We start from the raw sequence: 54,685 nt of genomic DNA, 5'->3' as shown, positions 1-54,685 counted from the left end.
AGGCGGGGATCGGTGTGGGGCATCTGCCATGTTTCATCGGCGACGCCAAGCCCTCGCTGATCCGCCTCGCGCCGCCCAATCCGGACTACGCCACGAGCCTGTGGCTGCTGACCCACCCGGATTTGCGCAATTCGGCGCGGGTCAGGGTGTTCCTGGATTTCCTGGCCGAGGCGATCGCCAAGCGCCGCAAGTTCATCGAGGGCGAGGGGGATTTGATCCAGCATTGAGCTGGTGCCGGAGCGGAGGCGCTGCGGCGTAGTGGATTCCCGCTTTCGCGGGAATGACAGGAAGGGGAGAGGCGGACGCTTATGGGCCTCGCATCCTCTCTCCGTCGTCCCGGACGCCGGTTTGCCCGAAATCTTTGATTTCGCCGGCAAACCGAGTGAGCCGGGACCCACTAGCGCATCATCTGTGGAGAGGTGGATTGGGCCCCGGCTCGGCCTTGCGGCCGTCCGGGGCGACGGAATTGGAGCCGATCAAGGCAGCGGCAGCGCTTCCAGCTCGCGCAGCGTCTTGCCGGTGCCGGCGTCGACTTCCAGCAGCTTCACCCGGTGGCCCCAGAGCTGGGCCAGATGCTGCAAGGTGCGGTCGCATTCCTGCTTGCTCAGCAGACGCCCGTCGCGGACGGTGTGGGTGAGCGTCAGCCGCCGGGTGCCGCTGAGGTCGGCGTCGGTGATGCGGATGTCGGGGTCCTGCACGCTGGCGTCGTAGAAGCGCGCCAGGCGCCGCCGCACGTCGCGGTAGCCCATCTCATTATGGATGGCCGTCACCTCGACCTCGGGCTCGTCGGATTCGTCGTGCAGCGCGAAGAAGCGCATGTCGCGGATGACGGTCGGGCTGAGGAATTGCAGGATGAAGCTCTCGTCGCGGTAATCGGCCCAGGCGGATTTCAGCGTGCCCATCGCGTCGCCATTGCCGGCGAAATCGGGGAACCAGTCCTTGTCCTCGGCGGTCGGCTCCTCGCAGATGCGCTTGATGTCGCGCATCATGGCAAAGCCGAGCGCATAGGGGTTGATGCCGCCATAGCGCTGGTCGTCGAAGCCGGGCTGCATGACGACGGAGGAATGCAGATGCAGCGCCTCCAGCATCGAGCCCTCGGTGATCAGGCCGCGATCGAACAGCGTGTTCATGATCTCGTAATGCACGAAGGTGGCGCAGCCCTCGTTCATCATCTTGGTCTGGCGCTGCGGGTAGAAATACTGAGCCAGAATGCGCACGATGCGGATCAGCTCGCGCTGCCAGTCTTTTAAGCGCGGCGCATGTTTCTCGAGGAAATACAGCACGTTTTCCTCAGGGAGCCCAAGCCCCTCCTCCTCGGCGGCGGCGAAGGCGGCGAGCGCTTCGGCGGCACCGGCGGTGATCGGCGCGCGCGGCACGGTGCGGTAGATGTCGTCGAAAGTGGCTTCCTCATGCAGCTTGCGCGACTTCTTGCGCTTGGCGATGTGGGCCGGCTTCGACGACACCGGCGTCTTCGGATGCCGGCTGATGCCCTGGCGCATCAAGGCGTGCGCCGCGTCGAGGATAATCTCGACATCCTCGACGCCGTGCTTCTCCTCGCATTCCTTCACATAATCCTTGGCGAAGGCGAGATAGTCCAAAATGGTGTCGGCGTTGGTCCATTGCTTGAACAGGTAATTGTTCTTGAAGAAATGGTTGTGGCCGAACGCGGCATGGGCGATCACCAGCGTCTGCATGGTGGCGGAGTTTTCCTCCATCACATAGCTGATGCAGGGGTTGGAATTGATGACCAGCTCATAGGCGAGCGAGCGCATCCCGCGCCGGTAGCTCATCGATTCCTGGGCGAATTGCTTGCCGAAGGACCAGTGGCGGTACATCAGGGGCATGCCGGTCGAGGTATAGGCGTCGAGCATCTGCTCGGCGGTGATGACCTCGATCTGGTTCGGGTAGACGTCGAGTTTCAGGTCGCGCAGGCCGATCTTCTCGACCTCGTCGAACACGGTTTTCAGCGTGTCGAAATTCCACTCCGCGCCTTCGAAGATCGGCTTTCCCTTGCGCGGCTTCTTGATCTTCTTGATCGCCGTGTCCATTCAGGCCCTTTCCGGAGTGGAAAACAGGTCGTGGAAAACCGGATAGATGTCGCCGGGCGACGAAACGTGGCGCATGGCGAAATGCTTGTGCGAGTTGGTCAGCGGCGAGAAGCCGGTCCAGATGATGCTCTCGCTGATATGGGTGCCGACCTCGATATAGGCGAAATACTGGCACACCGGCAGGATCACCTCGTCGAGCATGTCGATGCAGCGTGCCATGTCGCCGAGATCATTGGCGCCGTCCGAAGCCTGCGCGGCGTAGATGTTCCATTCGTCGGACGGGTAGCGCTCCTTGACCACCTTGCGCATTTCCTCGAACGCGCTGGAGATCACGGTGCCGCCGGTCTCGGTCGAGCGGAAGAAGGTGTCCTCGTCGACTTCGCTGGCGACGCTGGTATGCCGGATGAAGACCACGTCGACCTCCCGGTAATGCCGGGTCAGGAAGATGTGCAGCAGCATGAAGAAGCGCTTGGCCAGATCCTTCAGCGACTGCGTCATCGAGGCGGACGTGTCCATCAGGCAGAACATCACCGCCTGGGTGATCGGCTTGGGCAACCGCTCGAAGCGGTTATATTTCAGGTCGAACGGATCGATGAAGGCGACCGTCTTGCGCAGATGGTTGAGCCGGTTCAGGCGCTCGCGCAGCAGCACGAGTTCGCTGGGATCGAAGGCTGGATCGGCTTCGGCGGCGGCCAGCGCTTCCTCGGCTGCGCGGATCTCCTCATTGCTCGGACGGCGCAGGGCGATGCGCCGCGCCACCGAATTGCGCATGGTGCGCACCCGGTTGAGCTTTGAAGGCGAGCCGTCGGTCGTGTAGCCGGCGCGGATCGGCGTCGGCGAGCGGACGTCCTTCAGCTTGACCTTGATGAGGTTGGGGAGCTTCAGGTCCTCGAAGAACAGGTCGAGGAACTCGTCCTTGGAGAGCGTGAAGACGAAATCGTCCTCGCCGTGCCCGTCCGGCGCCCCGCGACCGCCGCCCCCGCCGCCGCCTTCCGGCGGCTTGGGGATGGTGTCGCCGACGACGAACTCCTTGTTGCCGGGGAGCACGAAGTCGCGCGAGCCGTCCTTGCCGAGGCGGAAGGACGGCTCGTTGAGGCTCTTGGCCCGGATGCGGATTTTCTCGCCGCTCTCGACCTCGGAGATCTTGCGCTTCTTCAACGCCTCGCTGACGGCGTTGCGGATTTCGTCACGGGCGCGCCTGATGAAACGCTGGCGGTTGCCGAGGCTTTTCGCCTTTGGATTCAGGCGGCGGTCGATGATGTGCATGCGCGCATTAACCGCTTTTCTTGACCCGCATATACCAATCCACGAGGCGTCGGACCTGGCGGGGCGTGTAGCCGCGCGCGACCATGCGCTCGACGAACTCATTATGCTTCTTCTCGGTCTCGCCGTCTTTCTTGGCGCCGAAACTGATCACAGGCAAAAGGTCCTCGACCTGGCTGAACATGCGCCGCTCGATCACGTCGCGGATCTTCTCGTAAGAGGTCCATGACGGGTTCTTGCCGGAATTGCGCGCCCTGGCCCGCAGCGAGAATTTGACGACCTCGTAGCGGAAGTCCTTCGGGTTGGCGATGCCGGCCGGCTTCTCGATCTTGGACAGCTCCTTGTCGAGCACCGCGCGGTCCATGAGCTGGCCGGTATCGGGATCCTTGAAGTCATGATCCTCGATCCAGGCGTCGGCATAGGCGACGTAGCGGTCGAACAGGTTCTGGCCGTATTCGTGATAGCTCTCCAGATAGGCCTTCTGGATCTCGTTGCCGATGAACTCGGCATAGCGAGGGGCGAGCTCCTCCTTGATGAATTCGACGAACCGGTCCTCATTGTCCTCCGACATCTGCTCGCGGCGGATGGCCTGTTCGAGCACATACATCAGATGGATGGGATCGGCGCCGATTTCCTCGGTGTCGAAGTTGAAGGTCTCGGAGAGCACCTTATAGGCAAAGCGCGTCGAGGCGCCTTCCATGCCCTCGGTGACGCCGGCATTGTCCCGATATTCCTGCACGGTCTTGGCGTGCGGGTCGGTCTCCTTCATGCTCTCGCCGTCATAGACGCGCAGCTTGGAGTAGAGATTGGAATTCTCATGCTCCTTCATGCGGGTCAGCACCGAGAATTTGGCCAGCATTTCCAGCGTGCCGGGGGCGCAGGGCGCATCGACCAGCTCGCTCTTGGAGAGCAGCTTGTCGTAGATCTTCTTCTCTTCCGTGACGCGCAGGCAATAGGGCACCTGCACGACGCAGATGCGGTCGAGGAAGGCTTCATTGTTGCGGTTGGAGCGGAAGGCGCGCCATTCGCTTTCGTTCGAATGGGCGATGATCACGCCCTGATAGGGCAGCGATCCGACATTTTCCGTGCCGACATAGCTGCCTTCCTGGGTCGCCGTCAGCAGCGGGTGCAGCATCTTGATCGGCGCCTTGAACATTTCGACGAATTCCAGGAGCCCCTGCGTCGTCCGGTTCAGGCCGCCCGAGAAGGAATAGGCGTCCGCATCGTTCTGGCCGAAGAATTCGAGCTTGCGGATGTCCACCTTGCCGACGAGGGCGGAGACGTCCTGGTTGTTCTCGTCGCCCGGCTCGGTCTTGGCGACGCAGATCTGGCGCAGCCGCGACGGGTAGAGCTTGACCACCGAGAATTTGGAGATGTCGCCGCCGAACTCGTCCAGGCGCTTCACCGCCCATGGCGACATATGGCCGGTGAGCTTCCGGCGCGGGATGCCGTATTTGTCTTCCAGCACCTGCGCCATGGAGTCCGGATCGAACAGGCCGAGCGGGCTCTCGAAGACGGGGCTGAGTTCATCGCCGGCCTTCAGCACGTAGACCGGGCACTTCTCCATCAGCTCCTTCAGCCGCTCCGCCAGGGACGATTTGCCGCCGCCGACCGGCCCGAGCAGATAGAGGATCTGCTTGCGCTCCTCCAGGCCTTGCGCGGCGTGACGGAAATAGCTGACGATCCGCTCGATGGTCTCCTCGAGACCGTAAAACTCCTTGAAGGAGGGATACACCTTGATGGTCCGGTTCATGAAGATCCGGCCAAGGCGCTCGTCGGAGGATGTGTCTAGGATTTTTGGGTCGCCGATCGCGATCAGCATCCGCTCGGCCGCGGAGGCATAATACATCAGATCGTCGCGGCAGCCTTCGAGGAATTGCTTCAGGTCTAGCGTTGTCTGTTTTTGCTGACCGTAGCTTTCCGCGTAAAGGTCGAAAATCTCGTTACTGGGCTTCATTCCACCACTCGAAAGGTTGCGACATTAGTCGAAAGGGGAACCTCTTTCCCGCAGCATGAACCCGCTTTCGCGTTTCACTCCCATATGGGTGCGCTTTTCCAAGATTGTATGGTATCCGGGCTTCATGAGCGAACCCTAGTTATCGAGGCACAAAAACACGAGTATTTAGGCATCGAATAAGCAGCTTGGCCGGCCCCGTATGCCCCATCCAGCTCTCTATAAGCTGGGCTTTTGGCCTGAACCGTACCTGAACGATTGGCCGCCTCATCTTCAGTTTGTGCTAGTCGCCTGCGCCCGTCAATTGCTGGTTCGGCATATGCAATCCCAAGCAGGGCGGAATAGCGGCTTTGCGGATCGCGAAAGCCGATTTTCACCGATACGGCAGCAGGGTAGACATCCCGGCGGGCGGACCCTCCAAATGCGCAACCTGTGCCTTTTGCCTTGGCGCCCGCCGGCGAGAACGGATGCCCCGAAATGGCGCTTTTAGCCATGGCGAGCCAGCAAATCCAACGCAATCTGCCGTTGATTTTCACGCCCTTATCCCGCTGCCGCCGCCCGAACTTCGCCGCCGTCGTCGTGAGTAATTCCCGAAAGTCGCCTGCGGAAACGCAGCTCTCCGAATAGGCGACTGTGATAGTGTGTGGAAAATGTAACAATTCTTCGTGTAATAGAGAATGAGGCTTTCTGACCCGCCCTCGACAGCACTTGAGCGGCGCCGTTGACAAGCCGTTTGCCCGCGTGATTATTTCCGGCCCATGCTGCGGAGAGTGGGACAATCGGCGATGTTGATAGTGTGGAAGCGGTCTCTTCGCCCGGCGGGCCGGCTCTCATGACCGCCGCCGTCGACACCGCCGCGCGCCCGCTCCGGCATCAATCCTTTTTGATCTGGTTCGCCGCCATCGCCGGCGGCCTCGCGATCCATATCGCGCTCTGGCCCTATTCCGAACCGCCTTGGATTTTCTCCGATTTCTACAAAGCCTATTGGGTGGCCGGCGAGCATCTGTGGAATGGCGGTCTTGGCGCCGGCTATCCGTTCACGGTCAAAGGCAATTGGTCGAACCTGCCGATCCTCGCCTGGCCCTTCGCGCTGCTCGTGCCGCTCGGGCGAGAAGCGGCGGGCTGGACCTATCTCGGCATCGGCATCTGCGTCACCCTCGCCGCCTGGGCGCTGCTCGTGCGCCTTTCCGGCTTGCGAGGGACGATGGCGGCGCTGCTGCTGTTCCTGTTCCTCGTCAACGGCCCGTTGCTGAACAGCCTGCGCGAAGGCAACAGCACCCATTTCGTGCTGCTCATCATGATCGCGGGCGTCTGGGCCTGGCAAGAAAAGCACGATTTTCTGGCCGGCTTCGCCTTCGGCATCTGCGCCGCGATCAAGCCGCTTCTGGCGCTGATCGGCATTTATTTCCTCGTCCGCCGCCGCTGGGGCGTCGTGGCGGGCGGCGCGACTTCGATCGGCATCGCCGTGCTGCTCTCGCTCGCCGTGTTCGGCGTCCAGGGCAACCTGCTCTGGTATGACGAGGCGGTGAAACCCTATCTCGGCCATGCCGTGGCGGCGTTCAACGTGCAATCGATCGACGGCTTTCTCATCCGCCTGTCGACCGGGGCGGGCGAGCTGCTCTATTGGGGGCCGATCGAGCCCTCGCCGCTGCACAAGATCGCGCGACATGTCAGCTTCCTCGTGCTGCTGGGTGGATTCGGCTGGCTGATGTGGCGCGCGGAACGGGCGCGGCTGATCTCGCCGCAGACCGGCGCTGGCGTCACCGGGCACGATCTGCTGCAATTCTCGATGGTGCTGATCCTGTCCATGCTGCTCAGCCCGGCGGCCTGGACGCACTATTATCTGGTCTTCATTTTGCCGCTCGGCCTCTATCTCGGCGGCCGCCTGCCGATGCCCGACGACGCCGTGACGCGCTGGCTGTTTTGGATCGGCTATGTGCTCTCCGCGCTGCCGGTCGTCATGCCGGCGATGGACCCCGAATCCGAGCTGCCTCGCGGCCTTGCCGCCGAAATCGCGGCGCGCACCCTGGTCTCCGCCTGGATGTTCGGCGCCATCCTGATGCTGGCCGCCTTCGCGCGGGGCGCATGGCTGGCCAGCAGGAGCGGGGAGAATCCGGCGGAATCCGCCCGCGCTTGAGGCACCTGCCGCCAATCCTCCGGGCACGGCGCGTTCAAGACCGTTTCATCCTGCGCGTGGATGATCTAGGCTCTGCTTTTCCCAGCAAGATTGCGTGTTTGGCTCGAGCCGAGGCGCAATTCCTGTCTGAAAGGTGGCCCATGCCGTCGAAAGTGCTCATCCTCCTGGCCCATCCCGCGTTGCAGCGCTCGCGGGTAAACCGCGCGCTGGTGCGGGCGGTGACGGAGCTGCAAGGCGTCACGCTGCACGATCTGTACGAGACCTATCCCGATTTCATGATCGACGTCGAACATGAGCAGTCGCTATTGCTCGATCACGACATCATCGTCTTCCAGCACCCCTTCTACTGGTATTCCGCCCCCGCCCTGGTCAAGGAATGGCTCGACCTCGTGCTCGAACACGGCTTCGCCTATGGCCGCGAGGGCACCGCCCTGCGCGGCAAGGCGATGATGTCGGCGATCAGCACCGGCGGCGGCGAGGACGCCTATCACGAGGCCGGCATGAACCGCTATTCGATCACCGAATTGCTGCGCCCTTTCGAGCAGACCGCGCGGCTCTGCGGCATGGAATGGCTGCCGCATTTCGCCGTGCATGGCACGCACAGCATGGACATCGGATCGATCCAGAGCGGCGCCGACGACTACCGCATCCTCGTCACCGCACTGACCGATCGCATGAGCCGCGACGCCCAGCGCGCCATGAACGAGGCGCAAATCATCCCCCTCCGGCCGGCGGAGGCTTGAGCCATGGCACAGGTGTCCTTTCTGCTGATGGCCTTCGTCTATCTGGCCGTCGCCGTGATCTCGGTGCCGATCGCCAAGCGGCTCGGGCTCGGCTCGGTGCTCGGCTATCTCATCGGCGGCGTGCTGATCGGCCCGTTCGGCGCCTCGCTGGTCGGCGACCAGACCGACGTCATGCATTTCGCCGAATTCGGCGTCGTCATGATGCTGTTTCTCGTCGGGCTGGAGCTGCGGCCGCAATTTCTCTGGCAATTGCGCAAGCCCATTCTCGGCCTCGGCAGCGCCCAGCTCATCGGCACCACGGCGGTGCTCGCCGGAACCGGCATCGCACTCGGCTTCGACTGGCGCATTGCGCTTGCCGCCGGGATCATCCTCGCCATGTCCTCGACCGCCATCGTGCTGCAGACGCTGGCCGAGAAAAATCTGATGAAGACGCCGGTCGGGCAGGCGAGCTTTTCGGTGCTGCTGTTCCAGGACATCGCCGTCATCCCGCTGCTGGCCTTCCTGCCGCTGCTGGCCTTCGGCGTGCCGCATGGCGATGCCGGCGGCCATGGCGCCGCGGCCCATGCCGGCTGGATCGACGCCGTGCCCGGCTGGGCCTACCCGCTCGTAGTGATCGGCGCGGTCGCCTCGATCATCCTCGCCGGGCGGCTGGCGCTGCGCCCGGTCTTCCGCTACATCGCCTCGGCGCGGCTGCGCGAAATGTTCACCGCCTTCGGCCTGCTGATCGTCGTCGGCATCGCCGTGCTGATGCAGGCGGTCGGCCTCTCCCCGGCGCTCGGCACCTTCCTCGCGGGCGTGGTGCTCGCCGAAAGCGAGTTCCGGCACGAACTCGAAAGCGACATCGAGCCGTTCAAGGGCCTGCTGATGGGCCTGTTCTTCATCTCGGTCGGCGCGGGCATCGATTTCGCCCTGCTGGCGCATAGCCCCGGGCTGATCGCGGCGCTGGTCTTCGGCGTGGTGGCGGTGAAGGCGGGCGTGCTGTTCATCCTCAGCCGCGTCTTCCGCTTCTCGCTGTCGGAGGGCATTCTGTTCGCCCTCGCCCTGTCGCAGGTCGGCGAATTCGCCTTCGTGCTGATCGCCTTCGCGCTGCAGAACGCCGTGCTGCCCGCCGACATCGCCAATCCGCTGGTCGCCGCCGTCGCCTTGTCGATGCTGACCACGCCCCTGCTGCTGATCGCCTATGACAAGCGGATCGCGCCGCGCCTCGTCACCCCCGAGCCCGAGCGCGAGCCGGACGACATCCAGGCCGACGGCACCGCCATCATCGCCGGTTTTGGCCGTTTCGGGCAGGTCGCCGGCCGGCTGCTGCTGGCCAACGGCTTCCGCGTCACCGTGCTTGATCATGACGCCGATCATGTCGAAGGCGTGCGCGCCTATGGTTTCAAGGTGTATTTCGGCGATGCCTCGCGTGTCGATCTGCTGAAGGCGGCGGGCGCCGCGGAAGCCAAGATCCTCATTATCGCCGTCGACGAGCATGAAAAGATGATGGAGATCGCCGAAGCGGCGAAGAAGCACTTCCCGCAATTGAAGCTGCTGTCGCGCGCCTATGACCGCGTCAAGGCCTTCGAGCTGATGAAGCTCGATGTCGACGTGGTCAAGCGCGAGACCTTCGGTTCGGCGCTGGAAATCGGCGTCGAGGCGTTGAAGGCGATGGGGTTCCGCGCCTATCAGGCGGAGCGGGCAGGGCGGCTGTTCCGCAAGCATGACGAGGCGGCGGTCGTTATCCCGGAGGAATATTGGGACGACGAGGAAGGCTATCTGCGCGTCTTCCGGCAAAAAACCGAGGCGCTCGAGCGCGTGCTGCAAGCCGATCTGGCAAGGCCGCCGGACGAAGGCGCCGACGCCGCATGGGATACGCAGACGCTGGTCGCGGAGGTGCGCGCGGCCAAGCCGGGCGCCCGGCGTTAACGATTGTTGGACGCCAGCCTGTCGAAAGACTCGCGTGAGACGTTGAAGCTGGGCGCTGGCGCACCCATCAATAGGCGGACGATTGGTCCATAAACGAGGAAGCGATGGCCGACCCTTATACCGTCCTGGGCGTGGCGCGCGACGCCAGCCAGGACGACATCCGCAAGGCCTATCGGAAGCTGGCGAAGAAGAGCCATCCCGACCTGCATCCCGGTGACGCCGCGGCCGAAAAGCGGTTCAAGGAGATCTCCGCCGCCAACAGCATCATCGGCGATGAGGAAAAGCGCGCGCGCTACGACCGCGGCGAGATCGACGACACCGGCAGCGAGCGGCCGCCGCAGAATTTCTACCGCCATCAGGCCGAGGGCCAGCCGGGCTTCAAATATCGCCGTCAGACCGGCGGCGCGGGCGGCGCGGGCGCGGAGGATTTCGGCGACATCTTCGCCGATCTGTTCGGCCGCGGCGGCTTCGGCGGCGGCGGTTTTGGCGGNATATTTGAAGCCCGGCTGGCCCTCGGCCTGATGGCGGTAGAAATTCTGCGGCGGCTTCGGCGGCGGCGGTTTTGGCGGCGGCGGCGGCACCGGCTTCGCGGCGCGCGGCGGCGACATCAACTACACGCTCCCGGTCGATTTTCTCGAAGCGGTGAACGGCGCGAAAAAGACTGTCACCATGCCGGACGGCAAGCGGCTTTCGCTGACCATTCCCGCCGGCTTCAAGGATGGCCAGACGCTGCGCCTGCGCGGCGAGGGCCAGCCCGGCATCGGCGGCGGCGAGAACGGCGACGCCCTGGTTACGGTGAATGTCCGCGACCACCCGGTCTTCACCCGCGACGGCGATACCATCCGCTCCGTCCTGCCGATCACCATCGGCGAGGCCGTCGCCGGCGGCAAGGTGCGGGCGCCGACCGTCAACGGGGCGGTGATGGTCACGGTGCCCAAGCACGCCAATAGCGGCGACACGCTGCGCCTGCGCGGCAAGGGTGTGATGAACCGCGCGACGGGCAAGCGCGGCGATCAATTGATCGAGCTGCGCATCAAACTCCCGGAAGGGGGCAATGAGGAGTTGGACAAGCTGATCGCGGATTGGGAGGCCAAGCACCCCTACGATCCGCGCGGCAAGGAGGCGGCATCATGATTGGCGAGCGGGAGCTTTTTGCGATGATCGGCCGGCTGGATGCCGACGCGCTGCGCGACTGGCTGGAGACCGGCCTCGTGCGCGGCGCATCGGGCGAGGCGGCGGCGGAGTTCGACGAGGCCGACGTGGCGCGGGTGCGGCTGATCTGCGAGCTGCGCTATGAGCTCGCGGTCGAGGAGGAAAGTTTGCCGGTCGTAATGTCGCTGGTTGACCAGATCTACGATCTGCGCCGCTCCGTCCGCGCCATCGCCGCCGCCATCGGCGACGAGCCGGACGACGTGCGCAGCCGCATCGCCGCCTCGGCCCTGCGCCGATTGCGAGGTTGAAAACCTGAACCGGACCGCTGGCGTCTCGCGCCGCACGGGACTATAAGGGCCTGGCTCGCCCGCCTCGCACCCGATTGGCGGCGCCCGCGATGCGTCCCTCCACCAAACAGCGGACCCAAGCCATGTCGCTTACCCTGCATCAGGCCGTGTTCCCCACCGTCATCCGGACCCTGACCGCGCTCAACGCCATCCTCGACAAAGCGGCGCTCTATTGCGAAACCCGCAAGATCGATCCCTCCGTGCTGCTCGGCTACCGTCTCGCCCCCGACATGTTCGACTTCAAGCGCCAGATCCAATCCGTCACCGATCAGGCCAAGGGCATGGCCGCCCGCCTCTCCGGCGCCGAGGTGCCGAGCTATCCGGACGTGGAAGTCACCTTCGATGAGCTGAAGGCTCGCCTCGCCAAGACCATCGAATTCGTCAAGAGCGTCACGCCGGAGAAGCTGGAAGGCGGCGAGGACCGCGAGATCGTCCTGAAAATGCGCGTCGGCGAGCTGAGGTTCAAAGGCAGCGACTACGCCTTCGGCTATTTCATGCCGAACTTTTTCTTCCACGCCACCACCGCCTACGACATCCTGCGTCATGCCGGCCTCGAAATCGGCAAGCGCGACTTCCTCGGCGGGGTCTGAGCCGCGCTCGCGGACACGCCGGCATCGCCGGACCGGGATTGCATGGGATGGCATTCCCGGTCGCGCCGTGACGATTCTCAGGCCTGAGATTGCCGCAGCCCTGCCCTCTCCCATGGGGCGAGGGCGGCGTGCGCCGCACGCCGGGTGAGGGGGTAATGCCTCTCCGTCTGGCAACGCACCGTCATACCGAGAGGGATTACCCTCTCACCCCAACCCTCTCCCCATGGAGAGTCCGGCTGCGGCCTCGTCTGGCGCTGTGAAATGGTTCCATCTTGCTGCTCCGCGCGCACCGCGATTGCGGGGCTGGGTGCTTCCTATCGACATCGACCGCATTGCGCTCAGGGGCTAACCTTGCCGATTGGCGCGATTGCGCCTGGGGAAGGGAACGGGAGCGGTCATGACGAACCTTGCGGAAATTCTGGATGTCGTTCGCGGCAGACTTTATGTCGCCGTGCTGTCCGATGTGCTCGATGAGCTCGGCTATCGCGGCCAGGCCTTGCCAAGCCGCATCAGGCCGCTCGACGACACGCTGGTGCTGGCCGGCCATGCGCGCACCGGCCTCTACCGCGACGTCTACCACATCGCGCCCGGCGAAAACCCCTATGCGCTGGAGATCGCCCTGATCGACAGCCTGAAGGCGGGCGAAGTCGCCGTGCTCGGCTGCGGCAATACGGGCCGCATCGCCCCCTGGGGCGAATTGCTGTCGACGGCGGCCAGGGCGCGCGGCGCCGGCGGCTGCCTGACCGACGGCCTCGTCCGCGACACCAGGGCGATCCGTGCGATGGGCTTCCCGGTCTTTCACGGCGGCATCGGCCCGCTCGACTCGAAAGGACGCGGCGTCGTCGCGGCGATCGACGTGCCCATCGAATGCGCCGGCGTTCCGGTCGAGAGCGGCGATCTGGTGGTCGGCGATGCCGATGGCATCGTCATCGTGCCGCGCGCCATCCAGGAGGAGGTGATTGCGCGGGCCCTCGCCAAGGTCGAAGGCGAGAATGCGACCCGCGCGGCACTGGAGCGGGGCGACAGTCTCGCCGATGTGTTCGAGCGGTTCGGCGTCCTTTGAGCTTGGGGATGCCGAAAAGAACAGCCGCAGCGCGTCCTAATTCAGCGGCGCCTTCACCGAGAGGCTGCCGCTCCAGGCGGAATAGTCTTCCTGGCCGATGCCTTCGATGGCGCCGGTGGCCTGCAAGCTGATGCCGTCCGAGGTGCCGAGCATCAGGCCGGCTTCGGCCTTGGCGCCGGTTTCGTTGGCCAGATGGCTGCCGGTGCCGAGATCGTCCACGCCGTTGAGGGTCCAGCCGGTGCTGAGCGCCGCGCTCGGCTGCAGATAGCCACCATCATCCAGCTTGAACTTGTAGGACACCGCCGAACCGACGCCGAGCCGTCCCATCGCCGTCGCATAATCCTGCAAGGTGCCCTCGGGCAATTCCTCCGGATGGGTGAAGCGGTCCTCGATCACGGCGAGGCCGACGGTCGGGGTGAATTGCAGGCCGAACAGTTTGCGGTTGGCGGTGAGCTGGCCGCGCACGAGCTGGCGCTCGGTCTCGAAGCTGACGCGGGTGCCGTCGGGCAGCGCGGCGTCATTGTCGGTACCGCCCCAGGCGGCGCGTGCGTCGAAGAACACGTCGGGCGCCAGCCGGACGCTGGCATAGGGGCCGAACATCATGCCGTGGCTGGTGGTGTCGGCGTCGAGCGCGCTGTAGCTTTCATTATACTGGTCGAATTGCAGCATGGCCCCGATCATCACGCCGGGCCGGATCAGATAGTCTGTGCCCAGATTGACCAGATGGGCATTGCCCTGCGAATCGTAGCGCTGGCCGTTCTCGTCGAATTCCTGGCTGAACTGGCCGACCTTGCCCTCCACCCACATGTCCAGCTTGTTGTCGGCGAAGGCATAGCCCTCGGCCGCGGCAAGGCTCTGCACGCTGGTGGAGATGCTGACCTGCGCCGGGTCGCCCTTGGCGTTCATCACCGCGGCGGTCTGCACCGCCTTGTCGATGCCGTCGGGCTTGGCGTCCCGGCGCTTCAGGTTGGTCTGCGGGGTGTCCTCAGCCAGCATGCGCGCGGCGCGGCGCTCGACGAAGGCTTCGGGGCTGGCGGAGGGCGTGAGCGAGGCGTTGTGCACGTCGCAGCGCACCTCGAAGGTCAAGGTTGCGGCGCCGTCGGCGCGGAACTCGAAACTGTAGAGGCCGTCATAGGGGACGGTATAGGAGGTCTCCTGCGGCGCCGCGCCGGCGAGCAGCTTGCCGCCGGCATCCTCGCCATCGGCGATGGCGATCGAGCCGGTGCCGGTCGAGCCGGGTTCGGCGAGCATCTGCAGATAGAGCGTCTCACCCGCGCGCAGCGGAACCGCGCCGGTATTGTGCGAGGCGGCGAACGGGCCGCTCTTCAGCGCCACCGGTTCGGCCGACAGCGTGGCGCAGCCGGAGAGCGCCTCGGCGCGGACGCCGGTCGCGGCGGACAGCAGGATGATGGCGCCGACGGCGCCGATCAGCGAAAAATTGCGAAGGTCTGGTACGGTCAAAACGGGTCCTTCCGCGCGGGGGGCCGTGCCCCGCATTCCGTGGTAAGACTGTGGGAAATCGCCGCTCGTTCGCCCGAGCAAGGCCGAGTTTCCCGACACTTAGCCGCAAACATCGGCAAAATTGTGCAATGCAGCAGTGTCCATGAGGCGGTGGGGCATCGGACGACGTCACTTCACCGTGAAACTGCCCCCGTCGCCCGTGCGAACCTCTTTTTCGTCGTCCCGGACACCGCGAAGCGGTGAGCCGGGACCCAATCATCTATCCGCGAGCGCTGCGGGAAGAGGAGAGGCGAGTGGGCCCCGGCTCTGACGGCCGGGGCGACGAGTGGGGAGGCTCTTTCGGGATTTTTCAGGGGTGCGACGGGCCATTGTCCCTACGCGCGCGGCTCGCTTCTGGCTGCCGAAGGAACCAGGGCGGCCATGCTCCCGGTAGGCTCAGGCGCTTGACCCGCCCCTCACTGTTTCGCGGCGATTTTCTCCACGGCACGCGGCGGGCGGCTGGAAAACGGGATCTGCGTGTGCCAGGCGCGGCCGCTGGCGGCCTTCTCATAGCCGTAGCGGTACATGGCGCGCATATAGGGCGTCTCGAAGCTGGTTTTCAGCTCGGCTGGGAAGTCTTCGTCGATATAGGCGAGGTAGAAGCCGATATTGCGGGAGGCGCAGAATTCGCTCGTCGCGATCAGCGTCAGCCGCACCTGGCTCTTGATCAAGCTCTCATAGGAGCGGGTGATCACCGGGATGACCGAGGCGTCGACGACTTCGAATTCCGGTTTCAGCCGGCTGTTGGCCAGGATGAAGAAGCGCGTCGGGAACGCATTTTCGGGCGACGCCGTGGCGACGCCCTGCGCCAGCACCGCCTCCGGGATGGTCAGCACCTGGACCATCGCCCCGCCATCGACATGCAGCTCGCTGAAGCGGCGCCCGTCCGCCTCGACTTCGATCGCAGTCGGCTGGAAGGCGCCGGGCACGCTGGCCGAGGCTGTCAGGACATTGCGCACGAGTTCGAGGGCCCGCGGACTGCCGCTCGCGGCGATGGCGCCGATATCCCAGACCACCGGCCGCTGGGCGTCGAGATTGCTGGTAACGACCAGCAGGCGGCGTCCGCGCCGGTGTTCCTCGGCGATGCGGCGCAGCAGATCCTGGTCGGCGAAGGCGGCGACGATGTCGTACAGCGCCGCGCGGCGGCGGTCGGCCGCGAGCAGGACGGAGAGGAAGCCGCCGGTCTCGAGCGAGGCGGCGACGCCGCTGGTCCAGCCCTGCTTGAGAGCGCCGTCATAGTCGGAGCCGAGAAAGGCGAGCGGCGCGATCAGGGCGCCGGCGCTGACGCCGGTGACGATGGTGAATTGCGGCCGCTGACGCCGCTCGGTCAGCCCGACCAGGATGCCCGCGCCGAACGCCCCGTCCGCCCCGCCGCCCGACAGCGCCAGAACATCCAGCGAGCCGGTCCGCTTGGCGGCGGCGAGCAGCGTCGGCAGGCGGATGGCGGCGCGGATGTCCTCACCGCCCGCATCGGCCCAGAAGCGGGCGTTCGGAATGCCGGGGATTTGCGCGATGGCTTGCTGGCGGGCCGTGAACTGCGTGCGCGGCAAGGACGAACACGCCATCAGGGCGAGCGCGATCAGGCACACCAAGAGGTGGCGTAGCGACAAATTGTAGACGGCCATCAAACCTGCCCTGGGTCAGCTCTCCCCACCCGTGCCCAACTCCAAGTAGCAGCGCTTTGCGAGATGCGTCAAAGCAAAGCCGGCAATGCCGCTCCGGAACGGCCGGCGCTGTGGCCAAAATGCCGAAAAAACGCGGTGGGCGCTCAGGATTTGAGCGCTTCCGCCTCGACCTCTTCCTCGGCGGCATCGTCCTCGTCGAAGCCGCCATTCATGGCAAGCCCGTCGTCGAAGCCCTCGCCGAGCGCCACCGCCAGCGGCAGGGTGACGATCTTGCCCTTACGCACCGCGATGGCCAGCCGCCCGGCCTTGATCGCCAGCGCGTCCTCGCCGAACAGCTCGCGCCGCCAGCCATGCAGCGCCGCGACCTCGGCATTGTCGTCGAGCGCGATCTTGTCGAGATCGTCGGTGGTGGCGATCAGCTTGGCCGCCACGTCATGCTTGGCCGCGACCGCCTTCAGCAGCACCCGGAACAGGTCGGCGACCGCGAGCGCGGAGGGCGGCAAGGGCTCGCCCAGCTCCAGCACCGGCAATTCGGCGGCGGGGCGGGCCAAAGCCCGGTTCACCGCCTCGACCAGTTCGCGGCCGCGCGCCGAACGGGCAAAGCCGTCATGGATGGTGCGCAGCTTGGACAGCTCCTCGAGCGTCTTGGGCGCCTGCACCAGCACGTCATAGATGGTGTCGTCCTTGATGACGCGGCCGCGCGGCACGTTCTGGCTCTGCGCCGCCCGCTCGCGCCAGGCCGCAACCTCGATCATGATCGCCAATTCGGTGGGCGTGCGCGCCCGCATCTTCAGCCGCTTCCAGGCATCCTCAGGCTGCGTCTCGTAATTGCCTGGATTGACCAGCTCGGCCATTTCCTCGTCGAGCCAGGAGGCGCGGCCGGTGGTCTCGAGCCGGCTCTTCAGCTTGAGATAGATGCCGCGCAGATGGGTGACGTCGCCAAGCGCATAATGAAGCTGCTTGTCGCTCAAGGGCCGGCGCGACCAGTCGGTGAAGCGCGAGCTCTTATCCAGATTCTTACGCATCAGCCGCTTGACCAGCGCGCCGTAGCTCGCCGCTTCGCCGAAGCCGCAAACCATCGCCGCGATCTGCGTGTCGAAGATCGGCAAGGGGATGATGCCCGCAAGGTTGTGAACGATTTCAACGTCCTGGCGCGCGGCGTGGAAGACCTTGACGACCCCGGGATCGGACATCAGTTCGAAGAACGGCGCCAGATCGAGCTTGTCCGCGAGCGGATCGACGACGGCTTCCGCCTCCGGCCCGGCGAGCTGGATCAGGCAGAGATTGGGCCAATAGGTCGACTGCCGCATGAACTCGGTGTCAACCGCGACGAAATCGGATTTGGCGAGCCGCCGACATATTTCGGCCAGATCGTCCGTTGTGGAAATAATCGGAATCGCATTCATGCTAAATTTATATAGGAGCGTAATCGGCTTGTCCCCTGTTATAGGGCACGGGTTGACAAGAGCCTTTGGCCATGCGTTTTTCGGCGCTCACGAGGGCCATTTCGGGCCGCCTGGATGTCGCATTTTCGCACATTCCCGCCCGCCCCGACGCATTACCGGAAAGTTTGAGCCATGGAAAAGACAGTCAGCAAAAAAACGCCGGCAAAGGCCAAGGCTGAGCAGGGCGCGCTGCCGGCCTATCGCAGCCATGTCTGCGGCGAATTGCGCAAGGGCAATGTCGGCGAGACCGCGCGGCTGTCGGGCTGGGTACACCGGGTGCGCGACCATGGCGGCCTCCTGTTCATCGACCTGCGCGACCATTACGGCATCACCCAATGTGTGGTCGAGCCGGAGAGCCCGGCCTTTAAGCTCGCCGAAAAGGTGCGCGCCGAATGGGTGATCCGCGTCGATGGCCGTGTCGATGCTCGCTCCGAGGCAACCGTCAACCCGAACATGGCGACCGGCGAGATCGAATTGCGCATCACCGCGCTCGACGTGCTGTCGGAAGCCGCCGAGCTGCCGGTGCCGGTCGCGGGCGAGCCGGACTATCCCGAGGAGACGCGGCTGCAATACCGCTTCCTCGATCTGCGCCGCGAGACCATCCATCGCAACATCATGAAGCGCTCGGCGATCATCGCCTCGATCCGCCGCCGCATGACCGAGGCCGGCTTCTTCGAATTCCAGACCCCGATCCTGACCGCTTCGAGCCCCGAAGGCGCGCGGGACTTCCTGGTGCCCTCGCGCCTGCACCCGGGCAAGTTCTACGCCCTGCCGCAGGCGCCGCAGCAGTTCAAGCAACTGCTGATGATCTCCGGCTTCGACCGCTATTTCCAGATCGCCCCCTGTTTCCGCGACGAGGACCCGCGCGCCGACCGGCTGCCCGGCGAATTCTACCAGCTCGACATCGAGATGAGCTTTGTCGAGCAAAATGACGTCTTCGCCGCCATGGAGCCGGTGATCCGCGAAACCTTTGCCGAATTCGCCGACGGCAAGCCGGTGACGCAGACCCTGCCGCGCATCGCCTATGACGAAGCGATCGCCAAATACGGCTCCGACAAGCCCGATCTGCGCAACCCGATCGTGATGCAGGATGTCAGCCAGCATTTCGCCGGCTCCGGCTTCAAGATTTTCGCCCAGATGCTGGAAAAGGACCGCAAAGCGCGCGTTTGGGCGATCCCGGCGCCGACCGGCGGCAGCCGCGCTTTCTGCGACCGCATGAATAGCTGGGCGCAGCAGCAGGGCCAGCCGGGGCTCGGCTATATTTTCTACCGCGAGGGCGAGGCGGCGGGGCCGGTCGCCAAGAATATCGGTCCCGAGCGCTCCGACGCGCTGCGCGACCAGCTCGGCCTGAAGGAAGGCGACGCGGTTTTCTTCACCGCCGGCGACCCGGCCAAGTTTTATAAATTCGCGGGCGAGGCGCGCAACCGCGTCGGCGAAGAGCTCGGCCTGACCCGCAAGGACCGCTTCGAGCTGGCCTGGATCGTCGATTTCCCGTTCTACGAATGGAACGAGGAAGAGAAGAAAATCGACTTCTCGCACAACCCCTTCTCGATGCCGCAAGGCGGCATGGAGGCGCTGTCCGGCTCGGGCGACAATGACGCGCTGCTGGGCCTGAAAGCCTATCAATATGACCTCGTCTGCAACGGCTATGAAATCGCCTCGGGCGCCATCCGCAACCACAAGCCCGAGATCATGTACCGGGCCTTCGAGATTGCCGGCTACGGGCCGGACGTGGTCGACAGCAAGTTCGGCGGCATGATCCGGGCGCTGAAATATGGCGCGCCGCCGCATGGCGGCATGGCCGCCGGCATCGACCGGCTGGTGATGCTGCTGGTCGGCGCCCAGAATCTGCGCGAGGTGACGCTGTTCCCGATGAACCAGAAGGCGGAAGACCTGCTGATGGGCGCGCCCTCGGAAGTCTCGCCGCGGCAATTGCAGGAGCTGCATATCCGCCTCAGCCTGCCGAAAGGCTGACCGGCGCGCTTGACGGATAGCGATCAATTGTGATAGCTATCGCTCATGATTAGTGCCGAACAGATTAAGGCCGCGCGTGCCCTGCTGCGCCTGGAGCAGGAGGAGCTGGCGCGCCGCGCCGGCATCTCCGTCAGCACCATCCGGCGGCTGGAAGCGGCAGGCGGCGAGCCGGTCGTCGCCGGCGCGACCCTCGATCATGTGGTCAAGATCCTGCAGGAGGCGGGCGTGGAATTCATTCATCAGGGTGTCAGCCTGACGGCCAAATCCGGCGATGCGGATGCGCTGTTCGGACGGCTGCGCGCCATTGCCGAACGAGCGGCGGCGCAAAATCCCGGCCGCGACTGGCTAAGCGACGCCGATCTTTACGACGATGACGGCCTGCCGCGTTGATCGCCATCGACACATCGGCGCTGATCGCCATCTTCCGGCTGGAGCCGGAGGCGGACCGCTTGCTGAAGGCGATCGTCAGCGCGGACCGGCGGCTGATCTCCGCGCTGAGTGTTTTAGAGGCCTCGATGGTGATGAGCGGCGGCGCCTATGGCGCGGCGGCCTTCGAGCCGCTGGATGAGTTTCTAGCCGAGGCCGGGGTAGAGGTCGTTGCCTTCGACGCCGAGCAGGCGCAGATCGCCCGCGCCGCCTTTCTGCGCTACGGCAAGGGGCGGCACAAGGCGGCGCTGAACCTGGGCGATTGCGCCTCCTATGCGCTGGCGAAGGCCAAGGGCGTGCCGCTCTTGTTCAAAGGCGGCGATTTTGGACAGACGGATGTGATGCAGGCGGTTGCGGCGGGTTAGAAGCGCTTGAGGGCTTCCACCGCGGCCGCGTTGCCTAGATCCGCAGCTCTTTGGTACCAGTGCCGCGCGTCTTCGCGGCTGCGTTCCACACCGCGTCCGTGTTCATGAAAATCGGCGAAATTATAGCTGGCAACGGCGTTTCCCATGTCGGCGGCCTTACGAAACAGTCGGGCAGCCTCCACGTCATCCCGGGTGACGCCGCGACCCTCGCTATACATGTAGCCGAGATTGCAGATGGCGTAGGTGTTGTTGAGTTCGGCCGCCTTACGGAATAGCCGCACAGCTTCCGCATCGTCGCGAGCCGCGCCGCGGCCTTGTTGGTACATCTGACCGAGATTGTTGATGCCGGGCGCGTTACCCATTTCGGCAGCCTTCCGAAAAAGCCGTACGGCCTCCGCATCATCTTGAGCGACGCCTTGACCTTCCATATACATCCAGCCAAGGAAATTATATGCAGGGCCGTAAGCTAGATCCGCCGACTTGCGGAAATAAGCAACGGCTTGTCTGTAATCCCGCGATCTGCCATTGCGGCCGTAATAAAAATCGTCTCCGCGCTTATAGAGCTCGGCCGCGTCGTCCGTTGACATAAGAACCGAACTCGCGCCATTCGCCATCACGCGCCGCTCGCGCAAGGCCGCGTAGATTTTTTCCCGGTTCATCACAGGCTCGCAATGCTTTGTGTTGAACGGCATTGGGATGTCGCTGAAAATGAGGCCGGGGGATCTGACTGTAATCAACTTGCCCTGATTGTCAGCGCGATGCGCTTCCGCCACCACCCAGCGCGATTTCACCGAATTAGGTGTCCATATGACGATCACCGCATCGGCCTCGTCGATCCGGCGCTTGATCAGTTCGGGGAACTCATCTCCAGGCAAGAGGCTTGTATCCCACCAAGTGCGGTACCCCCTCGCCTCCAGATCCGCCGCGAGCGCTTCAGTATGGTCCGAATCTTGCTTGCAATATGAAATGAAAATTTCTGGCATAAGCGGCCCTTCAATTCTTTCTTTATCATATGGCACCCCGATATAAAGTCCTTTCAAAACGCGGGTAACGGATCTCCGGCATATATGGGACTTGGCGCGGGGCGAAAGGACGTGATGGGTCTCGATTTTCTTCCGCTCACCGCCGCTTTGACCGGCATCATCGCGGCGCGCTACCTGATCGTCTCCGGGCTGGCCTATTGGCTGCTCTGGCAGCGCGGCGGGGAGAAGCTGGCCGCCAAGCGCCTCAACCGCGACCGGCCGATGCGGCGTCTCATCCTGCAGGAAATCCGGCTGTCGCTGCTGTCCTCGGCGGTCTATGCCGCGCCGACCGCCTACGCCCTCTCGGCCTGGCTCAATGGCGGCACGCTGATCTATACCGACTGGCGCGCCTATGGCGGCTTGCCCTATCTGGCGCTCAGCGCCTTTGCCTATCTCGTCATCCAGGACAGCTATTATTACTGGGCGCACCGGCTGATGCATCACCCGCGCCTGTTCCGCTGGACCCATGCCGGCCATCACAAGTCCCGCCAGCCGACGCCCTTCGCCTCCTTCGCCTTCGATCCGGCCGAGGCGCTGTTCACCGCCTGGCTGCTGCCGGCGATGGTCTTCATCATCCCCATCCATATGGGCCTGCTGATCGGCCTGTTGATGCTGATGACGGTGACGGCGGTGATGAACCACTCCGGCTGGGAGATGCTGCCCGCCCGCTTCGTGCACGGCCCCATCGGGCGGCACCTGATCTCGGCGACGCATCACAGTCTGCATCACACCAGGTTCGACGCCAATTACGGCCTCTATTTCCGCTTCTGGGACCGGCTGATGGGCACCGACGCCATGCCGAAAGCGCCCGAGGTCCCGCAGGCAGGCCGCCGCTTCGCCAAAACCTGAGGGAAAAAAGCAGATGGCCCCCGAAGGGGCCATCGATCATCGTTTCCTTGCGAGCGCTCAGGCGGCTTACTGATAGCGCTTGCGGTAGAGCCGGTTCTCGTCGAGGTCGTATTCGAAGCGGAACAGGCCCGGCGACACCGAATGGTTCGAGCCGATGCCTTCCCAGAAATCCACCGTCAGCCGACGCAGCGTATATTCGCAGGTGATCTCGCAATCATACCAATTGCCGCCCGGTCCCGGCGTGCGGACCTGATCGCCCCAGCGGCCCCGCCGCACCGGCGCGGTGACCGTTTTGCCGCCAAAAGTCGCTTCCGCGGTGATATAGCGGTAGCCCTCGTCATCGCCGTAGCGATCCTTGCAGCGCTTGCCCTTGCAGGTGCCTGCGTCCGCGAGCCCGGCAAAGCCGACACTCAACGCCGCGACGGCCGCAACGCCGAGCGCGGTCTTGAAAAACTGCCCCATCGTCAACTCCAATTGCTTCAATTGGTATCCCTGTCTAACCCTTCTGGGACCATAAGGTTGAAAAACGGCAAAGTCTAACGACGAAAATTTTCGACCCGAGGCGCCAGGGCAACAGCCGCGCCCTCTTCGGGACGGCCGTGCCCGGCCCGTCACGGCCGCGCTTGAAAGCGCTCGCGGCGCCTGCTAACGGGACCGTCATGGACAGCGCGGCGAAAATCTTTGCTTATTGCGAACGCGGCTTGGACCCTAGCTTCTGGGCCGAGCCTTTCAATGCCATCACCAATATCGGCTTCATCATCGGCGCCGCTTTCGCCCTGCGCGAGCTGATCGCGCGGCCGAAGACCGAGCCCAAGCTGTTCCGCTATTTCCTGGTGCTGACGGTCTTCGTCATCGGCATTGGCAGCTTCCTCTTCCACACCTATGCGACGCCTTGGGCGTCGGCGGCCGATGTCATTCCGATCGGCATCTTCATGCTCGCCTATCTCGGCTATGCGCTTTATGCCTTCGCCGGCTTGCCGCTGCTGCTGACGCTGCCCGCCATTGCCGGTTTCGCCTGGGTCATCGAGCAGGCGATGCAGGTGCAATGCGACGCGCTCGGCTTTTCGCTGCCGCTGCTGCAGAAGACCAATTGCCTCAATGGCAGCTTCGGCTATCTGCCCGCACTCGCCGCGATGCTGCTGATCGGCGCCTGGCTGACCGTCCGCCGCCATCCGACCGCGCCCTATGTCCTGGGCGCTTCGCTGGTGTTCATGATCTCCGTCACGCTGCGCGCCACCGACCGCATCTGGTGCAACGACATTTCCTTCATGGGCAAGGCCATTGGCACCCACTTCCTTTGGCATATGTGTAACAGCACCGTGCTGTTCCTGCTGGTGCTTGCGGCGGTGCGGCACGGCGCGCATGGGCCCGTGCCGGCCGGGACACGGCAAACGGCCTGAGCTTGGGCCCCGCGCTTCAGGAGTTGAAAGCCGCCGGTCCCTGGCGCATAAATCGCCCGGGGCACGGCACGGCCTGCCCGCTGCGGACATGGCGGAACCGGTAGACGCAACGGACTTAAAATCCGTTTCCCGTAAGGGAGTGAGGGTTCGAGTCCCTCTGTCCGCACCATTTGATTTTTGCTGTTTTTGATGGCCTCTAACATCTTGAACGGTATGGATAAATCGGCGGTTCGAAAGCCCTCTTTCCGGTGATAGGATAAGGGCCGTCCAAATGCCAGCCGGAGCACCATTCGGCGATCAGTGATGCCACCTTTTTCCCATAGTTTCCAAGGGTTTGAGAGAAAATTGAGCGCGGTTCGAAAGGTTTCGTCGAACGGGGCCAGCGGACGCCCGCAGGAACGCACTTTTTCACTCAGCGCGACCTTGCGCCCCTCCAGCTTCACGATCTGGTCTTCGTAGACGGATATCAGCGCCGATTGACAGCAAGTTCATCGCCGAAAGCCTGATCCCCTTGAGCGGCTCGTCGAACAGCCAGTATTTCGAGCTTCGAGCGCGGGAATGGCTGGAGAGCTTGCTCAAATCCCTGATCGAAACGCGCGGGCGCGTCAGTCTTCCGGCGCTCTGGCGGACCATCGGCCTGATCGAGACCAGCCCGCAAGGCTGGGCGGACCGGCTGGAGGCGATGCTCGCCTCGTCATTCGACGGCGTGCGCCGCGCGGGGGCTGAGATGTTGGCCAAGCAGCAGGACAGCCCCAAGGAGTTCGGCGGCATCCTGGGCGAGCTATACGCGCATTTGAGCTTTCTCGACGATCCGGGCTTGCTGGCCTTCCTCGAAGAGGGGGATTTTTCGCTCCAGGCGCTGACCGATGCGGGACGGACTTCAAAAATCTTCCTCAACATCGCGGCGGAATATCTCTCGCTCTGGTCGCCGCTGATCCGGCTCTTCTTCACCGTCTCCATCCTCTATAAGTCCCGCCAGCCGGGAGCCGCGCGGGTGATGCTGCTGGTGGATGAGGCAGGCCAGCTCGGACGCTTCGAAGGGCTGCTCCGCGCCTTCACATACGGGCGCGGGGCTGGGGTGCGCGCTTGGGCAATTTTTCAGGATGCCGGGCAGATCGTGCGCAACTTTGGCGCTCCGGCGCTGCAAGGCTTCATCGGCTCGGCGCAGATGCGCCAATTCTTTGGCGTCCGGGATTACGAGACGGCGCGGCTCGTCTCGCAAATGCTCGGCTCCGAAACGCTTATCTATGATGACAGGCTGCGCCAGGACGAAGCGCGGCGGCACAAGCGTCAGGCCATGCAGCGGCTACTCGCCGGAGACGATCCGTTCTCTGCCGTCTTCGACGCCGCGCATTTTGGCCGCGCCGCCGAGACGCGGGCCAAGCAGGCGCGTTCTCTCCTGACGCCGGATGAAGTCTTGAGTATCCCTGAAGACCGGCAAATCCTCTTCATCTCGGGGAAGAACCTCAAGCCGATCCTCGCAAACAAATACCCGTATTTCACGAGGGCAGAGATGGCCGGGCTCTATCTCCCGAACCCCTATCATCCGCCAGGGGACAAGGTGCTCATCGCCACGCGCTTCGGCTCTAAATGGGCGGACATCATCCGGGAGAAAGCGCCGCTCTCACAGAGCCGATTCCCCCAGCATCAGAGCGGCTTTCGGTCATACGTGAAGGGGTACGCGCTTTAACCCCGCTCCGGAGATCCGCCATGAGCCGCGATGACGATCATTCTTCCAGCAAGCCCAGCCACATTGCCTATTCTGTCCGTGAAGGCAAAGAAGGCAAGAGCTACTTCAACCGCGTCGGCAGTGCGTTCGAACACGGGGACGGCAAGGGATTCAATATCAAGCTCGATGCCATGCCGGTCAACGGTCAGGTGGTGCTGCGCACGCCGCAGGAACGCCTTGAAGAAAAGCGCAAGGGCGAGGATCGCCGGGATCGCCGCGATGACCGCCGCTCTTCGCGGGATCGTGACGAGCGATGACCGGCAGAGAAGCCTTCGGGCGGGCGGCGGTGGATATCGCCACCCGCGCCGAGCTGGACAGCCGCGTCAAGGCCAGGGCGAGGCCCAGAGCCGAGATGCATCTCACCATTGGCGGCGCGGAAGAACGCATCGTTCATTCCCAGCTCAACGCCGCCAATGAAAACCGCATCCGGCATCTGCAAGAGCGGCTGGATGCGCTGCGCTCGGGTTTGAAGGAGACCCAGGCCAAGGCCCGGCTGACGGGGAAGGCGCAGGGTGATTTCGGGAGGTCGCGTGATGGACCGGGATAAGCTCATTGCCCTCCGGGCACATTTAGGGACGGCGCGGACCGTGCCCGCCGCCGCTCCCGCCAAACCTTCCCGCGTGCAGAAGAATTTGAGCATCCCGGCGGCGGATGCCGAGCGCATGAAAGGGCTCGCCGCGCGCGACAATCTCAGCCAGGCCGGGCTGCTGGTGGCGGCGCTGGACGCCTATGAAGCCCTTCACGGCAAGCGCGCGTGATGTGCGATGAGATTCCTCACCAGCCTCCTCGGCATCATCGCCGCCCTCATCATGCTCGGCGTCTCGGCGGCGATGAACTATCTCTTTCTGTCCTCTCTCGGCAAGACGCCGCTCGAAGGCCAGGTGCTAGGCGCGGCATCTGCCGCTGCTGACGGCCTTAAGGCGCTCCTGCCGTTCTTCATCTTCTGGGGCTGGCGCTCCGGGCGCTATGCGGTGGCTGTGCCGGGCTTTGCGGTCTGGCTGTTCTTCTCCGGCTTCTCGCTGCTCTCGGCCATTGGCTTTGCCGCCGACAACCGGGGCGTCTTCAGCCACACCCGCGAAAACGTCAATGCCGCCCACGAGACCGCGCGCGCCGAACTTGGCGCGGCGGAAAACCGAATGCAGGACATCCCGAAGCATCGGCCCGTGGCCGTCGTCACGGAAGATATGGAGCGCCACAAGCAGGACCGGCGCTGGAGCCGGGCGAAAGAGTGTACCGAGGCGACGCTCCCCGAGAGCCGGGAGTATTGCGCGCGCTATTACGAATTGCGCGCCGAGCTTGCCTCCGGCGTCGAAAGCGAGCGGCTTCAGGCAAAGATCGCCGCACTGAAAGAGCAAACCGACCGGCTGAGGATCGAAGGGGCCGGGCAGGATGCCGATCCGCAAGTCTCACTGCTGGCCCGCGTGCTTGGCCATGAGCACAGCCGCGTGCGGCTCGCGCTCATCATCGTCGTGGCGCTGCTGGTGGAAATCGGTTCCTCCCTCGGGCTATTCCTCGCGACCAGCCATAGCGAGCTGTTTGGGAGCAAGACGGAAAAAGCAAACCGTGCGGAGGTGGAGGCCGAGCCTTCGGCCAGCGCACCGGAAAAGCCTCGCGCACAGGCAACGCCTTCAAGGAAGGCCAAGGGCAAGCCGGTCGGTGCGGTCGAGGATTTTTGTCTGGAATGTTTGACCTCCGCGCCGGAGGGGAAACTCACGCTGGCGGAGTTGTTCGCGGCCTATGAAGCGTGGTGCAAGGTAAGGGAAGTCGCGCTGCTGCCCAGAAGTAAATTCGAAAAATCCTTCGAAAAGATCGCCAGACAAATAGGGGTGTCCGGTACGGCAGGGCGATATAGCGGGATTGGCATATCCGCGTAGGTCTGCCATTTCCTTTAATATCTGGTTGCGGTAATCCGCTTGAATGAACGCACTGGAACTTCTCGAAATCGCCGCTTCAGCCATCGAAACATTTGTCGCAAGTGAGCCGGAACTGTTCGCAGTGGATGTGAACGAGCGGAGCCTAAGCGCCCGGCTTGCCCTGCATCTTCAGCACCGCTTTCCGGAATGGCACGTCGATTGTGAATACAATCGCCTCGGCGATGGAATAAAACGCCTGCCTCGGCCTGAAGGGACGAGTACCGATGACCGGCAAGGCCGCACGATTTATCCCGATATCATCGTCCATCGCCGGGGCGAGCGCTCCAACCTCCTCGTTATCGAGGTCAAGAAGCACGACAACGATGATACTGACCGGGACGTTGAAAAGCTGACCGGCCTTACCGAGCCGGGCGGTGAGTACGCCTATCGGCACGGAATCCATCTTATTCTCGATTGCACTCGCGGCATCGTCGGCAACGTCATGGTGTATACTGAAGGCCGAATCGATGAGCCTCTGGCGGTCTGGATGAAACTTCGGCTGTCTGGCCCTGAGGCGCGGGCGATACTGGAGAGGGCGACGGCGGAGTTTCGCCGTAGGACTATCGATAGAGAGGCGTAATGAAGAGCCGAGCATGAGCGAAGACGATCAAGACAAACCGGAAATGCCCAAGGAATTTCCTGGCGGAAAGATGATCCGCGCGGGAATGCAGGTGGCGGGCGGTGCAATCCCGTTCCTGGGAGGGCTGCTCGGGGCTGCGGCTGGCGCGTGGTCAGAACACGAACAGGACAAGGTGAGGAAGGTCTTCGAGCAATGGCTGCAAATGCTCGAAGACGAAATGCGGGAAAAAGCAAGGACCATCGCCGAGATCGCCGCTCGTATCGATCTGGGGGATGAACGCATCCGCGAGCGGATTGAGTCCCCCGAATATCAGGGGCTCATGAAAAAGGCTTTCCGCAATTGGCAAAACATCGATAGCGAGAGCAAGCGCCACAAGGTCCGAAATATCCTTTCGAATGCAGCGGCCACGAACCTCGCGAGCGATGATGTGATCCGGCTCTTTCTCGACTGGATCGACCGATATTCCGATTTCCATTTCGCGGTGATTTCAGAAATTTATAACAACGGCCCGATTGGCCGCGCCGATATCTGGGACAATCTCGGCAAGGAGCCTGTGCGAGAGGATTCAGCCGAAGCGGATTTGTTTAAGCTGCTCGTTGGCGATCTTAGCCTGGGACGGGTGATCCGCCAGAAACGTGATACCGATGGCGCTGGAAATTTCGTGAAGAAACAACGCGCTGGAATAAGCCGCCCGAAGGCGATGGTAAGTCACACGATGAAGTCTGCCTTCGACAACAAGGACCTCTATGTCCTGACGGATCTGGGCACGCAATTCGTGCATTATGCGATGAATGAGTTGGTGCCGCGCGTAAGCTTCAGCGACAAGGCATTCACGTCGGATGCAGCATCTGCGGAAGAGTCTGAATTTCGTCGCGCCGGGTAATAGGCGTCTTATGTGCCAGATCGCCGGAATCCCCGCGCGCTAATCGAACATATGCGGTCGAACGCTCTGGGCGTGGTGGAAAATCTGCTCGATATGGACCACGCTCTCGCGCACGGAATAATAGACCACGTGCGAGCCGTGAGGATATTGGCGAAGGCCGGGCCTGAATTCATCGGCTGAGCGGCCCAGATAGGGGAAGTCGGCCAGAAGCCCGAACATGCGGTGACAGGCTTCATGGTAGGCTTCGGCTTGCGCCGGGCCGTGCTGGTCGTGAGTGTAGATATAGATGTCTTCGAGGGATTGCTCAGCCGCGCGGGAGAGAACGTAGTTAGCCATTCTCTCTCTTAGCGATCTTTGCGAGGGCCGCGTCCTTGATGTCCTGCATGGTGCGGGTGCTGCGCGGGCCATCGGCGGCGCGGTTCAGGGCCGATTTCATGCGCGCAAGCTGCTCGTCGCGCGGCAGGGCCTGCCATGCGCGGATATCCTCGGCGCTTGGCGTCGCCGAGGGCATTACATCGTCAAGAACACGAATCTTGTCCATCTTTGAACTATAGCATAGCCCGGACCTAAAATTCCAGAAAATGGCTGATTTTATCGCTCCGGCTCCCTGTCCTGGCCTCGGCTGGCGGGCTTGGGCTGGCGTCCGGCGCGCAGGACCTGTAGCCGTTCGGCATGGCTTGGCGCACGGGTTTTTGCCTCGGCTTGTGCCGTCTGCGGTGCCTTGGTCGGTGCTGGCGCTGCGGCCTGCCGGAAGCGGGTTTGCAAGGTTGGTGCGGTTTCCTGTTCCATCTGCTTGTAGGTCTGCCGGTCCTGCCGAATATCCCGCATAAGCGCGGCGTGGTGCTCGCGCACGGTTTTGATTTGACGCTGTAACTCCCGGCGTTCCCGCATCTGGGCGAAGATCAGCGCCTCGCGTTGCTGCCGGTCGCGCTGGACGGCGGTATAAGCTTCATGCTCGTTCTGCTCGCGGACGCGGGTATATTCGCCGCTTACCCTTTGCCACAGGCCCTTCATGCCGGATTGCAGGCGGGAGGCCCATTCGCGGGTCTCCGTGTTCCAGCGCTCCTGCTGCTTCTGCTCCAGCATTGCGCGTTCTTCGCGCTGCTGGCGGGCCATCCCTGCGCGGCGCTCTTCCAGCGGCTCCAGATCGCGCCGTTTTTGCTGCTCGGCTTCGGCCCTGTGACGCTGGAAAGTCTGCGCCATTTCGCTGGCGTGCCGCGCCTTGGCTTCCTCGACCTTCGGCAGGTCTTTGGGATCGCCCAGCCTGGCGGTGATCTCCTTCGTCTTCTTGCCGGTATAGCGGGCGACGGAGAGCACCTCGCCGTCATGCGTCACCGCGACATGGCCGCGCCGGTCGCCTTGCGCCAGGATCAGGCCGCGCTGCTCCAACGCCTGCGCGAAGGCGGCGCGTGAATCCGATACCGCCCAGCACTCCTGCATGAGCGTTTTGAGGTCGCGGGCATCCTGGCCCACGCGCTTCGCCTGCTGCCATTCGGCCAGGGAAAAATTACGAGGATCGCGCTCGGAGGAATTCATCAGCCCGCGCGGCATCTGCCAGTCATGTTCCAGATACAGCTCGCGCGACACGTCGCGCAGCTTGAGCTTGAAATGAGAGAGGTTTCGGGCCGTCATAGTCTCGGCGTCGATGCGCGACCAGACGCAGTGCGCGTGCCTGCGGCCTTCTTTCTCGTGGAAGACGACGATGCGCGGCTGTCCGGCAAGGCCGGTCTTTTCCTCGATGCGCTCGATGGCGCTCTCGAAGGTCTCAACTTTGACGTTCTCGGATTCCGGCGGGTTGAGCGAGACAGAAAACAGGAACTGCTTGCAGCGTGTTCCCTTGGCAATCGCCTGGGCTTCCTTGAGGGCTTCCGTCAAATCCTCGGAAACGAAGCCGCGCACCTCATGCAACTCCACATGCTCATTGTCACCCACGCGCAAGAGATGGCGGGCGAGCTGCTTCGGCCCGCCGCGCTGAGAGGCTTTCAGGATCATGGCTTAGCGCTCCTGAATGCCGAGCGCCGTCATGAGCATATGTTTGATGGCGCGGATATCGCGGCAGGCGGCCTGAAGGTCACTCTCGGTTTCAGGGCTGACGGGCAGCGAGCCGGTATTCACCGCCTTGGCCAGTTGATTGAGATTGCTGGCCAGGCGCGAGGCTCCAAGCTGGCTTAGCACATGGGCCAGGGCCTTGTGGTCCTTGACGGGGAATTTGCTCCGGGTTCGGCGTTTGATTGCCGGATTCGCATCGCCTTCGCCGAACAGGCAGGCGCGTATATACGCGCCTAGCGAGGTTCCGGCGGCGCGGCGCTCAAGCTGCTGGCGCTCCTCTGGTGTCAGCCGCAACGAAAACGGCGGCGGTCTTTTGGTGTTGTCGGTATCTTGCATGGTCGTCGTCAAAACAGCCGCGCGCACTGTCTCTCGGCATGAGAGGCAGCTCAAAGCGGCATCGATTGTGGTTGAAAGAAAAGCCGCCTTCGGGGGGAAGGCGGCGCAAAATATGAGGGCTATAGCCGGGGTTCGGAATCGCTCAAAGCGGCGTTCCAGTCGGCCAAAATATCAAAAAGCTGGTTCGAGGTTTCTCCGCGCAGGTGCACCATCGGCCGCGCACAATGTTTTCCAATCGTCCGCATGTGGCGGGTGACGCTGCCTCCGGTCGCGGGCCGGCGCGTTCGACCCTTGCCGCCTGCCGGACGCCATGGCAGAAATCGGCCATGCTCGATCCCTCGCTCGCCGGCCGGCTGACCTTCCGGCACCAGATGCCGTCCCGGCCGCCATTGCCGCCCGGCCGGCACGATCTCGGCCTGTTCGAGACCCGGGACGCCGTCCTGATCGTGCCCGAGGGCATAGACGCGGCGCAGCCGGTGCCGTTGATGGTGCTTTTCCATGGCGGCGGCGGCGGCGCGGAAAAGATCCTGCCGGTGATGCGGGGCCATGCGGAGGCCAACAGGTTCCTGCTGCTGGTGCCGCAATCGCTAATGCCGACCTGGGATATCGTCATCGCCGGCAATGGCCCCGACCGCGAGCGGCTCGACATGGCGCTGGCCGAGGTCGCCTCGCGCTTCACGCTGGATGCGGCGCGCTTTGCCTTCGCCGGCCATTCCGACGGCGGCAGCTATTCGCTCTCCAACGGCCTCTGCAACGGCGACATCGTCACCCATATCCTCGCCTTCTCCGCCGGTTTCATGACCGCGCTGCACCAGGAAGGGGCACCCTATATTTTCATCGCGCATGGTTCGAAGGACGAACAGACGCCGGTCGAGACGGCGGGCAGGGCGCACGCCGCCCGGCTGAAACAGGCCGGCTACGACGTGACCTATATCGAATATGACGGCCCGCATAAGTCGCAGCCGCATATCGTCGAGGTCGCGGTGCGGTATTTTCTGAACTATCCGTTCGCGAAGGGAAAAACCAGCCCCCACCCACCCGCCTGACGGCGGGAGCCCTCTCGCTCAAGGGGAGAGGGCGGACGCGCAAGCGGCCGGGTGAGGGGGCTTTTGCGGCCATAATGCGCAATAACCCCGGCCGCTAAAACCCAAGCAAATGCCCCGCGATCAGCGCGCCGGTGCCGGTGGCGATGCCGAGGCCCATATGGCGGCGGGCGAGGAAATACATCGCGACGCCCAGCGCAAAGGCGCCCAGCCGCACCGGCGTGCTGAGATCGGCGAGGGCGCCGGGCGGAAAGATCACGATGCGGGCGATCAGCCCCGCGACCAGCGCCGTCGACACCGCCTTCACCCAGGCGATCGCCGCGCCGGTCTCGGAGAGGCCGCTCGACAGGAAGACCCCGGCAAAGCGCCAGATGGCCGTCGCCGCGACGCCCGCGATCAGGATGTAGAGCGTCCAGTTCATGGCTGCCCTCCGTCCTTCAGGCCGTAGCGTGCGATCAGGAAGCTCGCCGTGCCGCCGATCAGGCCGGTCAGCACCAGATCGAGCTCGGGCGTCAGGATGTGGAAGACCGGGCCGAGGACGAAGCCGAGAACGATTGGCATGATGGCCGCCGCCGAGCGCGCGCCGCCGAGCATGGCCAGCAGGAAATAGATCGGCGTCATGAACAAAAGCGCGGCGGCGATCACCGGGGGCACCTGCGCGGCGAGGAAGAAGCCGGCGAGGCCGCCCATCGACGAGACGCTGACCAGCAGGCCCGCGATGCCGAGCGCATAGGCGGCGCGCAGATGGCGCGGCACGCCCGGCGCGCGGCGCATGGACTCGACCCACATGGTGATGGCGACGAAATTGGCGACGGCAAATTCCATCCATTTCGGCACCCGCCGGTGGCGCAGCATGGGCAGCAGCGCGACGGTCATCGGCAGCAGCCGCACGCCCGTCGCGGTGACGGCGAGGGTGGCGGTCAGCACCGAGGCGCCGCGCGCGATCTGATCGACCAGCACGACCTGACCGGGCAGGGCGAAGATGAAGACCGACATGAACAGCGTGTCGAGCCAGGAGAGGCCGGTCTCGCGCGACAGCGCGCCGAAGCCGACGAAGGTCAGGGAGAGCACAATGGCGGGGACGAAGGGGGTCTCGCGGGCGCCGCGCCATGCGGCCGTGGCCGGACCGGCTTCGGCCGGCCAGGAGGGATCGGCTGAAAATGTGCCGCTGCCATCCATCGATGCGATCCGTTTGGCGGGGCGTCCCTCGGGACATGCCTGCGCCAATCAAGCTTACGGACTATGGCGGAAAATACCAATGCGCGCATCACGCATGCAATCGGCCCAATTTGCATAGCTTGCAGGCAGTTTGCGCGAATTATGAGCAATCGCGCCCGGCAAACGAAAAAGGGGCGCGGCGAACCGCACCCCTTCGTCAAATTCTCGGGCCCTAAGGCTACGGCGTGAGCGGCACTTTCGGCACCAAGCTCTTGCGGCCGCCGCCATCGCCGCCGGATTGGCCGCCGCCGGGAGGCGACTTCTTCGGCCGCCGGGGAGCGCCGCCGTCGGAGGAGGGCGGCCGCTTGGCGGCTTTCGCCTTGACCTCGGCGGTTTCCTCTTCCGGCTCGTCGATCTCGCCGTCTTCGCCATCCTCGTCGTTCGGGTTCTTCACCTTCTCGCGCGCCTCGACGATCTCGAAGCCGAGCGTCTTCTTGCCGGGCTCCTTCTCCTCGACGGTGACGCGGACGGTGCCGCCGCCTTCCAGCCTGCCGAACAGCAGCTCTTCGGCGAGCGGCTGCTTGATATTGGCCTGGATGACGCGGGCCAGCGGCCTTGCGCCGAACTGCTCGTCATAGCCGTGCTCGATCAGCCATTCGGCCGCTTCCGGGCTTAGCTCGATGGTGACGTTCCGGTCGGCCAGTTGAGCTTCGAGCTGGAACACGAACTTTTCGACCACCTTGCCGATGACGTCGCGCGGCAGGTTCTGGAAGCCGATGACCGCGTCCAGACGGTTGCGGAACTCCGGCGTGAACAGGCGCTGGATGGCATCCTGATCGTCGCCTTCGCGCTTGGTCCGGTTGAAGCCGAAAGCGCTCTTGGCAAGGTCGGAAGCGCCCGCATTGGTCGTCATGATGAGGATGACATTGCGGAAATCCACCTGCTTGCCGTTGTGGTCGGTCAGCTTGCCGTGGTCCATCACCTGCAACAGCACGTTGAACAGATCCGGATGCGCCTTCTCGATTTCGTCGAGCAGCAGCACGCAATGCGGATGCTGGTCGATGCCGTCGGTCAAAAGGCCGCCCTGGTCGAAGCCGACATAGCCGGGAGGCGCACCGATCAGGCGCGACACCGTATGCCGCTCCATGTATTCCGACATGTCGAAGCGCAGGAGCTCGACGCCGAGCAGGTTGGCCAATTGCCGCGCCACTTCGGTCTTGCCGACGCCGGTCGGGCCGGAGAACAGGTAGGAGCCGATCGGCTTTTCCGGTTCGCGCAGGCCCGCACGGGCCAGCTTGATCGCCGAAGACAGCGCCGTGATCGCCTGATCCTGGCCGAACACCACCCGCTTCAGATCGGTTTCCAGATTGCGCAGCAGGTCGCTGTCGCTCTTGGACACCGTTTTCGGAGGAATGCGGGCCATGGTCGCGACCGTGGTCTCGACCTCGCGCAAGCCGATGGTCTTCTTCCGCTTGGAGTTCGGCAGCAGCATCTGCGAGGCGCCGGTCTCGTCGATCACGTCGATCGCCTTGTCCGGGAGCTTGCGGTCATGGATGTACTTCGCCGACAGCTCGACCGCAGCCTTGATCGCCTGCTGGGTGTAGCGGACCTTGTGGAAGTCCTCGAAATAGGGCTTCAAGCCCTTCAGGATTTCCACCGCGTCCAGCACGGTCGGCTCGGCGACGTCGATCTTCTGGAAGCGCCGGACGAGCGCCCGGTCCTTCTCGAAATGCTGGCGATATTCCTTATAGGTGGTCGAGCCGATGCAGCGCAGCGTTCCGGACTGGAGCGCGGGCTTCAACAGGTTCGAGGCATCCATCGCGCCGCCCGAGGTGGCGCCGGCGCCGATCACCGTATGGATTTCGTCGATGAACATGATCGCGCCCGGATAGGCTTCGATCTCGCGCATCACGGCCTTCAGCCGCTCCTCGAAATCGCCGCGATAGCGGGTACCGGCGAGCAATGCGCCCATGTCGAGCTGGAAGATGGTGGCGTTGGCCAGGACTTCGGGCACTTCGCCGCGCACGATCTTGCGGGCGAGGCCTTCCGCGATGGCGGTCTTGCCGACGCCGGGATCGCCGACGAACAGCGGGTTGTTCTTCTGGCGGCGGCAGAGCACCTGGATGGTGCGGTCGATCTCCTTGCCACGGCCGATCAGCGGATCGATCCGCCCGTCGCGCGCCTTGTCGTTGAGATTGACGCAATAGACATCCAGCGCATCCCCGGCGCGCTTCTTTTCTTCACCTGCTTCCACCGTGGCCGCATCCTCATCCACGCCCCTCACCGCGCGCGGCTCAGACATGCCGGGGCGCTTGGCGATGCCATGGGAAATGTAATTGACGGCGTCGAACCGCGTCATCTCCTGCTCCTGCAGGAAATAGGCCGCATGGCTCTCGCGCTCGGCGAAGATCGCCACGAGCACATTGGCTCCGGTGACTTCCTCGCGGCCGGAAGACTGCACATGCACGACGGCACGATGGATCACGCGCTGAAAGCCGGCGGTCGGCTGCGCTTCGGTTTCCTGATCCACCACCAGATTGTCGAGGTCGTTGTCGAGGTAGTCGATGAGTTTGCCGCGCAACAGATCCAGATCGACATTGCAGGCGCGCATCACGGCGGCCGAGTCACGGTCGTCGATCAGCGACAAGAGCAAGTGCTCGAGCGTTGCATATTCGTGAGAGCGCTCATTGGCAAACTCGAGCGCCCGGTGAAGGGACTCTTCAAGACTGGAAGAAAACGAGGGCACGGGCGTCCTATTCCTTCTCCATAGTGCACTGTAACGGATGCTGATGCTGGCGGGAAAAATTCGTCACTTGGGCGACTTTCGTCTCCGCCACCTCATAAGTGTAGACACCACAGATGCCGACACCCCTTTGGTGGACATGCATCATGATGCGGTTCGCCTCCTCATTTTGCTTGTTGAAGAAGCGTTCGAGCACATAGACAACGAAATCCATCGGCGTGTAATCGTCATTGAGCAGCAAAACCTTGTAAAGGCTGGGCTTTTTGGTTTTCGGCTCGGCTTTGGTGACGATGCCGCCACGCAGATCCCCGTCGTCGTTCTGATTGCTCTTCTTCGTCATGAACGCGCGCGACTGAGCCTTGGCCATAGGCCGCGCGCCTTCGCAGCTCCCGCTAATCTCGTCTTTATGCCACATGGATAACATGCAATGATGATGCCAGACCCCAAACGCATTCCGCGATCGCTTCCCTAAGAGTAAGCCTCGCTGCCCCCAGTTTCAATGCACGGGCGGACGGTTGATGACACCCGCAACCATAGCACTCCCAGCGCGGCAGTAAAAAGGCCTTCAAGCAATCTTGACCGCATCATGCATTTTCTGCGAACGCGGCGCGGGCACATTCATAGTAGGACATTTTCGTCAAAAAAAAACTGCGTTCGGCAACCATAAAAACATACAATTCGAATTAAAGTTTATGGGTGCCATTGCCTAGGCTTAAGGCAGCGTGCTGCGTTCTTTTACTGACGCAATTGCCGCAATGAACGGGGTTTGAACGCTCGCCCCCTTCATGCCATGATGCGCGCCCATATCACCAGACGAGTCACCTTTCCCACTGCTTGCGTTAACGCGTTGTCTTGCGGGAAATATGTGAGCGGATGAGAGGCAAAATAAGCTGGCGCCTGTGAATTTCAAGGGACCCCCGGCGAGATCGGACCGGGTCGCTCGTTAAGGGTTTGCTAGGGCTGTGCGCGTAAGGTCGGAAGTCCAGATTGACTTTCCGGGCAAGTTCGAACGAGGGGGCTCATGGGCATCTCGACAGATCAAAGCGGAACGGGCGACAGGACGCACCCCTCCCGCGTCGCCTGGATGGCCAAGTGCGTGGCCGTTGCGGTGATCGCATCCACGCTCGCCGCGTTCCCCGCCGATGCCAAGAAACGGCGCATCGTGCGCAGCAGCTACAACCCGCCGCAATCGGCCATGGTGGTCGACGCCTATTCCGGCAAAATCCTCTATGCCGAGAATGCCGACCAGGAGCGTTTTCCCGCCTCCGTCACCAAGGTGATGACGCTCTATATCGTCTTTGAACAGATCCGCGCCGGCCGCATGTCGCTCGATACCGAGCTGAAAATCAGCGCCGACGCCGCCTCGCGCCCGCCTTCCAATCTCGGCCTCGAGGCCGGCGAGACCATCTCCCTCCACGACGCCATGTATGCGCTGGTGACGAAATCGGCCAATGACGTCGCTGCCGTGATCGCCGAGAACATCGCCGGATCGGAGCCGGCTTTCGCGCGTCTGATGACCCAGAAGGCGGAACAGATCGGCATGACCGACACCGTCTTCCGCAACGCCTCGGGCCTGCCCAATCCGGAGCAGCACACCACCGCGCGCGACCTCATCACCCTGGGCCGCCGCGTGCTGCTGGACTTCCCGCAGGACGCCAAGATCTTCAGCACCCGCGTCTTCCAATATGGCAATGCCAAGTACAAGAACCACAACGGATTGCTGTTCAGCTATCCCGGCACCGAGGGCATGAAGACCGGATTTACGCGCGATTCAGGCTTCAACTTGCTCACCTCCTGCCGCCGCGATGACAAGCATTTGATCGCCGTCGTGCTGGGCGGGCGCTCGAGCGCGCACCGCAATGCCCGGATGCGCACCTTGCTGAACCAGTCCTGGAGCAAGGCCGTCGCCTTCAACGACGTCAAGCAGCGCGGCAAGGACCGGCCGGTCGAAATCAAGGTCGCGGCGGCCGCCACCAATGTCTCTCCGGCCGAGGACGATGACGACGACAACATCATGCCCGAGCGCAACCCGGCCTTTCACGCCAGCGTCTCCGAGCGCACGCTGAGCATCGCCATCGCTGCGGCGCGCGAGGCGGTCGCCAAGCCCGAGCTGGAGGAGCCGTCGCCGCCCACGCAACTGGCGCTCGCCGGCGCCATGGCCGGTCCGACCAACGAGGCGGCCGACGAGGACGCCCAGCCCATCAGCGAGGATGAAGCCGAAGACGAGGGCGACACCAGCGCCGAGGCAACGCCTCCGGTCGTGGCGATCTCGCCCCCGGCTACCGACGACGCCGCCGCCCTCGGGCCGTATCACGTGCAGGTCGGCTCCTATCTCGATCCGGGCGCCGCCAAGGGCCGTCTGGCGGTCGTGGCGGACAAGGCCGGCCGGCTGGTCGGCGGCCACCGCGAGCTGACCGTGTCCGGCGAGGTCAAGGGTAAGGCGTATTACCGCGCCCGCTTCGGCCAGTTCTCCCAGGATGACGCCGCCAAGACCTGCGCCAAGCTGAAGAGTTTGTCCATCGAGTGCCTGGTGGTCAGGGCGGAGTAGGGCGGTCAGCCGCGCCGCTTCGTGCGATCCCATCCGTCGCCCCGGCCATTAGGGCCTACTCGCATTGCCGCTTGCCGAAGGATTCGCCGGTAAGCCATTGGGTCCCGGCTCAGCCTGCGGCTGTCCGGGACGACGGGAGAAGTGGGCGCTTCGGCAAACCTCGGAACGGTGTCAGCCGGAGGGACGCAGCCCCCTCACCCGGCCGCTTCGCGTCCGCCCTCTCCCACGAGGGGTCGAGGGCTGCCGCGCTGGATGGGAGTCACAGATTTGCCGCTGGCTACTTCGCCCTCTCCCCTTGCGGGAGAGGACTCCGGCCGGAGGCCGGTGTGTGAGGGGTAAGCCGCAGGCACAGCCGCCGCCGGCCGATTCTCAAACCGCTACCCGCAGCAGCAAATCTTTTGCCTCGTTGATCTTTGCGGCGAGATAGGTCGTGCCGCCCTGGTCGGGGTGGTATTTCTTCATGAGCGCGCGGTGGGCGTGCTGGATGTCGTCGCGGCTGGCGCCGGGCTGCAGGCCCAGCACGGCATAAGCCTCGTCCACGCTCATCGTGCCCGAACCGGGACCGCCCCGCGACGATTGCTGCTGCCGCTGGCCGCCCTCTTCGCTGCGGCGCTCGATATAGGCGTGCAGCAAGCGCGCCGCCGACTCGTCATTCTGCTCCGCGTCGGCGAGCAGCAGGTCCAGCTCCGCCAATGACAGATCCGACAGGCGCCGGCCTGCGAAAGCGCCCCGGAACACCATGCCTTCCATCCGCCCGCTATCGTGGTCGAGCGTCATTTCCAGCATATCGGTGCGCACCGAGGATTGGCCGCCGCCGCGAGGCGCGCCGCCGAAGCCGCCCGGCCAGGGCAGCGTCTTGCCCAGCAGCGACAGGCCGAACAGCGCCAGGGGCAGCGCGACGAAGAACTCGCCGCGCGCCAGCAGGAACAGAGCCAGCACCATGCAGCCCGCCCCGCCGAGATTGCGCAAGAGCTTGGCCATCCGCTTCGGGTCGGCGCGCGTAAAAGCGCGTCCGAACATCAAGACGACGATCAGCAGCACAAATCCGAGGAGCAGCAATGGCATCGCCTTGGCGCTTAGCGTTTGAGTTGCTCGAGCAGCAACCGGCCCCGCCCGCCGGTCCTGCTGAAATCTTCGAGCGCCTTGCGCCCACCCGCGGCATAGGCGGCGACCGCGCGCAACAACTCGCGCAATTGCTGGGCCGACCCCGCGTCGAACCGGCAATAGGCCCCTTTGGTCAATCTTGCAATCTCCCTGAAGGCGGCCTCGGCCTTGGCATCGTCGCCCTCCTGGAACAGGAAGGCGGGAACGCCGAGAATGCCGAGCTCGCCGGCAAGGGCGGCCAGATGATCGATGTCCTCCTCCATGCAATCGCCAACATAGACCAGCGCGTTGATCTTGCGCTTCTCGGTCTCGCGGCGGGCGTGCAGCAGGACTTTGCGGATCTGCGTGAAGCCGCCAAGGCACCGGATGCCGGTCATCAGCCGCGCCAGCGTTTCCGGCTCGCGCACCCAGGCCGAGACCCGGCATTCGTCATAGGAGCGAAAATAGATGAGCTGCACCTCCAGCCCGCCGATCGCCTTGACCTCCAGGAACATCTCGGCCTGCAGCTTCAGCGCCATGTCCCAGGTCGGCTGGCGGCTCATGGTGGCGTCCATGGCGAAGAGCAGGCGGCCGCGGTCGCCATCGGGCGCCGACGGGGCGACGGCCTTCATCTTCTCGATGAAATCGGCGACATCGCTCCGGCTGGAGCGCTCGGCCGGTACGCCGGTCTCCGAAGCGGGCGCAGGTGTCTTCCTGTCGGCAGCCATGGGTTGGAACTCTCCTCCGCCATTGTAGAGCGCTTACGCATTTAGGCCAAGAAAGCTCGGTCTTGGCCTAGGGTAGGCTTCCGTTTTTCTGTCAAATTGATATGGTCGCGCGGTTCATGGAAGGAAGAGCGCGAGATGGCCGGAAAATTGCCCGTCGTCAGGACCTTGCCGGAGTTGCGGGCGGCGGTTCGGAATTGGCGGGGCAAGGGCAATACCGTCGCTCTGGTGCCGACGATGGGCGCGCTGCATGCCGGTCACATCTCGCTCGTCCACCAGGCGAGGAAACGCGCCAACCGCACCGTTGTTTCGATTTTCGTCAATCCGACCCAGTTCGGCCCGAACGAGGATTTCTCCGCCTATCCCCGCGACGAGCAGGGCGACTGGATGAAACTGGCCGAGGCGAAGGCCGATCTGCTCTATGCGCCGGGCGTCGAGCAGATCTACCCGGACGATTTCTCCACCCGCGTCGAGGTCATCGGCCTGACCTCCGGGCTCGAAGGGGCGAGCCGCCCGCGCCATTTCGCCGGGGTGACGACGGTCGTCGCAAAACTGTTTCTGCAATGCCTGCCCGACATCGCCATTTTCGGCGAGAAGGACTATCAGCAGCTCCTCGTCATCCGCCAGCTCGTGAAGGATCTCGACATGCCGATCGAGGTGCTGTCCGGCACCACGCTGCGCGAGGCGGACGGCCTCGCCATGTCCTCGCGCAACGCCTATCTCGATGGCGCCGCCCGAGCGCTGGCGCCGCGCTTCCATGCCGTGCTCGCCGAAGTCGCCGCCGACCTCTCCGAGGGGCGCCCGGTGCATGAGGCGACCTTCCTCGGCCGCGACTGGCTGGAGGGCGCCGGCTTCAAGGTGGATTATCTGGAAGTGCGCGACGCCGCCAACCTCATGCCGGTCGGCCAGCATGTCACGGTTCCGGCTCGCATTCTGGGGGCGGTCTTTCTCGGCCGGGTCCGGCTGATCGACAATCTGCCGGTCGCGCCCGTCAAAACCCGCTAGCCGCGCCCGCTCGCCATCCACAGCCGGGCTTGAAATTTTCGCAGAAAAGCGAAACGTCATGCTTTGGCCGTGGCAGAATGCGAATCGGAAACGGGGCAAAGCGGGCGCATGACATACCGGGTGGTTTTGGAGCATCGGAGCGGGACGGTCGAGCCGCTGGGGCAGTTCGAGACCCGCAAGGCGGCGTTGATCCGGATCAATCAATACCGGCTGGACGACGAGGGGCACGACGAATATTGGCGCCTCTGGATCGAAGATGACGGCCGGGTGATCTATGAGCATGTGTCGACGAATTATCTCATCGACACGCTGAGCGAGCGGGAGCGCAAAGACGGCCGGGTCCTGATGCCCGGCGGCTGAGGGCGCCCGGCGGCCAATAAGCGTATGTGTAGCGGGGAGTATTTTCGATGATCAACGAGGCGCCGCTGGCGCGGTTCGAGCCGCTGGGCGACAAGCTGCTCAAACCCATCTATGCCGATTATTCCTTCGGCAACATTCCGAACACCATTCATTACCTGCTGACCGGCGAGCGGCTCGGCAATCTGCTGCCGGAGGATTGTTTCGGCGGCTCCTATCCGCGCCCCGAGAAGGTGGTGCTGTTCTTCATCGACGCTTTCGGCTGGCGCTCCTGGCAGGATCACGGCCGGCGCTTCGCGACGACCCGCCGCGTCATGGACGAGGGCGTGCTGACGCCGATCTCGGCGCTGTTCCCCTCGACCACCGCCGCGTCCGTGTCGACCATGAATCTCGGCGTGCTGCCCGCCCAGCACGCGCTCTACGAATGGAATGTCTACATCCCCGCCTTCGGCGAGGTGATCCAGACGCTGCCCTTCAGCCCGCTCGGACAGCTCTCGCGCGAGGTCTGCCTGCAGAAGGGCTACGACCCCGGCGCGATGCTCGCGGTGCGCGAGACGGTGCACGAGCGGCTGGCGGCGCGCGGTGTGCACTCCATCCAGTTCGCCCACCGCAACCACGCCGATTCCAGCTTTAACCGCATGGTCTGCGCCGGGTCCGACGTCGTCCCGCATGTGATGCTGTCCGAGGCGATGGTGCAGCTCAAGGAAGCGCTCGGCGCGGTCAAGGGCAAGGCGTGGTTCAATTTCTACTGGGCCAGCATCGATTCCATCGCCCATCATTACGGGCCGGGCACGTCCTACCACGCCGCCGAGATCGCCGCCTTCTGGTCGGCTTTCGACGCCCTCTTGAGCAAGCTCAACAGCCCGAACACGCTGTACCTGTTCACCGCCGACCACGATCAGGTCTATGCTCGCCGCGATGAGACCGTCTATATCAACGAGCGCTGGCCCGGCCTCGGCGAGAGCCTTGCCATCAGCCCGACCGGCAGCACGATCTACCCGAACGGCTCGCCGCGCGACCTGTTCCTGCATCTGAAGCCGGAGCGGCGCGAGGACGTCTTGTCCCTGCTCAAGGGCGAACTGGCGGGCATCGCGACGGTGATGGCCGTGGACGAGGCGCTGGAGATCGGGCTGTTCGGCCCCGCGCCGGTGGCGGAGGAATTGCGGCGGCGGCTCGGTGATGTGCTGGTGCTGGCGCATGACGGCCATTTCGTCGGCTGGCGCGAGCCGGGGCTGATGGAGAACCGCTTCAACGGCCATCATGGCGGCCTCGCCGCGCGTGAGCTGATCACGGCATTCGGCGCGCTGGACGGCCTCTAGTGCTCCGGCTCGGCGGGCGGGGGTGCAGGGCATGATCGCCCCCATCGCGACGCGGCTCGGGGTCACCCCGGAGACGGCCACGGCCATCGCAGGACTGCTGATTATCGTTCTGCTGCTGCTGGCCGGAGGGCTTCTGACCCGCTACGCCGTCGCGTTGCGCCCCTTCGTCCGGGGCACGCCCTATGCGGCGCTGATGGTTGCGGCCTTCCTCGCCTGGTTCGCCGCCGACATCGCCAAAGCGATAGGCGTTCCGCGCGGCGCGCTGCTGGCGCTGTTCATCGGGCTGCTGGCGACGCGGATCGTCGTCGAACTCGCCTCGCCTGGGAGCCGCCGCGACCGGGTGCGGCGGCCGCCAAATCCGCCGCGCTCGGATTTTGGCGGGTATACGCCCGGCTCCTCCACGCACCGTCATGATCTGGATCATGGCGGCGGCCATGGCGACATCGGCGGCGGCAATGGTGGCGGCGGGGGCGATTAGAGGCGGGCCCGGATCAGACCGGAGCCCGCCGCATCGCCTCTGCTTATCCGAAGGTTAGTATCTGGCGGATCTCCCTGCCTTCGCGGAGGCGGTCGAAGCCTTCGTTGATGTCCTCCAGCCTGATGTGGCGGGTCAGCAGGCGGTCGACCGGGAGCTTGCCGCGCTTGAACAGGCCGATGTAGCGCGGGATGTCGCGGCTGGGGACGGCGCTGCCCATGTAGCTGCCTTTCAGCGTGCGCTCCTCGGCGATCAGGTTGAGGGCGGGGAGACTCAGCAGGGCGTTCGGGTTGGGCAGGCCGGCGGTGATGGTGGTGCCGCCGCGCCGGGTGATGCGGTAGGCGAGGTCGAGGGCGGGGACGGCGCCGGCCATCTCGAAGGCGTAATGCACGCCGCCGCCGGTTGCGTCCTTGATGGCCTGCGCGGCGCCTTCGCCGGCGACGAAGGCGTCGGTCGCGCCGAGGGACGCCGCGAGCGCCAGCTTGTCTTCGGCGAGATCGACGGCGACGATGCGCTCGGCTCCGGCGGCGACGGCGCCGAGGATGGTCGACAGGCCGACGCCGCCGAGGCCGACCACGGCGACCGTGCTGCCCGGCTCGATGCGCGCCGTGTTCACCACCGCGCCGACGCCGGTCAGCACGGCGCAGCCGAACAGGGCGGCGTGGTCGAGCGGCAATTCCGGATCGATCTTCACCAGCGAGCGGCGTGAGCAAGTGGCGTATTCGGCGAAGGCGGCGACGCCGAGCAGATGGTTGAGGTCGTGGCCGTCGCGGCTGAGGCGGCGCTCGCCCGAGAGCAGCGTGCCGGCGCCGCCGGCCGCGGCGGCCGGTTCGCACAGGGCGGGACGTCCGCTGGCGCAGGGCAGGCAATGGCCGCAGCTCGGCACGAAGACGAGGGCGACGTGATCGCCCGGCTTCAGGTCGTGCACATTCGCGCCGACCTCTTCCACGATGCCGGCGGCTTCATGGCCGAGCACCATCGGCACCGGGCGCGGCCGGTTGCCGTCGATGACGGAGAGGTCGGAGTGGCAGAGGCCCGCGGCGGCCATCTTGACCAGCACCTCGCCGGATTTGGGCCCTTGCAATTCGATCTCGCCGATGGTCAGCGGCAAAGACTGCGCATAGGGCGGCTGGCGGCCCATCTCTTCCAGAACAGCGGCGCGGATTTTCATGATTGTCCTCCCTTTTGCCCGCCATTCTAATGCATCATCCGCTTTCACAAAGCGCCCGATGCGGGTGTTTGGCGCGGCGCAGGTTGCTCACGCGGCCTTAGGGGAGGGCAGGGCAGGAAGGCAAACCTCAGAGAACCGCTTCGCCCGCCTCGATGGGAAGGTAGGTCAGCCCGATCAGTGCTGCGTCGTCGCGGGCGATGATGCCGGAATAGACGGTTTCCATGCGCGAGCGCATCGGGCCCTTGTCCTCGAAGGGCGCACGGAAGAGAGCCCCTCCGCCCGCCGCCGCCCAGCCATTGACGACGCTGCCGCAGAGATACACGCCGCCCCAGGCCGCCGAGGCGAGCACCAGGTCGCCCGCGACGCGGCCCAGCAGCGCGGAGAACTGCCGCACAGTCTCGGTCGCGACGGCGTGTTCGGAGGCGCTGGCGAAAATCTTGGCGCCGCTGACGCCGGGCTCGCCGGTGACGCCGGCGCGCGCCGCCAGCCGCCGGTAAAGCGGCTCGACGCCCCGGCCCGACAGCACCTCTTCGACGCAGCCCGCATCCTGAACGAGTTCAAGCTCCAGGGCGGTACAGCCGCCGAGCCGCATATGGCCGGGCTCGCCGGGATTGGTCACCCAGCCGGCCCCGGCCGGGATGACGGTCGCGCCGCCAAAGCCGGTGCCGACATTGACGGCCAGCATGGTCTGGCGCGGCGCGGACTTCCGCTCGGCCTCGCCGATGGGAATGAGTTCGTCGGCTTCCAGATAGGGCAGGGACAAGGCCACCGCCTGCAAATCATTGATCAGCCGCGCCGGCGCGCCCGCCAGCATGGCGGCGATCTCGCCGGCCTCGAGCGACCAGGGCGCGTTGGTGAGCTTGACCTTGTCGCCATCGACAGGCCCGGCAACGCCGACGACCGCGGCCGAACAGCCTTCCGCCCCGCCGGTCTCGTCGAGAAAGGCGGCCAGCGCGTCCGGGAAACTGTCGAAGTCGGTCAACGGATAGCTGCGGCGCTCGCTCAGCGCGTGCTGCGCCCGGCTGCGCGCGAAACGCACATTCGAGCCGCCCACATCCGCAACCAGCCGCCAGGGTCTCATATTACCGGCTCCTGCAATTGCGGCGCGAGGGCCGCGAGGAAGTCTTCCCGCCAATGCGCGGCATCATGCTTGATCACCCGCTCGAGCAAGGCGCGATGACGCGCTCGCCGCTCGTCGAGCGGCATGTTCAGCGCCTGCTCCAGCGCATGGGCGATGTCGTCAAGATCGTAAGGGTTAACGATCAAAGCTTCCACTAGATCCTCAGCCGCGCCGGCAAATCTCGACAGGACAAGCACGCCCGGATCGCTCTCGTCCTGGGCGGCGACATATTCCTTGGCGACGAGGTTCATGCCATCGCGCAGCGGCGTCACCAGACCGACCTCGGAGCCGCGGAACAAGGCGGCGAGCTGGTCGCGCGGCAGGTTCCGGTGGATATACCGGACGGGCGTCCAGTCGAAATCGCCGTATTCGCCATTGATCGAGCCGGAAAGCTGCTCCAGCTCCTGGCGGATGTCGGTATAGGCGGCGACATCCTCGCGGGTCGGCGGGGCGATCTGCATCAAGGTGACGGTCTTCTGCTTGTCGGGATAGAGTTCGAGGAGGCGGCGGAACGCCTTCATGCGCTCCGGCAGGCCCTTGGAATAATCCAGCCGGTCGACGCCGACAATATGTTTGCGCTCCAAATTGCGCCGGTTCAGCCGTTCGATGGCATCGGCCGCGGCGGAGGTATGCGCCATGGCGGCAAAAGCCTCGACATCGATGCCGATCGGGAAGGCGCGGGCGATCACGGTGCGGCCGAAGGCGATGACGCGGCCGTCGCTGAGGATCTTGCCGTCGCTGGTCTCGCTGGCGAAGCGCTGGAAATTGACGACGTCGGAATGGGTCTGGAAGCCGATGACGTCATAAGAGAACAGCGACTTGATCAGCCATTGATGCACCGGCACGGCGAGCAGCACGCCGGGCGGCGGGAAGGGGATGTGCAGGAAGAAGCCGATGCGCTGCTTGGCGCCGCGCGAGCGCAGTTCGGAAGCGAGCGAAATCAGGTGATAGTCATGCACCCAGATGACGTCATCGGGGCGCAGGAGTTCGATCAGCGCGTCCGCGAAACGGGCATTGACGCGGCGATAGCCGTCGAAATAGACGGTCTCGAATTTGACGAGGTCGAGGCGGTAATGGCAGACCGGCCAGAGCACCTGGTTGGCGAAGCCGACATAATATTCCTGATAGTCTTTTTCCGTGAGCGGAACGGTGGCGATGGTCACGGTGCCGGCCTGTTCGATCGAGACCGGGAGCGGCGCGCGGTCGTCGACCACGGCGCCGTCCCAGCCGAACCAGACCCCGCCGGTCTGGCGGAGGGCGTCGCCCAAAGCGACGGCAAGCCCCCCCGATTGGTTCTGCTTCTCAAGATAGGCCACACGGTTCGATACGACCACCAGCCTGCTCATACCACCCCTTCCCAGGGCCGCGACAAACGCATGGCCCCGTTGATGATGCCGACCATCGAATAGGTCTGCGGGAAATTCCCCCAGGCCTCCCCGGTGATCGGGTCTGTGTCCTCGGACATCAGCCCGAGATGATTGCGCGCCGAAAGCAGCGCCTCGAAATTCTCGCGCGCCTGCTCGCGGCGTCCGACGCGGGCGAGCGCATCGACGCGCCAGAAGGCGCAGACATTGAACGCCGTCTTCGGCATGCCGAAATCGTCCGGGGCTTCGTAGCGCATCATATGCGGGCCCCGGCCGAGCACCTTCTCCATCTGGTCGAGCGTCGAGATGAAGCGCGGATTGTGCGGCTCGATGAAGCCGACCTCGCTCATCAGCAGCACGCTGGCGTCCAGATGCTCGCCGCCGAAGCTTTCGACATAGGCCTTGCGCTTCTCCGACCAGGCCCGGTCGAGAATGGTCGCCTTGATGGTATCGGCGCGCTCGCGCCAGAGCACATGGCGGTCGATCAGCCCGAGATGGGCGGCGATCTTCGCCAGCCGGTCGCAGGCTGCCCAGCACATCACGCTGGAGGAGGTATGAATGCGGGCGCGGTGGCGCAGCTCCCACATGCCGGCGTCGGGCTTGTCATGCAGCGCGAAGGACTGTTCGCCGCAAAATTCGAGTTTCTTGAAATCCTCGATGCCGGCAGGAGCGAGCAGCCGCTTGTCGAAAAACGCCTGCGAGGCGCCGAGCACGAGATTGCCGTAAGTGTCGTGCTGGAAATGCTCATAGGCCTGGTTGCCGACGCGAACCGGGCCATAGCCGCGATAGCCGCCGAGCTGGGGAATCGTGCGCTCGATCAGCGCCTGTTCGAGGCCGACGCCATAGACCGGCTGGAGATGGCTGTCGCGGGCATTGGCGACGATGTTCATGATCCAGCGGAAATAATTCTCCATCGTGCGCACGGCGGAGAGGCTGTTCAGCGCGCGCACGACGAACAGGGCATCCCGGATCCAGCAATAACGGTAATCCCAGTTCCGCTCGGTCTCGGCGGCCTCAGGGATGCTGGTGGTCAGAGCCGCCACGATGGCACCGGTCGGTTCGTAATTGCAGAGTTTTAAGGTGATGGCCGCGCGGATGACGGCGTCCTGCCATTCGGACGGCACGGCGAGGCGGTGGACCCACTGCTTCCAATAGAGCTGAGTGCGCTCTTCATAGTTCACCGCTGTCTCGGTCGCACCCTCGGTAAGAGTTTCGTCCGGCCCGAGAATGAGATTGACTGGTTCCGCTAGATTAAATGCGACTTCATCCAATATATAATCAATCGGCGCATCCGTTGTCAGGCGGATGGCAAATCCAGGTCCAACATAGCGGACGTGGTTTGAGCCAAAAGTCACATTCGGGTCTACGTTACCATATTCAAATCTCGGTTTCACCCTGATTCGAACACGCGGCGAGCCGCTGATCGGGGTCAAGCGCCGCACGAGCATTTGCGGACGGAAGGCGCGGTCGCGCCAATGGAAGCGCGGCACGAAATCGGTCACCTGCACCGAACCGCTCTCGCCGTGCAGGATGGTTTTCAGGACGGCGGTGTTGGGGACGTAACTCTGTTCGCTGGAAACGAAATCCTCCAGTTCCACCGAAAAACGGCCGGCATCGGGCGCCTGTTTGGGGCTACCGAGCAGCGAATGGAAGATGGGGTCCTTGTCGAAGCGGGGCAGGCAGCACCAGACGATATTGGCTTTCTTGTCGACCAGCGCGGCGATGCCGCAATTCCCGATAATGCCGAGTTCAAGAGTGCTCACGGGCCGTTCCTATTTTTTCGATGATGGTTTCAAGCCAGGCCAGCAGCGCCTCGCGGCCCTCGACGCGGTAGAGCGCGGAGGTGTCGCCATGGCCGACCTTGATGGAAATGCCGCCGCGTCCATTGACCAGCACAAAACCGTCCTCGTCCGTCAGGTCGTCGCCGACAAAGACCGGTACGCGCCCGCGAAACGGCTCCTCCTGGAGGAAGCTGTCGATCGCCGCGCCCTTGCCGCTGCGATGGCCGACGGCCTCGATGACCATTTTGCCCGGCTTCAGCGTGATGTCGGCACATCCGGCCGCCGCGCTCGCCATCGCCTCGCGGCACACCGCCTCGAGCTCGGGGCGCTGCCGGTAGTGCAACGCCACCGCGCCCTGTTTGAGTTCCAAAAGCAGCCCCTTTTCGCGCTCGACCAGCGGGCGCAGGGCGGCTTCGATGGCGGACAGCGCCGCGCCGTTGAAATCGGGCCGGTGCGTATGGCCGGTGGCGTCGCGCCGGGAGAGGCCGTGCACGCCGGCGACCGGCAGATTGAGCGGGGCGAGGAAGTGATCGACGGAGCCGATGTCCCGCCCGGTGATGATGGCAACGGCGCCATGCATGACGCCGCGCAGCCGCGCCAGCGTCTCCCGCGTCTCCTGCGTCACCTCGACGGCTTCCGGGCGTTCGACGATATCGGCCAGCGTGCCGTCGAAGTCGAAGAAGAAGGCGAGGCGTTCAGGGTCGGACGGATCCGGAAGAGCCATGGGCCAGCTCGCAAATTCGTTGCTTGATATGGACAGAATAGCCTCCGTCGCGAAGATCTCGGGGGGAAAACGAATGTGGCCTATGGTTATGTTAAATCTGGAACGTGCACTCCCGATGGCAATTTCGCCAATAAGGTGTGTTGAGCGGCGATGGATTGTCGCAGGGTCAAATCACGGATCCGGCAAGTTCTATAGCGCCGTTCTTGCGGCTTCAATGTCTTTGCAGCGAATCCAACATGATCCTCTAATAGGGTGAAACCCTTAGCCGGGCCTTGCGATGCCTGTCCGGGGAACGAAATTTTTGACAAGGGGACGCCGATGTCCGGTTTGCCGATTGTTGAGATCGAATATTGCCGGCAATGCCGCTGGCTGCTGCGCGCAGGCTGGACCGCGCAGGAATTGTTGACCACGTTCGAGGACGAGCTTGGCGGCGTGACGCTGATCCCCGGCACCGGCGGTGTGTTCGAGCTGCGGCTCGGCGGCGAGGTGTTCTGGTCGCGCAAGGCCGAAGGGCGGTTTCCGGAGCTGAAGGAGGTCAAGCAGCGTCTGCGCGACCGCATCGCGCCGGAACGGGACCTGGGCCATTCGGATGCGAAGCCCGATCCTCAGCCCTGACGCGCTCTGCGCTTCCATTTCCTATCCTCTGCATTATGATCGCCGGGCTGATCGACGCCTTGGGTCCGGGCTTCAGGTCCCGGCCGGCGCGCACCGCTTTGCGGCGGCGTGTTCCGCACGATCGGCATTCGGGGCTGTAGCTCAGGGGTAGAGCATCTGGACTGCCAGAGGGTCGAGGGTTCGAATCTCTTCAGCTCCACCATGGACTAGCTCAAGGGTAGAGCATCGGATTTAGGTTCCGACGGTTTTGGGTTCAATCCCCAAGTCAATTCGCCTGTAAAGCGAAAGCACATCGAGAGGAAGCCGGCGGCTTCCCCGCCTTGCTAGAGGCTCCGGCCGAAGGTGAGGCAAGCGGCGAGGCGCTCTGCGCCGGGGCGGATACCGCCCGCCGGCAAAGCCTGAGCCCAGGCTCCGGCACGGGGACCTCCTTCGGGAGCGATCCGTGGCCGCAACCTGACGCGGATGGTGGCGCCGGCTCGCTCAAACCCCGGTCCGCGATCTCGTCGTGGGCGGCCGCCGGCATCCTTTGCTTCTCATATCGGAGTTTCCCTCGACGCGGGCATTGCGGCGGCATTGATCATTCGCCTATTAATCTCTGCAGCTTGCACTTCGGGGGAGGGCACGATGACGGTCCAGCGCAATTGGTTCAGCTTTGAGGTCATCCTTAAGGACGATGAGCGCGCCTTTCTCACGCGCGAGGGCCGTTTCGTGAAGCTGGTCGGGCCTGGCAAGTACAGCGCCTTTGATCCGGGCCACGAACTCGCCGCAGAAATCGTCAAGGTCGTGCGCGCCGAAATCCCGGCCGAGCGCGCCTTGATGCTCGCCAAGGCGCATCCGGAATTCGCTGCCGAGCATTTCGAGATCGTGCAGGCCGGACCGACGCAGGTCGCCCTCGTCTCCTTCGATGGCGACCCCAAACATCTGGTGTTGCCCAACACCACCCGCGCCTTCTGGAAGACGCTGACCAAGGTCGAGGTCGAGCGCATCGAGACCGCCGAGGATTTCCGCGTCGCCAGGCAGCATCTGAACAAGGTCGACGCGGCCCGCGCCGGGGTGATCGTGCAGGCGGTGGTCGAGGCGCATGAGGCGGCGCTGCTGATCGTCGATGGCGAGCTGAAGGAACGGCTCGGGCCGGGGCGGCACGCCTTTTGGGCCGTCGGCCGCGCCGTCCGGCTGCCGAAGATCGATCTGCGCCCGCAGCCGCTCGAGGTGACGGCTCAGGAGATTTTGACCAAGGACCGCGTCGCCATCCGCGTCACGCTGACGGCCTTCTACAAGGTGACCGACCCGGTACTGGCCGCGACATCGACCGGCGATCTGGGCAACACGCTCTACCGGCTGGTGCAATTCGCCATCCGCGAGGCGGTCGCGACCCGCACGCTCGATGACATCCTCGCCGCCCGCGATGCGATCGACCGCGAGGTGCGCGAGTTCGTAACCGAACGGGTGCGCGTGCTCGGCGCCGAGGTCGGCGAGATCGGCGTCAAGGATGTGATCTTGCCGGGCGACATCCGCGAGTTGCTGAACAAGGTGGTCGAGGCCGAGCGTGTCGCGAAAGCTAATCTGATCCGCCGCCAGGAGGAGACGGCGGCGACGCGCTCGCTGCTGAACACGGCCAAGCTGATGGAGAACAATCCGCTTCTGCTGCGTCTGAAGGAGCTGGAGGCGCTGGAGAAGCTGGTCGAAAAGGTCGGCCGGATCGATCTGCATACCGGCAATCAGGGCGGCGGCTTCGAAGCGCTGCTCAGCAAGCTCTACACGATCGAGGCAGAGACCCTGCCGCCGAAGGTCAATGGCTGAGATGGCGCGATGACCATCCAGATCGCATTGTTGCGCGCCGTCAATGTCGGGGGGCGGACGAAGCTCCCAATGGCCGACCTTCGAAAGGTCTTCGCCGGCCTCGGCTATGAGGATGCGCGGACGGTGCTGCAAACGGGTAACGTCGTCTTCAGCGCCGCGCATGGCGGGCAGGCGTTGGAGGCCGAACTGGAAAAGGCGGTCGCGGCGGAGCTAGGGCTGAAGACCGACATCCTCCTCCGCAGTGCTGCGGAATGGGATGGGATCGTCGCCGCTAATCCCTTTCCCGACGAAGCCGAGAGCGATCCAAGCCATCTGGTGGTGATGCCGCTCAAGGGGACCGCTCCTAAAAGCGCGGTCGCCGAGTTGAATGCCGCGATCCAGGGGCGCGAAATCGTCAAGGCGGACGGCGCGCAGCTCTACATCACCTATCCGGACGGCATCGGCCGTTCGAAGCTGACCATCGGGCTGATCGAGAAGAAGATCGGATGCCGTGGCACGGGGCGCAACTGGAACACTATACTGAAGATTGCCGAGGCAGCGCGCGCGGCGTCATAGCGGCTCCCGCCCCGGCCGTGATCGCGCGAAACACAGCTTCATCATCTCGCAGCGCCGGACGCCGAAGGCGTGCACGGCGTCGCCCTTGGAGCGGCTGATGAAGCCGCAAATCTCCTCAAGCGCTGCCCTGTCCAGCCAACCCTCGCGGCGGCCGCGGCGGATGGCATAGCAATCGGCCTCGCCTTCGTCATAGCCGACATATTGGTGGCCGCATTCATGCGCATAGGCGTACCGCTTCACCATCGGAGACATGGTGGCGAAGCGGTCCGGGTTGAGCAGCACGAAGCCGAAATAGGCGGCGCCGTAATCGTTGAGCTTGGCGTTGAGCACGGTCGGGAAACGGCCGCAGCGGAAATTGTGGCCGTCATAGGTGAGTTCGCCGGCCGGCACGACCGTCCCCGCGCCCCCGAGATGCTCCAGATATTCGCTGACCGTCGGCGTCGCATAGGCGAATTGCAGCACCCGCGCCAAGCCCGCCGCGCCGGCGAGCAGCAGCACGAAAGCGGCGGCGGCCAGCAAGGCGCGCAAAGCGGTCGGGCGTCCGGGACCTTTCGGCGCGGCCGTCACGGCGTCGCCGCTTCGATGGCGTGCATGTCGTCGTCGGAGAAGCCGAAATGGTGGCCGATCTCGTGGATCAGCACATGGGCGATGACATCGCGCACCGGCTGCCTGTCGGTATGCGCGAAGGCCAGGATCGGGATGCGGTAGAGGAAGATCATGTCGGGCCCGTGCGGCACGTCCCAGGTGGATTTGAAGGGCAGGCCGATGCCGTGATAAAGGCCGAGCAGATTATACTCGTTGCGGATGCGCATCCGGTCGAGCGTATCGCGGTCGGCAAAGTCCCGGATGTGGATGCTGAGATTGCCGACGACGTCGCGGAAGGTCGCCGGCAGGCCGTCCCAGACCTCCTGCGCGGCGATCTGAAATTCCTCCAGCGACCTTGGTTCCTGGGCTGACATGGCGCTCTCGCTCGAGCGCCTTAGACGCGGCGCTCCACCAGTTTCTTCTTGAGCTCGGCGATCGCCTTGCCGGGGTTGAGACCCTTCGGGCAGACCTGAGCGCAATTCAAAATGGTGTGGCAGCGGTAAAGGCGGAAGGGGTCTTCCAGATTGTCGAGCCGTTCGCCGGTTGCCTCGTCGCGGCTGTCGACCACCCAGCGGTCGGCCTGCAGCAGCGCGGCGGGTCCGAGAAAGCGGTCGCTGTTCCACCAATAGGAGGGGCAGCCGGCCGAGCAGCAGGCGCACAGGATGCACTCGTAGTGGCCGTCGAGCTTTTCGCGGTCCTCGCGCGACTGCTTCCATTCCTTCTCCGGCGCCGGGCTTTCGGTCTTCAGCCAGGGCTCGATGGAGCGGTGCTGGGCGTAGAAATTGGTGAGGTCCGGCACAAGGTCCTTCACCACCTGCATATGCGGCAGCGGGTAGATGTTCACCGAACCGCCGATTTCGTCGATGGCCTTGGTGCAGGCGAGCGTGTTGGTGCCGTCGATATTCATGGCACAGGAGCCGCAAATGCCTTCGCGGCAGGAGCGGCGGAAGGCCAGCGTCGGGTCGATCTCGTTCTTGATCTTGATGATGGCGTCGAGAACCATCGGCCCGGTCTCGGCGAGATCGAGGTGATAGCTGTCGATATGCGGGTTCTCGCCGTCATCTGGGTTCCAGCGATAGACGCGGAATTCTTTCCAGCGCCCCTTGCCGCCCTTTTCGGGGGCGTTCCAGCTCTTGCCCTTGCCGATCGTAGAATTTTTGGGAAGTGCGAGTTCTACCATATGCCTGTTCCGTCAGCCGCCCCGTTCAAGTCT

General features: G+C 64.2%; 57 protein-coding genes, 2 tRNA genes and 1 pseudogene (2 of these 60 only partly in view). 32 read left to right on the top strand and 28 right to left on the bottom strand.

The window, feature by feature from the left end; genetic code table 11:
* A protein-coding gene (locus tag BLEFHOIH_RS06520; protein ID WP_088343705.1) for a LysR family transcriptional regulator crosses the window boundary here: on the top strand, positions 1-227 show its final stretch. 700 nt of this gene lie to the left of the window's left edge; the window shows 227 of its 927 coding nt (coding positions 701-927); the start codon falls outside the window, past its left edge; the stop codon is at positions 225-227.
* 249 nt (positions 228-476) lie between these two features.
* Here the strand turns inward: BLEFHOIH_RS06520 and BLEFHOIH_RS06515 are convergent, their stop codons facing one another.
* From BLEFHOIH_RS06515 to BLEFHOIH_RS26135, 4 genes are all read right to left on the bottom strand, one after another.
* Positions 477-2,048 (bottom strand): SpoVR family protein, encoded by a 1,572-nt coding sequence (locus BLEFHOIH_RS06515; RefSeq protein ID WP_088343704.1) that lies wholly within the window; start codon positions 2,046-2,048, stop codon positions 477-479.
* Entirely contained in the window at positions 2,049-3,314 is a 1,266-nt protein-coding gene (locus tag BLEFHOIH_RS06510) for a YeaH/YhbH family protein (RefSeq protein WP_088343703.1), read from the bottom strand. It abuts the gene before it with no gap.
* Between the two features lie 7 nt (positions 3,315-3,321).
* Positions 3,322-5,268 (bottom strand): PrkA family serine protein kinase, encoded by a 1,947-nt coding sequence (locus BLEFHOIH_RS06505; RefSeq protein WP_088343702.1) that lies wholly within the window; start codon positions 5,266-5,268, stop codon positions 3,322-3,324.
* Between the two features lie 122 nt (positions 5,269-5,390).
* Positions 5,391-5,801: a hypothetical protein gene (locus BLEFHOIH_RS26135; protein WP_125461611.1), complete on the bottom strand. Its 411-nt coding sequence runs from the start codon at positions 5,799-5,801 to the stop codon at positions 5,391-5,393.
* 296 nt (positions 5,802-6,097) lie between these two features.
* On the opposite strand from BLEFHOIH_RS26135, the gene BLEFHOIH_RS06500 reads away from it, so the two are divergent.
* The 8 genes and pseudogenes from BLEFHOIH_RS06500 to BLEFHOIH_RS06465 all read left to right on the top strand — a co-directional run bounded on the left by BLEFHOIH_RS06500 (position 6,098) and on the right by BLEFHOIH_RS06465 (position 13,205).
* Positions 6,098-7,402 (top strand): glycosyltransferase family 87 protein, encoded by a 1,305-nt coding sequence (locus BLEFHOIH_RS06500; protein ID WP_088343701.1) that lies wholly within the window; start codon positions 6,098-6,100, stop codon positions 7,400-7,402.
* A gap of 140 nt (positions 7,403-7,542) precedes the next feature.
* On the top strand, positions 7,543-8,145 hold the full coding sequence (locus BLEFHOIH_RS06495) for an NAD(P)H-dependent oxidoreductase (RefSeq protein WP_088343700.1): 603 nt from the start codon (positions 7,543-7,545) through the stop codon (positions 8,143-8,145).
* Positions 8,146-8,148: 3 nt separating this feature from the next.
* The gene (locus tag BLEFHOIH_RS06490) at positions 8,149-10,053 is read left to right on the top strand and encodes a monovalent cation:proton antiporter-2 (CPA2) family protein (protein ID WP_088343699.1); all 1,905 of its coding nucleotides are present in this window, start codon (positions 8,149-8,151) and stop codon (positions 10,051-10,053) included.
* Between the two features lie 104 nt (positions 10,054-10,157).
* A pseudogene (locus BLEFHOIH_RS26480) lies at positions 10,158-10,543 on the top strand (DnaJ domain-containing protein); the annotation flags it as partial.
* A 152-nt stretch (positions 10,544-10,695) separates the two neighbouring features.
* Positions 10,696-11,187 carry a DnaJ C-terminal domain-containing protein gene (locus tag BLEFHOIH_RS26475; protein WP_245296890.1) on the top strand — a complete coding sequence of 164 codons (492 nt, stop codon included), beginning with the start codon at positions 10,696-10,698 and terminating at the stop codon, positions 11,185-11,187.
* Positions 11,184-11,513 carry a MerR family transcriptional regulator gene (locus BLEFHOIH_RS06475; protein WP_088343696.1) on the top strand — a complete coding sequence of 110 codons (330 nt, stop codon included), beginning with the start codon at positions 11,184-11,186 and terminating at the stop codon, positions 11,511-11,513. The genes BLEFHOIH_RS26475 and BLEFHOIH_RS06475 overlap by 4 nt, the downstream gene beginning before the upstream one ends.
* Before the next feature lie 122 nt (positions 11,514-11,635).
* Positions 11,636-12,142, top strand: coding sequence for a DUF1993 domain-containing protein (locus tag BLEFHOIH_RS06470; RefSeq protein WP_088343736.1), 507 nt, complete (start codon positions 11,636-11,638; stop codon positions 12,140-12,142).
* A 397-nt stretch (positions 12,143-12,539) separates the two neighbouring features.
* Positions 12,540-13,205: an RraA family protein gene (locus BLEFHOIH_RS06465; RefSeq protein ID WP_088343695.1), complete on the top strand. Its 666-nt coding sequence runs from the start codon at positions 12,540-12,542 to the stop codon at positions 13,203-13,205.
* 36 nt (positions 13,206-13,241) lie between these two features.
* Here the strand turns inward: BLEFHOIH_RS06465 and BLEFHOIH_RS06460 are convergent, their stop codons facing one another.
* The 3 genes from BLEFHOIH_RS06460 to rnd all read right to left on the bottom strand — a co-directional run bounded on the left by BLEFHOIH_RS06460 (position 13,242) and on the right by rnd (position 17,721).
* Positions 13,242-14,666 (bottom strand): autotransporter outer membrane beta-barrel domain-containing protein, encoded by a 1,425-nt coding sequence (locus BLEFHOIH_RS06460; RefSeq protein WP_088343694.1) that lies wholly within the window; start codon positions 14,664-14,666, stop codon positions 13,242-13,244.
* 455 nt (positions 14,667-15,121) lie between these two features.
* Positions 15,122-16,330: a patatin-like phospholipase family protein gene (locus BLEFHOIH_RS06455; RefSeq protein ID WP_088343693.1), complete on the bottom strand. Its 1,209-nt coding sequence runs from the start codon at positions 16,328-16,330 to the stop codon at positions 15,122-15,124.
* Positions 16,331-16,473: 143 nt separating this feature from the next.
* Entirely contained in the window at positions 16,474-17,721 is a 1,248-nt protein-coding gene (gene rnd / locus BLEFHOIH_RS06450) for a ribonuclease D (RefSeq protein WP_088343735.1), read from the bottom strand.
* A 243-nt stretch (positions 17,722-17,964) separates the two neighbouring features.
* On the opposite strand from rnd, the gene aspS reads away from it, so the two are divergent.
* From aspS to BLEFHOIH_RS06435, 3 genes are read left to right on the top strand one after another with little or no spacing between them, the layout of a single operon-like run.
* A complete protein-coding gene (gene aspS, locus BLEFHOIH_RS06445) occupies positions 17,965-19,749 on the top strand; it encodes an aspartate--tRNA ligase (RefSeq protein WP_088343734.1) in 1,785 nt (594 codons plus the stop codon).
* A gap of 45 nt (positions 19,750-19,794) precedes the next feature.
* Positions 19,795-20,139: a helix-turn-helix transcriptional regulator gene (locus BLEFHOIH_RS06440; RefSeq protein WP_088343692.1), complete on the top strand. Its 345-nt coding sequence runs from the start codon at positions 19,795-19,797 to the stop codon at positions 20,137-20,139.
* Positions 20,136-20,540, top strand: coding sequence for a type II toxin-antitoxin system VapC family toxin (locus BLEFHOIH_RS06435; RefSeq protein ID WP_088343691.1), 405 nt, complete (start codon positions 20,136-20,138; stop codon positions 20,538-20,540). Before BLEFHOIH_RS06440 ends, BLEFHOIH_RS06435 begins: the two co-directional genes overlap by 4 nt.
* On the opposite strand, the gene BLEFHOIH_RS06430 is transcribed toward BLEFHOIH_RS06435, so the two are convergent.
* On the bottom strand, positions 20,537-21,523 hold the full coding sequence (locus tag BLEFHOIH_RS06430) for a toll/interleukin-1 receptor domain-containing protein (protein WP_088343690.1): 987 nt from the start codon (positions 21,521-21,523) through the stop codon (positions 20,537-20,539). The two genes, BLEFHOIH_RS06435 and BLEFHOIH_RS06430, sit on opposite strands and share 4 nt — an antisense overlap.
* Positions 21,524-21,637: 114 nt before the next feature.
* Between BLEFHOIH_RS06430 and BLEFHOIH_RS06425 the strand changes: the two genes are divergently transcribed.
* The gene (locus BLEFHOIH_RS06425; RefSeq protein WP_088343689.1) at positions 21,638-22,411 is read left to right on the top strand and encodes a sterol desaturase family protein; all 774 of its coding nucleotides are present in this window, start codon (positions 21,638-21,640) and stop codon (positions 22,409-22,411) included.
* A gap of 66 nt (positions 22,412-22,477) precedes the next feature.
* Here the strand turns inward: BLEFHOIH_RS06425 and BLEFHOIH_RS06420 are convergent, their stop codons facing one another.
* On the bottom strand, positions 22,478-22,873 hold the full coding sequence (locus BLEFHOIH_RS06420; RefSeq protein ID WP_088343688.1) for a hypothetical protein: 396 nt from the start codon (positions 22,871-22,873) through the stop codon (positions 22,478-22,480).
* Positions 22,874-23,112: 239 nt separating this feature from the next.
* Here BLEFHOIH_RS06420 and BLEFHOIH_RS06415 point away from each other — a divergent pair, with 239 nt between their 5' ends.
* From BLEFHOIH_RS06415 to BLEFHOIH_RS06375, 9 genes are all read left to right on the top strand, one after another.
* Positions 23,113-23,811 (top strand): ceramidase domain-containing protein, encoded by a 699-nt coding sequence (locus tag BLEFHOIH_RS06415; RefSeq protein ID WP_170937031.1) that lies wholly within the window; start codon positions 23,113-23,115, stop codon positions 23,809-23,811.
* 82 nt (positions 23,812-23,893) lie between these two features.
* Positions 23,894-23,980: transfer RNA gene (locus BLEFHOIH_RS06410), tRNA-Leu, on the top strand.
* Between the two features lie 294 nt (positions 23,981-24,274).
* Positions 24,275-25,501, top strand: coding sequence for a type IV secretory system conjugative DNA transfer family protein (locus BLEFHOIH_RS06405; protein WP_088343686.1), 1,227 nt, complete (start codon positions 24,275-24,277; stop codon positions 25,499-25,501).
* Between the two features lie 20 nt (positions 25,502-25,521).
* Positions 25,522-25,797: a hypothetical protein gene (locus tag BLEFHOIH_RS06400; protein ID WP_088343685.1), complete on the top strand. Its 276-nt coding sequence runs from the start codon at positions 25,522-25,524 to the stop codon at positions 25,795-25,797.
* Positions 25,794-26,087: a hypothetical protein gene (locus BLEFHOIH_RS06395; RefSeq protein ID WP_088343684.1), complete on the top strand. Its 294-nt coding sequence runs from the start codon at positions 25,794-25,796 to the stop codon at positions 26,085-26,087. Before BLEFHOIH_RS06400 ends, BLEFHOIH_RS06395 begins: the two co-directional genes overlap by 4 nt.
* Entirely contained in the window at positions 26,074-26,298 is a 225-nt protein-coding gene (locus tag BLEFHOIH_RS06390; protein ID WP_088343683.1) for a hypothetical protein, read from the top strand. The genes BLEFHOIH_RS06395 and BLEFHOIH_RS06390 overlap by 14 nt, the downstream gene beginning before the upstream one ends.
* 51 nt (positions 26,299-26,349) lie before the next feature.
* Positions 26,350-27,414 (top strand): hypothetical protein, encoded by a 1,065-nt coding sequence (locus BLEFHOIH_RS06385; protein WP_125461609.1) that lies wholly within the window; start codon positions 26,350-26,352, stop codon positions 27,412-27,414.
* Positions 27,415-27,457: 43 nt separating this feature from the next.
* Entirely contained in the window at positions 27,458-28,033 is a 576-nt protein-coding gene (locus tag BLEFHOIH_RS26130) for a hypothetical protein (RefSeq protein ID WP_125461608.1), read from the top strand.
* Between the two features lie 13 nt (positions 28,034-28,046).
* Positions 28,047-28,916, top strand: coding sequence for a hypothetical protein (locus BLEFHOIH_RS06375; protein WP_088343680.1), 870 nt, complete (start codon positions 28,047-28,049; stop codon positions 28,914-28,916).
* A 39-nt stretch (positions 28,917-28,955) separates the two neighbouring features.
* Here the strand turns inward: BLEFHOIH_RS06375 and BLEFHOIH_RS06370 are convergent, their stop codons facing one another.
* The 4 genes from BLEFHOIH_RS06370 to BLEFHOIH_RS06360 form a co-directional block, all read right to left on the bottom strand.
* On the bottom strand, positions 28,956-29,252 hold the full coding sequence (locus BLEFHOIH_RS06370) for a type II toxin-antitoxin system RelE/ParE family toxin (RefSeq protein WP_170937029.1): 297 nt from the start codon (positions 29,250-29,252) through the stop codon (positions 28,956-28,958).
* Positions 29,245-29,457, bottom strand: a complete 213-nt coding sequence (locus BLEFHOIH_RS26600) for a hypothetical protein (protein ID WP_170937028.1) — start codon at positions 29,455-29,457, stop codon at positions 29,245-29,247. Before BLEFHOIH_RS26600 ends, BLEFHOIH_RS06370 begins: the two co-directional genes overlap by 8 nt.
* Before the next feature lie 50 nt (positions 29,458-29,507).
* Positions 29,508-30,815: a relaxase/mobilization nuclease domain-containing protein gene (locus BLEFHOIH_RS06365; protein ID WP_210191658.1), complete on the bottom strand. Its 1,308-nt coding sequence runs from the start codon at positions 30,813-30,815 to the stop codon at positions 29,508-29,510.
* Between the two features lie 96 nt (positions 30,816-30,911).
* Positions 30,912-31,301, bottom strand: coding sequence for a hypothetical protein (locus BLEFHOIH_RS06360; protein WP_088343733.1), 390 nt, complete (start codon positions 31,299-31,301; stop codon positions 30,912-30,914).
* Between the two features lie 326 nt (positions 31,302-31,627).
* Here BLEFHOIH_RS06360 and BLEFHOIH_RS06355 point away from each other — a divergent pair, with 326 nt between their 5' ends.
* A complete protein-coding gene (locus tag BLEFHOIH_RS06355; RefSeq protein WP_088343677.1) occupies positions 31,628-32,347 on the top strand; it encodes an esterase in 720 nt (239 codons plus the stop codon).
* A gap of 94 nt (positions 32,348-32,441) precedes the next feature.
* On the opposite strand, the gene BLEFHOIH_RS06350 is transcribed toward BLEFHOIH_RS06355, so the two are convergent.
* The 4 genes from BLEFHOIH_RS06350 to clpS all read right to left on the bottom strand — a co-directional run bounded on the left by BLEFHOIH_RS06350 (position 32,442) and on the right by clpS (position 36,585).
* A complete protein-coding gene (locus BLEFHOIH_RS06350) occupies positions 32,442-32,765 on the bottom strand; it encodes an AzlD domain-containing protein (protein ID WP_088343676.1) in 324 nt (107 codons plus the stop codon).
* A complete protein-coding gene (locus tag BLEFHOIH_RS06345) occupies positions 32,762-33,523 on the bottom strand; it encodes an AzlC family ABC transporter permease (RefSeq protein ID WP_088343675.1) in 762 nt (253 codons plus the stop codon). The genes BLEFHOIH_RS06350 and BLEFHOIH_RS06345 overlap by 4 nt, the downstream gene beginning before the upstream one ends.
* 217 nt (positions 33,524-33,740) lie before the next feature.
* Positions 33,741-36,248: an ATP-dependent Clp protease ATP-binding subunit ClpA gene (clpA, locus tag BLEFHOIH_RS06340; RefSeq protein WP_088343674.1), complete on the bottom strand. Its 2,508-nt coding sequence runs from the start codon at positions 36,246-36,248 to the stop codon at positions 33,741-33,743.
* 7 nt (positions 36,249-36,255) lie between these two features.
* Positions 36,256-36,585, bottom strand: coding sequence for an ATP-dependent Clp protease adapter ClpS (gene clpS, locus BLEFHOIH_RS06335; protein ID WP_088343732.1), 330 nt, complete (start codon positions 36,583-36,585; stop codon positions 36,256-36,258).
* Between the two features lie 681 nt (positions 36,586-37,266).
* Between clpS and BLEFHOIH_RS06330 the strand changes: the two genes are divergently transcribed.
* Complete coding sequence (locus BLEFHOIH_RS06330; RefSeq protein ID WP_088343673.1) at positions 37,267-38,793, top strand: D-alanyl-D-alanine carboxypeptidase; 1,527 nt, start codon at positions 37,267-37,269, stop codon at positions 38,791-38,793.
* A gap of 369 nt (positions 38,794-39,162) precedes the next feature.
* Here BLEFHOIH_RS06330 and BLEFHOIH_RS27480 read toward each other — a convergent pair whose 3' ends face one another.
* On the bottom strand, positions 39,163-39,858 hold the full coding sequence (locus tag BLEFHOIH_RS27480) for a DnaJ domain-containing protein (RefSeq protein WP_088343672.1): 696 nt from the start codon (positions 39,856-39,858) through the stop codon (positions 39,163-39,165).
* 11 nt (positions 39,859-39,869) lie between these two features.
* The gene (locus BLEFHOIH_RS06320) at positions 39,870-40,604 is read right to left on the bottom strand and encodes a hypothetical protein (protein WP_088343671.1); all 735 of its coding nucleotides are present in this window, start codon (positions 40,602-40,604) and stop codon (positions 39,870-39,872) included.
* A 135-nt stretch (positions 40,605-40,739) separates the two neighbouring features.
* Between BLEFHOIH_RS06320 and panC the strand changes: the two genes are divergently transcribed.
* From panC to BLEFHOIH_RS06300, 4 genes are all read left to right on the top strand, one after another.
* Complete coding sequence (gene panC / locus BLEFHOIH_RS06315; RefSeq protein ID WP_088343670.1) at positions 40,740-41,606, top strand: pantoate--beta-alanine ligase; 867 nt, start codon at positions 40,740-40,742, stop codon at positions 41,604-41,606.
* A 108-nt stretch (positions 41,607-41,714) separates the two neighbouring features.
* Entirely contained in the window at positions 41,715-41,966 is a 252-nt protein-coding gene (locus BLEFHOIH_RS06310) for a hypothetical protein (RefSeq protein WP_088360696.1), read from the top strand.
* Positions 41,967-42,013: 47 nt separating this feature from the next.
* Entirely contained in the window at positions 42,014-43,282 is a 1,269-nt protein-coding gene (locus BLEFHOIH_RS06305; protein ID WP_088343668.1) for an alkaline phosphatase family protein, read from the top strand.
* Between the two features lie 31 nt (positions 43,283-43,313).
* Complete coding sequence (locus BLEFHOIH_RS06300) at positions 43,314-43,760, top strand: hypothetical protein (RefSeq protein WP_088343667.1); 447 nt, start codon at positions 43,314-43,316, stop codon at positions 43,758-43,760.
* A 43-nt stretch (positions 43,761-43,803) separates the two neighbouring features.
* Here the strand turns inward: BLEFHOIH_RS06300 and BLEFHOIH_RS06295 are convergent, their stop codons facing one another.
* The 5 genes from BLEFHOIH_RS06295 to otsB all read right to left on the bottom strand — a co-directional run bounded on the left by BLEFHOIH_RS06295 (position 43,804) and on the right by otsB (position 49,917).
* On the bottom strand, positions 43,804-44,928 hold the full coding sequence (locus BLEFHOIH_RS06295; RefSeq protein WP_088343666.1) for a zinc-dependent alcohol dehydrogenase family protein: 1,125 nt from the start codon (positions 44,926-44,928) through the stop codon (positions 43,804-43,806).
* Positions 44,929-45,055: 127 nt separating this feature from the next.
* On the bottom strand, positions 45,056-46,009 hold the full coding sequence (locus BLEFHOIH_RS06290) for an ROK family protein (RefSeq protein ID WP_088343665.1): 954 nt from the start codon (positions 46,007-46,009) through the stop codon (positions 45,056-45,058).
* On the bottom strand, positions 46,006-47,394 hold the full coding sequence (gene otsA, locus BLEFHOIH_RS06285) for an alpha,alpha-trehalose-phosphate synthase (UDP-forming) (RefSeq protein WP_088343664.1): 1,389 nt from the start codon (positions 47,392-47,394) through the stop codon (positions 46,006-46,008). The genes BLEFHOIH_RS06290 and otsA overlap by 4 nt, the downstream gene beginning before the upstream one ends.
* Positions 47,391-49,175 (bottom strand): glycoside hydrolase family 15 protein, encoded by a 1,785-nt coding sequence (locus BLEFHOIH_RS06280; protein ID WP_088343663.1) that lies wholly within the window; start codon positions 49,173-49,175, stop codon positions 47,391-47,393. The genes otsA and BLEFHOIH_RS06280 overlap by 4 nt, the downstream gene beginning before the upstream one ends.
* On the bottom strand, positions 49,162-49,917 hold the full coding sequence (otsB, locus tag BLEFHOIH_RS06275; RefSeq protein ID WP_088343662.1) for a trehalose-phosphatase: 756 nt from the start codon (positions 49,915-49,917) through the stop codon (positions 49,162-49,164). The genes BLEFHOIH_RS06280 and otsB overlap by 14 nt, the downstream gene beginning before the upstream one ends.
* A gap of 318 nt (positions 49,918-50,235) precedes the next feature.
* On the opposite strand from otsB, the gene BLEFHOIH_RS06270 reads away from it, so the two are divergent.
* The 4 genes from BLEFHOIH_RS06270 (at position 50,236) to BLEFHOIH_RS06250 (ending at position 52,887) form a co-directional block, all read left to right on the top strand.
* Positions 50,236-50,532: a SelT/SelW/SelH family protein gene (locus BLEFHOIH_RS06270; RefSeq protein WP_088343661.1), complete on the top strand. Its 297-nt coding sequence runs from the start codon at positions 50,236-50,238 to the stop codon at positions 50,530-50,532.
* A gap of 130 nt (positions 50,533-50,662) precedes the next feature.
* Positions 50,663-50,734, top strand: a tRNA-OTHER gene (locus BLEFHOIH_RS06265).
* Positions 50,735-51,156: 422 nt separating this feature from the next.
* Positions 51,157-52,332: a slipin family protein gene (locus BLEFHOIH_RS06255; RefSeq protein WP_088343660.1), complete on the top strand. Its 1,176-nt coding sequence runs from the start codon at positions 51,157-51,159 to the stop codon at positions 52,330-52,332.
* Between the two features lie 9 nt (positions 52,333-52,341).
* On the top strand, positions 52,342-52,887 hold the full coding sequence (locus tag BLEFHOIH_RS06250; RefSeq protein ID WP_088343659.1) for a DUF1697 domain-containing protein: 546 nt from the start codon (positions 52,342-52,344) through the stop codon (positions 52,885-52,887).
* Here the strand turns inward: BLEFHOIH_RS06250 and BLEFHOIH_RS06245 are convergent.
* The 4 genes in view from BLEFHOIH_RS06245 to creD are tightly spaced (at most 25 nt apart) and all read right to left on the bottom strand, a layout consistent with a single transcriptional unit that may run on beyond the window.
* Positions 52,882-53,454 carry a hypothetical protein gene (locus BLEFHOIH_RS06245; protein WP_088343658.1) on the bottom strand — a complete coding sequence of 191 codons (573 nt, stop codon included), beginning with the start codon at positions 53,452-53,454 and terminating at the stop codon, positions 52,882-52,884. The genes BLEFHOIH_RS06250 and BLEFHOIH_RS06245 overlap by 6 nt on opposite strands.
* Positions 53,451-53,846, bottom strand: coding sequence for a metallopeptidase family protein (locus BLEFHOIH_RS06240; protein WP_088343657.1), 396 nt, complete (start codon positions 53,844-53,846; stop codon positions 53,451-53,453). The genes BLEFHOIH_RS06245 and BLEFHOIH_RS06240 overlap by 4 nt, the downstream gene beginning before the upstream one ends.
* A 20-nt stretch (positions 53,847-53,866) precedes the next feature.
* Positions 53,867-54,652: a succinate dehydrogenase iron-sulfur subunit gene (locus tag BLEFHOIH_RS06235; protein ID WP_088343656.1), complete on the bottom strand. Its 786-nt coding sequence runs from the start codon at positions 54,650-54,652 to the stop codon at positions 53,867-53,869.
* A 25-nt stretch (positions 54,653-54,677) separates the two neighbouring features.
* A protein-coding gene (creD, locus tag BLEFHOIH_RS06230) for a cell envelope integrity protein CreD (protein ID WP_088343655.1) crosses the window boundary here: on the bottom strand, positions 54,678-54,685 show its final stretch. It continues 1,363 nt past the right edge of the window; the window shows 8 of its 1,371 coding nt (coding positions 1,364-1,371); its start codon lies off the right edge, out of view; its stop codon occupies positions 54,678-54,680.

This window comes from Rhodomicrobium sp. R_RK_3 (genome assembly GCF_002198715.1).
In the GTDB taxonomy this organism is placed as follows: Bacteria; Pseudomonadota; Alphaproteobacteria; order Rhizobiales; family Rhodomicrobiaceae; genus R-RK-3.
Note: the sequence above shows the minus strand (reverse complement) of the source record. Positions and strands in the feature narration are given on the sequence as shown.

Coding starts and splice junctions, on each gene's coding strand:
- BLEFHOIH_RS06515 (WP_088343704.1), bottom strand. CDS start 2,048: ATGGACACGGCGATCAAGAAGATCAAGAAGCCGCGCAAGGGAAAGCCG.
- BLEFHOIH_RS06510 (WP_088343703.1), bottom strand. CDS start 3,314: ATGCACATCATCGACCGCCGCCTGAATCCAAAGGCGAAAAGCCTCGGC.
- BLEFHOIH_RS06505 (WP_088343702.1), bottom strand. CDS start 5,268: ATGAAGCCCAGTAACGAGATTTTCGACCTTTACGCGGAAAGCTACGGT.
- BLEFHOIH_RS06500 (WP_088343701.1), top strand. CDS start 6,098: ATGACCGCCGCCGTCGACACCGCCGCGCGCCCGCTCCGGCATCAATCC.
- BLEFHOIH_RS06495 (WP_088343700.1), top strand. CDS start 7,543: ATGCCGTCGAAAGTGCTCATCCTCCTGGCCCATCCCGCGTTGCAGCGC.
- BLEFHOIH_RS06490 (WP_088343699.1), top strand. CDS start 8,149: ATGGCACAGGTGTCCTTTCTGCTGATGGCCTTCGTCTATCTGGCCGTC.
- BLEFHOIH_RS06475 (WP_088343696.1), top strand. CDS start 11,184: ATGATTGGCGAGCGGGAGCTTTTTGCGATGATCGGCCGGCTGGATGCC.
- BLEFHOIH_RS06470 (WP_088343736.1), top strand. CDS start 11,636: ATGTCGCTTACCCTGCATCAGGCCGTGTTCCCCACCGTCATCCGGACC.
- BLEFHOIH_RS06465 (WP_088343695.1), top strand. CDS start 12,540: ATGACGAACCTTGCGGAAATTCTGGATGTCGTTCGCGGCAGACTTTAT.
- BLEFHOIH_RS06455 (WP_088343693.1), bottom strand. CDS start 16,330: ATGGCCGTCTACAATTTGTCGCTACGCCACCTCTTGGTGTGCCTGATC.
- BLEFHOIH_RS06440 (WP_088343692.1), top strand. CDS start 19,795: ATGATTAGTGCCGAACAGATTAAGGCCGCGCGTGCCCTGCTGCGCCTG.
- BLEFHOIH_RS06430 (WP_088343690.1), bottom strand. CDS start 21,523: ATGCCAGAAATTTTCATTTCATATTGCAAGCAAGATTCGGACCATACT.
- BLEFHOIH_RS06425 (WP_088343689.1), top strand. CDS start 21,638: ATGGGTCTCGATTTTCTTCCGCTCACCGCCGCTTTGACCGGCATCATC.
- BLEFHOIH_RS06420 (WP_088343688.1), bottom strand. CDS start 22,873: ATGGGGCAGTTTTTCAAGACCGCGCTCGGCGTTGCGGCCGTCGCGGCG.
- BLEFHOIH_RS06400 (WP_088343685.1), top strand. CDS start 25,522: ATGAGCCGCGATGACGATCATTCTTCCAGCAAGCCCAGCCACATTGCC.
- BLEFHOIH_RS06395 (WP_088343684.1), top strand. CDS start 25,794: ATGACCGGCAGAGAAGCCTTCGGGCGGGCGGCGGTGGATATCGCCACC.
- BLEFHOIH_RS06390 (WP_088343683.1), top strand. CDS start 26,074: ATGGACCGGGATAAGCTCATTGCCCTCCGGGCACATTTAGGGACGGCG.
- BLEFHOIH_RS06385 (WP_125461609.1), top strand. CDS start 26,350: ATGCTCGGCGTCTCGGCGGCGATGAACTATCTCTTTCTGTCCTCTCTC.
- BLEFHOIH_RS26130 (WP_125461608.1), top strand. CDS start 27,458: ATGAACGCACTGGAACTTCTCGAAATCGCCGCTTCAGCCATCGAAACA.
- BLEFHOIH_RS06375 (WP_088343680.1), top strand. CDS start 28,047: ATGAGCGAAGACGATCAAGACAAACCGGAAATGCCCAAGGAATTTCCT.
- BLEFHOIH_RS06370 (WP_170937029.1), bottom strand. CDS start 29,252: ATGGCTAACTACGTTCTCTCCCGCGCGGCTGAGCAATCCCTCGAAGAC.
- BLEFHOIH_RS26600 (WP_170937028.1), bottom strand. CDS start 29,457: ATGGACAAGATTCGTGTTCTTGACGATGTAATGCCCTCGGCGACGCCA.
- BLEFHOIH_RS06360 (WP_088343733.1), bottom strand. CDS start 31,301: ATGCAAGATACCGACAACACCAAAAGACCGCCGCCGTTTTCGTTGCGG.
- BLEFHOIH_RS06355 (WP_088343677.1), top strand. CDS start 31,628: ATGCTCGATCCCTCGCTCGCCGGCCGGCTGACCTTCCGGCACCAGATG.
- BLEFHOIH_RS06350 (WP_088343676.1), bottom strand. CDS start 32,765: ATGAACTGGACGCTCTACATCCTGATCGCGGGCGTCGCGGCGACGGCC.
- BLEFHOIH_RS06345 (WP_088343675.1), bottom strand. CDS start 33,523: ATGGATGGCAGCGGCACATTTTCAGCCGATCCCTCCTGGCCGGCCGAA.
- clpS (WP_088343732.1), bottom strand. CDS start 36,585: ATGACGAAGAAGAGCAATCAGAACGACGACGGGGATCTGCGTGGCGGC.
- BLEFHOIH_RS06330 (WP_088343673.1), top strand. CDS start 37,267: ATGGGCATCTCGACAGATCAAAGCGGAACGGGCGACAGGACGCACCCC.
- BLEFHOIH_RS27480 (WP_088343672.1), bottom strand. CDS start 39,858: ATGCCATTGCTGCTCCTCGGATTTGTGCTGCTGATCGTCGTCTTGATG.
- BLEFHOIH_RS06320 (WP_088343671.1), bottom strand. CDS start 40,604: ATGGCTGCCGACAGGAAGACACCTGCGCCCGCTTCGGAGACCGGCGTA.
- panC (WP_088343670.1), top strand. CDS start 40,740: ATGGCCGGAAAATTGCCCGTCGTCAGGACCTTGCCGGAGTTGCGGGCG.
- BLEFHOIH_RS06310 (WP_088360696.1), top strand. CDS start 41,715: ATGACATACCGGGTGGTTTTGGAGCATCGGAGCGGGACGGTCGAGCCG.
- BLEFHOIH_RS06305 (WP_088343668.1), top strand. CDS start 42,014: ATGATCAACGAGGCGCCGCTGGCGCGGTTCGAGCCGCTGGGCGACAAG.
- BLEFHOIH_RS06300 (WP_088343667.1), top strand. CDS start 43,314: ATGATCGCCCCCATCGCGACGCGGCTCGGGGTCACCCCGGAGACGGCC.
- BLEFHOIH_RS06295 (WP_088343666.1), bottom strand. CDS start 44,928: ATGAAAATCCGCGCCGCTGTTCTGGAAGAGATGGGCCGCCAGCCGCCC.
- BLEFHOIH_RS06290 (WP_088343665.1), bottom strand. CDS start 46,009: ATGAGACCCTGGCGGCTGGTTGCGGATGTGGGCGGCTCGAATGTGCGT.
- otsA (WP_088343664.1), bottom strand. CDS start 47,394: ATGAGCAGGCTGGTGGTCGTATCGAACCGTGTGGCCTATCTTGAGAAG.
- otsB (WP_088343662.1), bottom strand. CDS start 49,917: ATGGCTCTTCCGGATCCGTCCGACCCTGAACGCCTCGCCTTCTTCTTC.
- BLEFHOIH_RS06270 (WP_088343661.1), top strand. CDS start 50,236: ATGTCCGGTTTGCCGATTGTTGAGATCGAATATTGCCGGCAATGCCGC.
- BLEFHOIH_RS06255 (WP_088343660.1), top strand. CDS start 51,157: ATGACGGTCCAGCGCAATTGGTTCAGCTTTGAGGTCATCCTTAAGGAC.
- BLEFHOIH_RS06250 (WP_088343659.1), top strand. CDS start 52,342: ATGACCATCCAGATCGCATTGTTGCGCGCCGTCAATGTCGGGGGGCGG.
- BLEFHOIH_RS06240 (WP_088343657.1), bottom strand. CDS start 53,846: ATGTCAGCCCAGGAACCAAGGTCGCTGGAGGAATTTCAGATCGCCGCG.
- BLEFHOIH_RS06235 (WP_088343656.1), bottom strand. CDS start 54,652: ATGGTAGAACTCGCACTTCCCAAAAATTCTACGATCGGCAAGGGCAAG.